Consider the following 56,347-nt stretch of genomic DNA (forward strand, 5'->3'; position numbering starts at 1 on the left):
AGCTCCGCCGCCCGCGCCGGAGCGCCCCGCCCCAGCAGCGCCACCTCGGTCAGCCCGGCCGCGCGGGCGTCCGCCACCAGCTCCTCGGCACGGTCCAAAGCGGCCCGCCCGGGCCCCGGCTGGCCGGGCCAGCACAGCGGCCGCCCCTCGACGGCCGCCGTCGCCGCCGACGGCCACAGCGCCGGATCCTCCGAGGCGAGCCGCACCGGCACCTGGTCGATCCACAGGCGCCCCAGCACCCGCTCGGCGGCCTCCCTGACCGGCCCCCGGGCGGTGATGGCCGTCTCCCCCGAGACGACGGCGGTGAAGCTCACGGCCGCGGACCCGCCCCCGCCACCGCCCGAACGGCCTCGATCAGCCGGCCCGCGCCCTCGACCGGGTTGCGCAGGTGCAGCCGCACCACCGGCAGCCGCCGCTGCCGCAGCGCCCGGACCTCGCCCAGCGCCCGCGCCAGCTGCAGCTTCGCCAGCCCGTACGGCCGTCCCGGCACCGGATGCGCCGCCAGCGCGTCGCCCGGCGCCGGATCGCCCGTGATCACCAGGAACGCGCCGTTGCCCGGCCCGTCCTTGTGGATCGGGCCGGTGGCGTGCGGGTACGCCGGGCCCGGCCCGTACACGACCGGCCGCCCCGCGGCGCGCGACAGCGACGGCGCCAGGTAGCGGCCCGAGAAGTCGCCCGACAGGTACGTCAGCACCGACAGGTAGCCGTCGGCGGGCACCGAGGCGATCAGCCCGCCCAGCACCGTCCCGAGGTCGGCGCCCGACGGCCACGCGAAGTCGGCGTGCACCTCGATGTCGTCCTCGACGTACACCGGCCGCCCGGTGGGCAGCGGCCCGCCGCCCGCCGAGCGCAGCAGCGTCGCCGCGTCGTCCTCCGCCTCCTGGACGGCCGGGCTGCCCGCCTCGAACGGGTTCACCCCGAGCAGCCAGCCTGCGACGGCCGTCGCGTACTCCCACAGCACGAACTGCGCGCCGAGCGGCGCCCACACCGAGGTGTCGGCCTCCTCCTGCGCCGCCGACCGCGGATTGATCGAGATCCCGTGCAGGTCGGGGAAGCCGCCCTTTCCGCCGGGCGGCTCCAGCGCGAGCACCCCGCGGCCCCGCTTGCCGGTGCCGACCGCGAGCAGCTGCGAGATCCAGGCGCTGAGCGCGCCGGACCCGCCGGGCTCGCGCAGCACCACCTTGTCGCGGGTGACGCCCGCCGGCCCCTGCTGGGCACAGCCGCCGAGGACGGCGCCGAGCAGCAGCCCCGGGTTGTCCTCGTCCTTGGCGAGCGACGGCACCAGCGACGCCGCCTCCTCCAGCAGCCGCTCCGCGTCGGCGCCTGCCAGCACCGCCGGGACCAGCCCGTACGCCGACAGCGCACCGAAATGCCCCGGCAGGTACGGGTCGGTGAGCCCGATCCGGTACCCGCACTGGCGGGCGAAGTCGTGCAGCGGGCTGCCATGGTCGGTGATCACCAGGAAGCGGCCCGCGATCTCGCGCTCCGACAGGCCCCGCTCGCGGAACGCGCCCGCGAAGATCCGCCGGTAGGCGTCGCCCTCCAGCGACACGCCCGCCTTGCTGGCCAGCACGACCAGCGTCCGGTCCAGCCGCTCGAGCGCGAACGCCAGCGCGGCGGTGTCGCTGCCGTCCAGCACCGTCAGCCCGCCGCCCGGGCCGGCCGGCGCGCCGCCGCCGCCGGCGAGGGCGGGCGCGTGCGCCTCGACGATCGCCTGGGCGGCGAGGCTCTCCGCGCCCACCCCGATCAGCACGATGTGGTCCAGGCCGGAGTAGCGCGCCTCGGCGACGAGCCCGTCCACCTGCTTCAGCAGCCCGCGCGAGGCGAACGGCAGGTCCAGCCAGCCGAGCCGGCTGTGGTCGACCGCGCGCCGCCCCCACAGCCGCGGGTCCTTCGCGGCCAGCGCGCCCGGGACGCCGCAGCCGACGAGGTAGTCCCTCGCCTGCAGCGCCGAGTCGAGCACGTCGCCGCGCGTCAGTACGTCGAATCCGGACACGCTTCCCTCCTGTGCCCCCTATCGTTTCAGGAGAGAAAGGGCATCCGCGACCATCTCCCTCGATCTTCTGCCTCCGGTTACCGAACCGGACGCGGAAGCTCAGGTGAGCGGCCCGGTCAGCCGAGCGCCTCGATCAGCTGGGCGACGCCCTCGGCGCGGTCCCGCAGGTGCAGCCGGAACGCCGGGCGGCCGAGCGAGCGCAGCACCCGCTGGTCCCCGAACGCCTGCGCCAGCTGCAGCTCGCCGAGCGTGAACGGCCGTCCGGGCACCGGGACGTCGGTGGTCACCGCGCCCGTGATCTGCAGGAACGTGCCGTTGCGCGGCCCGCCCTTGTGGTACTGGCCCGTCGCGTGCAGGTACCGCGGGCCCCAGCCGAACGTGACCGGCGCCGGATTGCGGCGCAGCCCGGCGCCGCGGGCCGCGAGCAGCGGCCGCAGCCCGGCCGCCGCCGCGTCCCCGGAGCGGTCCAGGTACGCCAGGACGGCGAGGTAGCCGCGGTCCGGGACGTCCTCCAGGAACGTCTCCAGCGCCTCCGTCAGCGTCTTCGCGCCGCGCAGCGCCTCCTCCGGCGCATGCACCTCCACCGCGTCCGACACCAGCGCGGGCGGGCGGCGAACCACCGTCGGGGCCGCGCCCTCCTCCGAGCGCAGCAGCGCCGCGGTGCTGTCCCGCGACTCGCCGGTGTCCGGTTCGGCGAACGGGTCGACGCCCATCACCCGCGCGGCCACCGCCACCGCGTACTCCCACAGCAGGAACTGCGCGCCGAGCGGGCCCGCCACGCTCACCCCCGCCTCGCGGCCCGGGCCGGGCTCGTCCGGGCGGCGGCCGAGGATCACCCGGCGCAGGTCGCCGGTCAGCTCGAACCCGGGGGACTCCACGCCCTCCACCACGACCGGCAGCAGCCCCCGGCCGTCCTTGCCGAGCGCCCCCGCCACCAGCTGCTCCGCCCAGCCCGCGAACCCGTGCAGGCCCGAGCCGTGGTCGGCGACCACGAGCTTGTCCCGACCGCCGAGCGCCGACGAGCCGAGCGCCGCGCCGAACGCCAGCGCCGGGTTGTCGTACGGCTGGCGCAGCACGCCCGCGAGCCGGTCCGCCTCGTCCAGCAGGGCCAACAGGTCCACGCCCGCGAGCGCGGCCGGAACCAGGGCGGTGACGCCGAGCGCGCCGAACCGGGCGTCGACGTCGGTCTCGGCCTCCACCACGTGGTGGCCGACCTCGCGGGCGGCGCGCTCCAGCTCCGACCCGGGCTCGGCCACCGCCACGAACCGGCGGGCCAGCTCGGCGCGGCTCAGCCCCGCCTCCGAGAACGCCCGGCCGAAGACGCGGCGCAGCGACCGCGTCCCGACGTCGTCGCCCGCGACCACCACCAGCGTCCTGCCGAGGTCGCCCGCGAGCACAGCCGACACCTCGTGCGGGTCGGTGGTGTCCAGCACGATCAGCTCGGCGCCCCGCCCGGTGCGGGCCGCGGTCCGGTGGATCGCCTCACTGGCGATCGCCGTACCGCCCGTCCCCGCCACCACGATCCGGTCCAGTCCCGCGTCGCGGAACTCCTCCGCCGGCCCGGCGAGCCGGGCCGGCAGGGACCGGGACGTCTCCGGCAGGCCGAGCCAGCCCAGCCGGCGGGCGGCCAGCGGGGCCGCGTCCGGACCCCACAGCTTGGCGTTGCGGGACGCCAGCGAGCTCGGCACGCCGTCGGAGGCGAGACGGTCCAGGACCGTCTCGCTCTCGTCGACGACGGCGCCGCGGATGGTGACCGAGATCCCCCCGGCGGTCACCACCGACGTCACGCGCTCTTGTCCTTCAGCTCGCCCTCGATGGAGCCGAGCAGCTCCTTCCAGGACGCCTCGAACTTCTCGACGCCCTCCTCCTCCAGGACCCGCACGACGTCGTCGTAGTCGACGCCCGCGTCCTTCAGCGCCGCCATGTGCGCCCGGGCGTCGTCATAGGCGCCCCGGACGGTGTCGCCGCGCACCTGCCCGTGGTCGGCCTCCGCCACCAGGGTCGCCTCCGGCATCGTGTTGACCGTGCCCGGGGCCACCAGCTCGTCCACGTACAGGGTGTCGACGAGGTTCGGGTCCTTCACGCCGGTCGAGGCCCACAGCGGACGCTGCGGGCGGGCGCCCGCGTCCTTCAGCGCCTTCCACCGGTCGGTGGCGAACTTCTCCTCGTACAGCGCGTACGCCAGCCGCGCGTTCGCCAGGCCCGCCTTGGACCGCAGGTTCTTCGCCCCGTCCGAGCCGATCTTGTCGAGCCGCTTGTCGATCTCGGTGTCGACCCGGCTGACGAAGAACGACGCCACCGAGGCGATCTTCGACAGGTCGTGGCCGTTCGCCCGGGCCTTCTCCAGGCCCGCGAAGAACGCGTCGATGACCTTGCCGTAGCGCTCCAGCGAGAAGATCAGCGTCACGTTCACGCTGATGCCCTCCGCCAGCGTCGCGGTGATCGCGGGCAGGCCCTCCTCGGTCGCCGGGATCTTGATGAACAGGTTCGGCCGGTCCACCATCCACCACAGCGCCTTGGCCTCGGCGACCGTCTTCTCGGTGTCCTTGGCCAACCGCGGGTCCACCTCGAGCGACACCCGGCCGTCCAGGCCGTCGGTCCGGTCGTAGACCGGGCGCAGCACGTCGCAGCCCCAGCGGATGTCATAGGTGGTGATCGCGCGGGACGCCTCCTCGACGTCCACGCCCCGCACCGCGAGGTCGCGCACCTGGTCGTCGTAGGCGCTGCCCTTGCTCAGCGCCTTGGCGAAGATCGTCGGGTTGGAGGTGACGCCGACGACGTGCTTGTCCTTGACCAGCTGCTCCAGGTTCCCGGTGCGCAGCCGCTCCCGGCTGATGTCGTCCAGCCAGATCGACACGCCCTCGTCCGAGAGCGCCTTCAGGATGTCACTCATCGCTTTCTCCTCGTCGTCGAGTTTCCGCGGGGGGGCGGCCGCGCCGGGCCCCCGGCCCGCCGGGGGCGGACGCCGGGGGCCCCGGCGGCCCTAGTTCCCGGTGGTGCTGCCGCGGCCGGCGTCCCTGACCCCGGCCTTGATCAGGCTCGCCTTCGCCGCCGCGACGACCCGCTCGGCGGTGATGCCGAACTGCTCGAACAGCGTCTTGTAGTCGGCGGACGCGCCGAAGTGCTCCAGCGACACCGACGCGCCGGCGTCGCCGACGTAGGTGCGCCAGCCGAGCGCCACGCCGGCCTCCACCGACACGCGCGCCCGCACCCCGGGCGGCAGGACCTGCTGCTTGTAGGCGTCGGGCTGCTCCTCGAACCACTCGACGCACGGCATCGACACCACGCGGGTCGGGGTGCCCTGGGACTGCAGCGTGTCGCGGGCCTCCAGCGCCAGCTGCACCTCGCTGCCCGTGGCGATCAGGATCACCTCGGGCTGCCCGCCCTCGGCGTCCGCCAGCACGTAGCCGCCCTTGGCGGCGCCCTCGGCGGACGCGATCTCGCCGTTGCGCTCCAGCGTCGGCAGCTTCTGCCGGGTCAGCGCGAGGCCCGCCGGGCGGTCGGTGTGCTCCAGGACCGTCCGCCACGCGACCGCGGTCTCGTTGGCGTCCGCCGGGCGGACGACGTCCAGCCCCGGGATCGCCCGCAGCGCCCACAGGTGCTCGACCGGCTGGTGCGTCGGGCCGTCCTCGCCGAGGCCGATGGAGTCGTGCGTCCACACGTAGGTGACCGGCAGCCTCATCAGCGCCGCGAGCCGGACCGCCGGCCGCATGTAGTCACTGAAGATCAGGAACGTGCCGGCGTAGGGCCGGGTGCCGCCGTGCAGCGCGATGCCGTTGCAGATCGCGCCCATCGCGTGCTCGCGGACGCCGAAGTGCAGCGTGCGGCCGTACCGGTCGCCCGGGAACTCCTTGGTCTGGAACTCCTCGGGGATGAAGGACGGCTCGCCCTTCATCGTGGTGTTGTTGCTCTCGGCGAGGTCGGCCGACCCGCCCCACAGCTCCGGCAGCACCGGCGCCAGCGCGGTCAGCACGTCGCCGGACGCGGCGCGCGTCGCGACCTCCTTGCCCGCCGGGAACTCCGGCAGCTTCTCCTCCCAGCCCGCGGGCAGGTGCCGGGCGCTGATCCGGTCGAACTCGGCGGCGCGCTCGGGGTTCGCCGACCGCCACGCCTGGAACGCCTTCTCCCACTCGGCGTGCAGCGCGCGGCCCCGGTCGCAGACCTCGCGGGCGTGCGCCAGCACGTCGTCCGGGACGATGAACGTCTCGGCCGGGTCCAGGCCGAGGATCCGCTTGGTCGCGGCGATCTCCTCGGCGCCCATCGCCGAGCCGTGGATCTTGCCGGTGTTCTTCTTGTTCGGCGCCGGCCAGCCGATGATCGTGCGCAGCGCGATGAACGACGGCCGGGCCGTCTCCGCCTTGGCCGCCTCGAACGCCGCCGCCAGCGCGGCCACGTTCTCCTCGTAGTCGCCGTTCACCGTCCAGTCGACGTGGTGGACGTCCCAGCCGTACGCCTCGTAGCGGGCCCGCACGTCCTCCGACAGCGCGATCGCGGTGTCGTCCTCGATCGAGATGTGGTTGTCGTCGTACAGCAGGATCAGGTTGCCCAGGCGCTGGTGGGCCGCCAGGGCGCTCGCCTCGTGGCTGATGCCCTCCTCGATGTCGCCGTCGGACGCGAACGCCCAGATGGTGTGGTCGAAGGGGGACTCGCCGGCCGGGGCGTCCGGGTCGAACAGGCCGCGCTCGCGGCGGGCCGCCATCGCCATCCCGACCGCGTTCGCGATGCCCTGCCCGAGAGGGCCCGTGGTGGTCTCGACGCCCGCGGTGTGCCCGTGCTCGGGGTGGCCGGGGGTGAGGCTGCCCCACTTGCGCAGCGACTTCAGGTCGGCCAGCGTCAGCGGGTAGCCCGAAAGGTAGAGCTGGATGTAAAGGGTCAGGCTGGAGTGCCCGCAGGACAGGACGAACCTGTCCCGGCCGGCCCAGTCCGGGTCCGTCGGGTCGTGCCGAAGGAACCGCTGGAACAGAAGGTAGGCGGCGGGCGCAAGGCTCATGGCCGTCCCGGGGTGGCCGGAGCCCGCCTCCTCGACCGCGTCCATGGCGAGGGCGCGGATGACGTCCACCGCCCGCTTGTCCAGGTCGGACCATTCAAACGTGCTGCTGTCCCTGCTCACGGAACGCCAGGCTCCTCTCGAACCGCTGTCGTACAGAGTTCATTAGCGATGTGCCGCCGCGCGGCATGACCGGCGCACGTGCCGCGGCCCCCTGTTGCCGCAACGTCCGGCGGCGCCGTCCGTCTTCCCTCGGGCCCCCTTGCGGCCACCGGATCCGTGGCCTCGCGAAGATCATGCCGCGCCCCCGGCGAGCCTATCGCGCGGGCGGGCCGCCGCAGGCGAGAGCGAGAACACGCCGAAACGGCGCCGCCGCCCGCACCAGGTCCGCGCCGCTTCCCTGCACCCTTGCCCGATCGGTTCGCGGGCTAACCCCCCGCACGGGTGATACCGAGGGGGGAACGGGTTTCCGCCCCGCCGCCCGGGGGACGGCCCGGAGAATGGGCTCCTCCGGCGGGGGACCGGCGCGTCCGGTGCCCCGGTGCACGCCCCCGGCAGGGGTCGGACTACAGTGATGGCGCGGCCGACGACGGCGGCCGAGACAGCAGGATCACCAAGCCGAAGTTGCACTCGACCGAGGCCGGCCCGGATCGCGGGGGCGCCGCCGAGGTGGTACGCGATTTCTTCATGCCTAGTTGGACGTGGACCCGATTGTGACGGTGCTCAGTAACAAGCGCGGGGTCGAGCTCGAGGAGCCGGGACCGCTCGACGGGCGTGCGCCGGGGGCGCCCGCCGCGCCGGAGCCGGTGGCCGAGACCGCCCGCCGGTCGATCGGCGCCAGCGTGCGCGCCTACGTGGCGCTCACCAAGCCGCGCGTGATCGAGCTGCTCTTGATCACCACGATCCCGGTGATGTTCCTCGCCCAGCGCGGCGTGCCGCCGCTGTCGACGGTGCTGCTGACCTTCTCCTTCGGGGCCATGTCGGCCGGCGCCGCGAACGCGATCAACTGCTACATCGACCGCGACATCGACGTCAAGATGCGCCGCACCCGGCGCCGCCCGCTGGCCCGCGCGCAGGTCACCCCGGCCCGCGCCCTGGTGTTCGGGATCACGCTCGCGCTGGTGTCCACGGCCGGGTTCTTCCTCACCGTCAACCCGCTGTCAGCCGCCGGGTCGCTGTTCGCGATCCTGTTCTACGTCTTCGTCTACTCGCTGCTGCTCAAGCGCCGGACGTCGCAGAACGTCGTGTGGGGCGGCATCGCCGGCTGCATGCCGGTGCTCATCGGCTGGACGGCGATCACGAACAGCCTGGCCTGGACGCCGTTCGTGCTGTTCGGCGTCGTGTTCCTGTGGACGCCGCCGCACACCTGGACGCTCGCCATGCGCTACCGCGAGGACTACGCGGTCGCCAAGGTGCCGATGCTGCCGGTCGTCGCGACCGAGCGCCGCGTCATCACCGAGAGCCTGGTCTACAGCTACGCCACCGTCGCGTGCTCGCTCGCGCTGTGGCCCGTGGCCGGGATGGGCCCGGTGTACGGGGCCGTCGCGGTGGTCCTCGGCCTGGTCTTCCTCGGCGAGGGGCACCGGCTGCTCAAGGCCGTCCGCGCCGGCGTGACCGGCGTCCACCTGCGGCCGATGCGGTTCTTCCACCTGTCGAACGTGTACCTGGCGCTGCTGTTCACCGCCGTCGCCGTCGACCCGCTGCTGCACTGAGCCCCGCGCGGCGGCCCGGCGGCGCGCCGGGCCCCCTCGGGGACCTGCGCCGACCCGTTACGCTCACGTCATGGCGCGTGTGGACCCCAAGGCCGTGCTCGAAGGCCGGATCCCCGGCCGGCCCCCGGTCGGCCTCATCGTCGGGCTGACCGTCTCGTCGCTGTGCGTGGTGCTCGCGCTCGCGGCCGACGTGCTGTCCGGCGGCGCCGGCTTCTGGGTCGGCGTCGTCCTGGCGATCCTGCCGATCCCGGCGCTGGTGGCGCTCGCCCTCACCCTGGACCGGCTGGAGCCCGAGCCGCCGCGCGCCCTCGTCTTCGCGTTCATGTGGGGCGCGGGCGTCGCCGTCCTCGGCGCGCTGGTGCTCAACACGCTCGGCCTGCTGTACGTCACCGTCCCGATCTTCGGCGAGACCAAGGGCCACTTCGTCAGCGCCACCTTCGGCGCGCCCGTCATCGAGGAGTCGCTGAAGGGCGCCGTGCTGTTCGGCATGCTGTGGTTCCGCCGCAACGAGATCGACGGCTTCGCCGACGGGATCATCTACGCCGCCATGGTCGGCCTCGGCTTCGCGATGATGGAGAACATCACCTACTACATGCGGGCGTTCGAGGACGGCGGCGCCCAGCAGCTGCAGACCGTGTTCATCCTGCGCGGCCTGATCGCGCCGCTCAGCCACCCGCTGTTCACCTCGATGACCGGCCTCGGCGTCGCCTACGCCGCCACCCACCGGCGCGGCCAGCTCGTCGCGCCCGTCCTCGGGCTGCTCGGCGCGATGCTCCTGCACGGCCTCTGGAACGGCGCCACCGCCTTCGGGCTCGGCGGCCTCGGCATCGTGTACCTCCTCGACTTCGGCGTCCTGGTCACGCTGATCGTCATCGTCTCCGTCGAACGGCGGCACACCGTCCGGCGCATCGAGGCGTACCTGCCGATGTACTCCGGCACCGGCCTCGTCACCCCGCAGGACGTGCGGATGCTGCGGTCCATCCCGTCGCGGCGGGCCGCGCGCCGCTGGGCCAGGTCCGTCGGCGGCCCGCCCGCCGCCCGCGCGATGGTCGACTACCAGCTCGCCGCCACCGAGCTCGCGCTGCTGCACAAGCGCGCCGACCGCGGCAACGCCGAGCCGCACTGGTTCACCGCCCGCCGCGACTCGCTGCTGGAGCTGATGTCGCTGGCCCGGCAGGCGTTCCTGCGCACCCCGCCGCGCCCCGGCGGGCCCGCGTCCGGAGCGCCGCCCTGGGCGCCGCAGGGGCCGTCCGGCTTCCTGCCGCCGCCCCCGCCCGGCCCGTACGCGCGGTAACCGGGGGGTGCGTCGGGGGCACGGGAGGGCGGCCATACGATTGACGCGTGGCTGAGCGAAAGTCGTCGACGAACCCGCTGATCCGTGCCTGGGACGCCGTGTGGCACCCCACCCCGGGGTCGGTGCGGCTGCTCGCGCTGCTCGGCGTCGTCGGCAACGTGGTGATCGTCGTCAGCGGCGGCCTCGTCCGGCTCACCGAGTCGGGGCTCGGCTGCCCCGAATGGCCGCGCTGCTCCGGCGACAGCCTCGTCCCCACCCACAACGCCGACCACCACGCGTTCAACATGGCGGTCGAGTTCGGCAACCGGCTGATCACCTTCGTGGTGCTGGCGATCGGCGTGCTGGTGTTCGTCGCCGCGCTGCGCCTCGTCCCGCGCCGCCGCGACCTGGTCTGGTGGTCGCTCGCCCAGCCGATGAGCGTCGTCGCGCAGGCCGTCATCGGCGGCATCGTCGTGCTCACCGACCTGAACCCGGCCGCGGTGTCGGCGCACTTCCTCGTCTCTCCCGCGCTCCTGGTGTTCTGCGTGGCGCTGTGGGTGCGCGCGGGCGAGGGCGACGCCCCCGCCCGGCCGCTCGCCGGCCCCTGGACGCGCCGGCTCGGCGGGCTGCTGCTGGTCGCCGCGGCGGCCGTGCTCGTCGCGGGCACCGTCGTCACGGGCACCGGGCCGCACGCCGGCGACGCCTCGTCGCGCCGCTACGGCTTCGACATCGAGGACGTGGCGCGCATCCACGGTGAGCTGGCCTGGGTCACCATCGCCTTCACGATCGCGGTCACCATCGCGCTGTACCGCACCGGCGGCCCCGCCGCGGCCAAGCGCCGCGCGCTGGAGCTGATCGCGCTGATCGTGGCGCAGGGCGCCGTCGGCTACGCGCAGTACTTCCTGGGCGTCCCGGCCGGGCTGGTGCTGCTGCACATGCTCGGCGCGGTGCTGATGTGGATCGCGGCGTTCCGGCTGTTCTTCGCGCTCCGCGACCGCGGCCCGATGCCGGACGCGCGGCCGCGCACGGTGGCCGCGCGTCCCGCCGCCGAGGCCGCTCAGCCCGCCTGAGCCCGCGCGCCGCTCATCGCCCGCCGCTCATCGCGCGCCGTCCTTGCGGAGGAAGGCGCGCAGGCGCTCCAGCGGCCAGGTGTTGATGACGTCGTCGGGCGTGAGCCAGCCCCGCTGCGCGGTGCCGACCCCGTAGCGGATGTTGCGGTGGTGCCCGAGCGAGTGCGCGTCGGTGTCGACGGAGAACCGCACCCCGAACCGCTTGGCGCGGCGGATCAGGTCGGCGGGCAGGTCGAGCCGGTCGGGGAACGAGTCGATCTCCATCGCCGTGCCGGTGCGGGCGGCGGCGCGGAACACCTCGTCCCAGTCGGCGTCCACCGGCGGGCGGCGGCCGATGCTCCGCGCCGTCGGGTGCCCGATCACGTGGACGTTCGGGTTCTCGCACGCGCGGACGAGCCGCCGCGTCATGGCCGCCTCGTCCTGCGTGAAGTGCGAGTGGACGGACGCCACGCACACGTCGAACCCCTCCAGGAAATCGGCGTCCCAGTCGACCTCGCCGTCGGGGTCGATGTTCAGCTCGGTGCCGTGCAGCAGGACCAGGCCGGGGTACTTCTTCTGCAGCTTCCGGACCTGCTCGCGCTGGGCGAGCATCTTCTCGTCCGTCATCCGCTGCATGAACAGGTTCGGCGCGTGGTCGGTGATCGCGTAGTACTCCAGGCCGCGGTCCGCGGCGGCGGCGACCATGTCCTCCAGGGAGGCGATGCCGTCGGTGAGGTCGGTGTGGCTGTGCAGGTCGCCGCGCAGGTCCTCGACGGTGACCAGGCGGGGCAGCTCGTCCTTGAGCGCCGCCTCGATCTCCCCGGTGTCCTCGCGCAGGGCCGGGTGGATCCACGGCAGGCCGAGCCGCTCGTAGACCTCCTCCTCGGTGCTGGACACGATCAGGTCGCCGGAGTCGGCGTCGAACAGCCCGTACTCCGACAGCTTCAGCCCCGCCTTCACCGCGATCTCGCGGGTGCGGATGTTGTGCGCCTGCGAGCCGGTGAAGTACTGCAGCGCCGCGCCCCACGACTCCGGCGGGACGACGCGCAGGTCGACCTGCAGCCCCCGGTCGGTGCGGATCGAGGTCTTCTTGTCGCCGCCGACGATCACCTCGGCGACGAGCGGGAGCGCGGCGAACGCCTCCATGATCGGGTGCGGGTCGGTGGACGCGGCGAGCACGTCGACGTCGCCGATCGTCTCGCGCATCCGGCGCAGCGACCCCGCGTGCATGCACCGCTCGACCTGCGGGAGCGCCGACAGCGCCGCGACGATCTCGTCGGCGACGCCCGCCGCCGCGTCGACCAGGACGCGCTCGCCGGAGCTGCGCATCAGCTCGATGCCGCGCAGGATGTTGTCCTCGGTCTTGGCGCCGAAGCCCTTCAGGCCGCGCAGCCGGCCCTCCTTGATCGCCTCGGCCAGCTCGTCCACCGACGAGATGCCGAGCTCCTCGTAGACGGCGAGTGCCTTCTTCGGGCCGAGCGTCGGGATCGCGGTGAGCGCGCGGACGCCCGCGGGGATCTGCGTGCGCAGCTCCTCGACCTGCCGGATCGTGCCGGTGGTGGTGTAGTCGAGGACCTTCTTGGCGATCGCCTCGCCGACCGTCGGGATCTTGCGGAGCCCGGCCAGGTCGAGCCCGGAGATGTCGTCGGGATGGCCCGCGATCGCGCGCGCGGCCTTCTCGTACGCCCGGATCTTGAAGGCGTCGCCGCCGGTGATGGAGAGGAGGTCGGCCAGTTCCTGGATGAGGGCTGCGGCCTCGTCGTTCGCGCGTGCCATACGGCCGAGTCTAGGAGCCGGGTACGACGTTCCCGGAGCCGGTGGGGTCACCGAGCGGAGTCGGCCCGGTGACCCTGCGTGGTCGGCGGCCGCCGGGGGCGGGTCAGCGCAGCGGCGCGACCGGGCCGTTCGGGTTGCGCATCCGGCCCTCCAGCACCTCGGCGGCGATCGCGGAGACCTGCTCCTCGGGCAGCTGCCGGTAGCCGTCCGCGGTGACGGCCGCGATCGTCGGGTAGATGCGCCGGGACAGGTCGGGCCCGCCGGTGGCCGTGTCGTCGTCTGCCGCGTCGTAGAGCGCCTGGACGCACACCGTCGCGGCGTCCTCGATCGACAGGTCGGGCCGGTACAGCTTCTTCAGCGCGCCCAGCGCGTAAGGGGAGCCGGAGCCGTCCGCGTGGTAGTCGCGGGCGAGCTGAGGGGCGCCGGTGATGTCGTAGGTGTAGATGCGGGCGTCGTCGCTGTCGGGGTCGTACCCGGCGAACAGCGGGACGACCGCGAGCCCCTGCATGGCCTGCGCGAGGTTGGCCTGGATGACGGCGCCGAGCCGGCGGGCCTTGCCCGGCAGCGACAGCGGGACCGTTTCCATCTTCTCGTAGTGCTCCAGCTCCACCTGGAACAGCCGGACCATCTCCAGCGCGAGCCCGACCGTCCCGGCGAACGCCACCGCGGAGTACTCGTCGGCGCGCTGGACCTTGTCCAGCTCCCGGTAGGCGATCCGGTTGCCCTGGGTGGCGCGGCGGTCCCCGGCCATCATGACCCCGCCCGGGATCGTCAGCGCCAGCACGGTGGTGCCGTGCGGCAGCTCCGGGACGGTCCCGGCGTCCGGCACCCGGTTGACGGGCAGCAGGTCGGGGGAGTGCAGGCGCAGGAAGTCGACGAACGACGCCGGTCCCGCCTCGAAGAACTCCGGCGGCAGTCCCTGGTCATCGGTCCGGCCGGTCACGGCGGCTCCTCTCTGCTGGGGTGGTGCTGCTCGGGTGCTCCTGCAGTGATCCTTCCACCGATCCTGCCATGCTCGCCCCACCCCATGCCCCGTCGCTGCGGCGCCGATGCGTCCGGACGGCCGCCGACCGCGAGGCGTTCGGGCCCCGTTCAGGCCTCGGGGGCCTCCGGCGGCTCCTTCTGGCTCCGGGTGGCGCCCGCACACGCGACGATGACGCAGCCGATCGCGACCCACTGCCGTCCGCTGAGGATCTCGCCGAGGACGACCACCCCGACCAGCGCGGCGACGGCGGGCTCTAGGCTCATCAGGATGCCGAACACGCGGGCGGGCACCCGCCGCAGCGCCTCCAGCTCCAGCGAGTAGGGGATCACCGACGACAGCAGCCCGACCCCGAGCCCGATCACCAGCAGGGCCGGGTCGAACACGGCGCCGCCGCCGGTCGCGAGCCCGCCCGGCAGCATGACGAGCGTGCCGATGATGCTGGCGAGGGCGAGGCCGGTGGTGCCGGGGATCCGCCGTCCGGTGGCGGCGGTCAGCAGGATGTAGCAGGCCCAGCCGACCGCGGCGACCAGCGCGAACACGATCCCGGCGAGGTTCACGTCGCCGCCGCCCCGGGCGAGCATGACCACGCCGGCGCCCGCCAGCGCGACCCACAGCAGGTCCCGGGGGCGCCGCGAGCCGACGATCGCGACCGACAGCGGCCCGAGGAACTCGATGGTCACCGCCACGCCGAGCGGGATCCGCGACAGCGCCTGGTAGAACGCGAAGTTCATCCCCGCGAGCGCGACCCCGTAGCCCGCGACGACGGCCAGGCTGCTCCAGGAGTGGTCGCGCAGGATCGTCCGCAGCCCCTTGCGGGCGAGGAAGCCCAGCACGAGCGCCGACGCCAGCAGCCGGATCGACACCACCGACGTCGGCGGCAGCCGCTCGAACAGGTGCTTGGCCAGGCCCGCGCCGACCTGCACGGACACGATGCCGAGCAGGATCATGGCGGGCGGCGGCACCGAGCCGAGCGACAGCGTGCGGGCGCGGCGGGCCGCCCGGCCCGCCGCTCCGTAGGACCCGGGGGCCTCAGCGAGCGCCAACGATCACTCCCAGCGGAAGAAGCGGGCGGCGAGGGCGAGGCCGGCGGCCGCCCACACCGCGAGGACCAGCAGCGGCTTGCCCGGGAACGCCGCGCCGTGCTGCAGCACCTGCCGCAGCCCGTCGGCGAGCGCCGAGATCGGCAGCAGCTCCAGCACGTCCCGGACGGCGCCGGGGAACTTGTCGAGGGGGAACACCACGCCGCCGACGGCGAGCAGCAGGATGTAGACGAGGTTCGCGGTGGCAAGGGTGGCCTCGGCGCGCAGCGTCCCGGCCATCAGCAGCCCGAACCCGCTGAACGCGGCCGTCCCGAGCAGCAGGAGGACGATCACCGAGACGGGGTCGCCGTGCGGGTGCCAGCCGAGCGCCAGCGCGACCGCGCACACCACGGCCGCCTGCAGGATCTCGACCGCGACCACCGACAGGGTCTTGGCGGCGATGAGGCCGCCGCGCGGCAGCGGCGTGGCGCCGAGCCGCTTGAGCACGCCGTAGCGGCGCTCGAACCCGGTGCCGATCGCCTGCCCGGTGAACGCGGTGGACATCACCGCGAGCGCGAGGATGCCGGGCGCGAGGAAGTCGACGCGGCGGCCGGATCCGAGGTCCAGCAGCGAGGTGGCGCCGAACAGCGTCAGCAGCACCACCGGGATGATCAGGGTGAGCAGCAGCTGCTCGCCGTTGCGCACCACGGCCCGGAACTCGTAGCCCGCCTGGGAGAGGATCATCCGCGGCAGCGGGACGGCGCCCGGCGCGGGCGACAGGTCCAGCGCGGGCCGCGCCGCCGCGGGCGTCGCCGCCGGTGTCGTGGTCATGAGCGCAGCTCCCGTCCGGTCAGTTCGAGGAAGACGTCCTCCAGCGTGCGGCGCTCGATCCGCAGGTCCTCGGTCATCACGCCGTGCGAGGCGCACCAGGCGGTGACGGTGGCGAGCAGCTCCGGGCTCACGTCGGCCTCGATCAGGTAGTGCCCGGCGGGCGACTCCTTGGCGGCGCTCCCGGCGGGCAGCGCCGACAGCAGCTCCTCCAGGCCGAGGCCGGGCCGGGCGCGGAAGCGCAGCTGCCGCTCGGCGCCGGTCAGCTCCTGCGGGCTGCCCTCGGCCACGACCTTGCCGTGGTCGACGATCACGACCTGGTCGGCGAGCCGCTCGGCCTCCTCCATGTTGTGCGTGGTGAGCACCACGGAGACGCCGGCCGCGCGCAGCTCCTCGATCAGCTCCCAGGTGGCGTGCCGCGCCTGCGGGTCGAGGCCGGTGGACGGCTCGTCGAGGAACACGAGCTCGGGCCGTCCGACCACGGCGACCGCCAGCGACAGCCGCTGCTGCTGCCCGCCCGACATCCGGCGGAACGGGGTGCGGGCGTGCTCGGTCAGGCCGAGCCGCGCCAGCAGCGCCGCCGGGTCGAGGGGCGTGGCGTGGAACGAGGCGACGAGCCGCAGGAACTCGGCGGCCTTCGTGGTGCCCGGCACCCCGCCCGACTGCGGCATCACCCCGACGCGGGGCTTGAGCGCCCGCGCATCGGCGACCGGGTCCAGGCCGAGGACCCGGACGGTGCCCGCGTCGGCGCGGCGGAACCCCTCGCAGATCTCGATCGTGGTGGTCTTGCCCGCGCCGTTCGGGCCGAGCAGCGCGGTGACGGCGCCCCGGGCGGCGCTGAACGACAGGCCGTCCACGGCCGTCGCCGTGCCATAGCGCTTGACGAGCCCGTCCAGCTCGACGGCGCCGTCTCCGGGGGTTGTCATGGCAATGAGTTTAGGTCCGCCGCCCGGGGGCTCCGCGCGGGGTGCCGCCGGTGCGCCGGGTGAAGGCCGGGTAAAGGGGCTGAGCAAGGCGCGGCGCAGCGTGCCGGGCCTGGTTTCGCCCGCCGGGGCCGGGGAAGCTCTCGGCCTGTCACCGGGGGCGGGCCGGTGGCCTGACGGCATGCCGAACGGGGAGACCGGGGACCGATGGCCTACAACCTGCGCGGACGCAGCCTCGTCCGCGAGCTGGACCTCGCCCCCAAGGAGTTCGCGTTCCTGATCGGCCTGGCCGCCGAGCTGAAGGCCGCCAAGTACAGCGGGACGGAGCGGCGCCGCCTGGAGGGCCGCAACATCGCGCTGATCTTCGAGAAGACCTCCACCCGGACGCGCTGCGCGTTCGAGGTCGCCGCGCACGACCAGGGCGCGCACACGACCTACCTGGACACGGCCGGCTCCCAGATCGGCCACAAGGAGTCGATGAAGGACACCGCCCGCGTGCTGGGGCGGATGTTCGACGGCATCGAGTACCGGGGCTCGCGCCAGCGGCACGTGGAGGAGCTGGCCGAGCACGCGGGCGTCCCGGTGTGGAACGGCCTGACCGACGAATGGCATCCGACGCAGATGCTCGCCGACATGCTCACCATGCGCGAGCACAGCGACAAGCCGCTGCACGACGTCACGTACGCCTACCTGGGTGACGCCCGCAACAACATGGGCCGTTCCTACGTGGCGGCGGGGGCGCTGCTCGGCATGGACGTCCGGATCGTCGCGCCGAGGGCGCTGTGGCCGGACGAGGAGACGGTCGTCAAGCCCGCCAACGCGGTCGCGGCCGGCACCGGCGCCGAGATCACCATCACCGAGGACGTGGCGCAGGGCGTGCGCGGCGCCGACTTCGTCCTCACCGACGTGTGGGTGTCGATGGGGGAGCCCGCGGACGTCTGGGACGAGCGCGTCGCGCTGCTCCAGCCGTACCAGGTGAACGCCGAGGTGATGCGCGCGACCGGCAACCCGGGCGCGAAGTTCATGCACTGCCTGCCCGCGTTCCACGACCGGGAGACCGCGGTCGGCGAGGAGGTCTACCGGCGGACGGGCCTGGACGCGCTGGAGGTCACCGGCGAGGTGTTCGAGTCGGACGCCTCGATCGTGTTCGACGAGGCCGAGAACCGGATGCACACGATCAAGGCCGTGCTGGTCGCGACGCTCGGCTGAGCGCGCGGGCCGGGCCGGGGCCGCGGGGGAGGGGGGACATGCGCGTCGTCGTCGCGCTCGGTGGGAACGCGCTGGTCAAGCGGGGGGAGACGCCGGATGCCGGGCTCCAGCGGGCCAACGTGGACCGGGCCGTCCGGGCGCTCGCGCCGCTCGCCGAGCAGCACGAGCTGATCGTCACGCACGGGAACGGCCCGCAGGTCGGGGTGCTGGCGCTGGAGAGCCAGAACGACGGCCGGCTGACCCGCCCGTACCCGCTGGACACGATCGGCGCCGAGACCCAGGGGATGATCGGGTACTGGCTGCTGCAGGCGCTGCAGAACGCGCTGCCGGGCCGCCAGGTGATGGCGATGGTCAACCAGACGCTGGTGTCCGCGGTGGACCCGGCGTTTCAGAACCCCACCAAGTTCGTCGGCCAGGTGTACGACCGCGAGGAGGCGGAGCGGCTGGCCGAGCGGTACGCCTGGACGGTCCGCCGGGACGGGGATCGCTGGCGCCGCGTGGTGCCGTCGCCGAAGCCGCAGCGGGTGATCGAGATCCGGCTGATCCGGGAGCTGGTGCGGGCCGGGACGGTCGTGGTGTGCGCGGGCGGCGGCGGGATCCCGGTGTTCCGCAACGACGTCGGCCGGCTGGAGGGCGTCGAGGCGGTGATCGACAAGGACCTCACCGCGTCGGTGCTGGCCGAGACGCTGGACGCGGACGCGCTGCTGATCCTCACCGACGTCCCGAACGTCATGCGCCACCACGGCACGGACCGGGAGGAGGCGATCGCCCACACCACCCCGTTCGAGCTGCGCGGCGAGAGGTTCCCGGACGGCTCGATGGGCCCGAAGGTCGCCGCGGTCACCGGGTTCGTGGAGCGCACCGGCGACATGGCCGCGATCGGGCTGCTGGACGACTGCGTCGACATCCTCGCGGGGAAGGCGGGCACGATCGTGACCCCGAACGCGACCTGGCCGCTGGAGAGCACCCTGTGACCGCGCCGTCCCGGCCGCCGGGCGGGCCCCGGAGCGTCGGGTGACCGCCGGGACGGGCCGGGAGTCGTTCGCGCGGTCGCTGGTGCGGACCAAGCCGGTCGACCGGATCGTCGCCGAGGGCGGGCACGGCGAGGGCGGCGAGCTGCGGCGCTCGATGAGCCTGCTGCAGCTGACCCTGTTCAGCGTGGGCGCGACCCTCGGCACGGGGATCTTCGTCGTGCTGGGGGAGGCGGTGCCGAAGGCGGGCCCGGCGGTGGTGCTGGCGTTCGTGCTCGCCGCGGTGACGGCGCTGTTCTCCGCGCTGTCCTACGCCGAGCTGGCCGGGACGATCCCGGTGTCCGGCTCGTCCTACTCCTACGCCTACGCGACGCTCGGCGAGCTGGTGGCGTGGGTGTGCGGGTGGTGCCTGCTGCTGGAGTACGCGGTCTCGGTGTCGGCCGTCGCCGTCGGCTGGGGCTCCTACCTCAACGAGTTCTTCGACAAGGCGGGCGCAGGCACGATGCCCGCCGCGATCAGCAACCCTCCGGGGGACGGCGGGCTCGTGAACCTCCCGGCCGTGGTCGTCGTGGTGATCGCTGCGCTGCTGCTGCTGCGCGGCACGTCCGAGAGCGCCCGCGCCAACACGGTCATGGTGTTCCTGAAGATCGCGGTGCTGCTGTTCTTCTGCGCGGTCGCCTTCACCGCGTTCCATTCCGGCAACCTGACCCCGTTCGCGCCGATGGGCTGGGCGGGCATCAGCGCCGCCGGCTCCAAGGTGTTCTTCTCCTACATCGGCTTCGACGCCGCGTCCACCGCCGGCGAGGAGGCCCGTAACCCGCGCCGGGACCTGCCGCTGGCGATCGTCCTGTCGCTGGCGATCGTGACGGCGGTGTACGTGCTGGTCGGGCTGGCCGCGGTCGGCGCCATGCACTGGACCCGGTTCTCGCTGAGCGGCTCGGAGGCGTCGCTGGCCCTGGTCCTGGACCGGGCGACCGGCCGGGCCTGGCCGTCGATGATCCTGTCGCTCGGCGCGGTGGTCGCCATCGCCAGCGTCGTCCTCACCGTCATGTACGGGCAGACCCGCATCCTGTTCGCGATGTCGCGGGACGGCCTTGTCCCGCACGTGTTCCAGCGGGTCAGCCCGGGCCGGGCGGTGCCGGTGGCCAACACCGTGATCGTCGCGGCGTTCATCGGGATCCTCGCGGCCGCGGTGCCGCTGGGCCGCCTGGTGGACGCCACCAGCATCGGCACCCTGTTCGCGTTCGCGCTGGTCAGCGTGGGAGTGATCGTGCTGCGCCGGACGCGGCCGGACCTGCCGCGCAGCTTCCGAACGCCGCTGTATCCGCTGACGCCGCTGATCGGCGTCGCGCTCTGCGTGTACCTGATGGTCGGCCTGGGCAGCGTGACCTGGATCGTGTTCGCGCTGTGGACGCTGGCCGGGCTCGTCGCCTACTTCCTGTACGGGCGCCGCCATTCGCGGCTGGCGGCCGAGACGTCCGGCGTTCCCGGGAAGGAGCCGCGATGAGCGGGGCGAACGGGCGCGACGCGCCGGCGCTGCGGATCCTCGCCGGCTACTCGCCGGACGAGCGGGGCGGCGACGCGCTGGCGCTCGCCGCGCTGGTCCTGCGCGGCGTGACGGCGCCGCGCGCGGTCGCGGACGTGCGGCTGACGGTGGCGAACGTGCATCCGCCGGCCTGGCCGGCGCGCGGGCCGGGCTCGGTCGACGCCGAATGGGTCGGCTACCTGAAGGACAGGGCGCACGACGCGCTGGAGCGGGCGGCCGGGCGGCTCGCGGAGCTGAACGTCCCGCGGTCGCGCACGGACCTGCGGGTGCACGCGCACCGGGGCAGCGGGCGCGGGCTGGCCGAGGTGGCCGCGGCGACGGGCGCGGACCTGATCGTGATCGGCTCGGCGCCGCGCGGCCGCCGCGGGCGCGTCGCCATCGGCAGCACCGCGGACCAGCTGCTGCACGGCTCGCCGGTGCCGGTGCTGCTGGCGCCGCGCGGCTACGCCGCCTGCGCCCCCGACCAGTTCGAGCGGCTCACGGTGGCGTACTGGCGGCGGCCGGACGCGGACGGCCCGGTGGAGGCGGCGGTGCGGACCGCCCGGACGCTGGCGCTGCCGATGCGGCTGGTGACCCTCGTGCTCAGGCCGCCGGGGGTGGCGGCCCGGTTCCGCAACGCCGACGACGTCATGGCGCGGCAGGTGGCCCAGGCCGAGCGAGACCTCGCCGACGCCGCCGCGCGGCTCGGTGACGCCGCGGGCGACGGGACGGTGGTCCGGACGGAGGCGGTCGCCGGGACGGGCATCGCCAAGGCGCTCGCCGCCGTCGATATGCTTCCGGGTGAGCTGCTGGCCTGCCCGTCCAGCCATGACGGGCCGCTGCGCAAGGTCTTCCTCGGCGAGGGCTCCGGCAAGATCGTCCGGGCCGCGCCGTGCCCGGTGCTCGTCCTCCCGCGCGGGGCCGCGGGCGCTTTCGCCTAGCGAGAAGGTCAAGGTTAGGTAAGGCTAACCTGCGTGAGCGAGGACATTCCCGTTCCGGTGTTTCGCGGGAAGCAATTACGGCACACTGATGTTGTGAAAAACGTGAGCGAGGATCAGGCGACCCCGGAGAGCGCACCCATGCGCCCTTCCGGCGTGCCGTCGGCCGCCTCCCACACCGAGCGCGACACCCGCGCCCGGGTGGCCCGGCTGATCCTCGAGCACGGCCCGGTCACGGCGTCCACGCTCGGCGAGCGGATGGGCCTCACGCCCGCCGCGATCCGGCGGCACCTGGACGCGCTGCTGGCCGAGGGCATGATCGAGATCCGCAAGGCGCGGACGCCGCAGACCCGCCGCGGCCGCGGCCGTCCCGCCAAGTGGTTCGCGATCACCGAGTCCGGGCGCAGCGCGTTCGTGCACGCCTACGACGACCTGGCGAGCAGCGCGCTGCGGTTCCTGGCCGAGACGGCCGGCGACCACGCGGTCGCCGAGTTCGCCCGCCGGCAGATCGCCGACCTCGAACGGCGCTACCGGCCCGTCGTGCAGGACGCGCCGCCGCAGCAGCGGGTCCGCACGCTCGCCGAGGCGCTCTCCGGCGACGGCTACGCCGCCGCCGCGGGCAAGGCGCCCCAGCCGGGCGGCGGCGAGCAGCTGTGCCAGCACCACTGCCCGGTCGCGCACGTCGCGGCCGAGTTCCCGCAGCTGTGCGAGGCCGAGACCGAGGCGTTCAGCCGCCTGCTGGGCACCCCCGTCCAGCGGCTGGCCACGATCGCCCACGGCGACGGGATCTGCACCACCCACGTCAGCTCCCGCTCCCTGTGCGGGACGGGGCAGGCGGAGGATCCCGGAGCGAGCGTCACCCCTGGCGGGGACGCGGGGGAGCGGTCCCCCGAAAGAACACACACCAGTGACGAGGAGTCCGGGAGGACGTCCCTATGACTACAGCCCACCCCGAGCTGGAGGGGCTCGACAGGTACAAGTTCGGCTGGGCCGACTCCGACGAGGCCGGCGCCTCCGCGCGGCGCGGCCTGAACGAGGACGTCGTCCGCGACATCTCGGCCAAGAAGGGCGAGCCGGACTGGATGCTCGACCTCCGCCTCAAGGGACTCCGGCTCTTCGACAAGAAGCCGATGCCCACCTGGGGCTCGGACCTGTCGGCGATCGACTTCGAGAACATCAAGTACTTCGTCCGCTCGACGGAGAAGCAGGCGGCGTCCTGGGAGGAGCTCCCCGAGGACATCAAGAACACCTACGACAAGCTCGGCATCCCCGAGGCGGAGAAGCAGCGCCTCATCGCCGGCGTCGCCGCCCAGTACGAGTCGGAGGTCGTCTACCACAAGATCCGCGAGGACCTTGAGGAGAAGGGCGTCATCTTCGTCGACACCGACACCGGCCTGCGCGAGCACCCGGAGATCTTCCAGGAGTACTTCGGCTCCGTGATCCCGGTCGGCGACAACAAGTTCGCCGCGCTCAACACCGCCGTGTGGTCGGGCGGCTCGTTCATCTACGTCCCGCCGGGCGTCCACGTCGAGATCCCGCTGCAGGCCTACTTCCGGATCAACACCGAGAACATGGGCCAGTTCGAGCGGACGCTGATCATCGCCGACGAGGGCTCCTACGTCCACTACGTCGAGGGCTGCACCGCGCCGATCTACAAGTCGGACTCGCTGCACTCCGCCGTCGTCGAGATCGTCGTGAAGAAGGACGCCCGCGTCCGCTACACGACCATCCAGAACTGGTCGAACAACGTCTACAACCTGGTGACCAAGCGCGCCGTCGCCTACGAGGGCGCCACCATGGAGTGGGTCGACGGCAACATCGGCTCCAAGGTCACCATGAAGTACCCGGCGATCTACCTGCTCGGCGAGCACGCCAAGGGCGAGACCCTGTCGATCGCGTTCGCCGGCGAGGACCAGCACCAGGACGCCGGCGCCAAGATGGTGCACGCCGCGCCGAACACCTCCAGCAGCATCGTCTCCAAGTCGGTGGCGCGCGGCGGCGGCCGCACCTCCTACCGGGGCCTGGTGCAGATCCAGGAGGGCGCCGAGCACAGCAAGTCCACCGTCAAGTGCGACGCGCTGCTGGTCGACCAGATCAGCCGGTCCGACACCTACCCGTACGTCGACGTCCGCGAGGACGACGTGGAGATGGGCCACGAGGCCACCGTCTCCAAGGTGTCGGAGGACCAGCTGTTCTACCTCATGAGCCGCGGCATGACCGAGGACGAGGCCATGGCGATGATCGTGCGCGGGTTCGTCGAGCCCATCGCGCGCGAGCTGCCCATGGAGTACGCGCTCGAGCTGAACCGGCTCATCGAGCTGCAGATGGAAGGGGCCGTCGGCTGATGGGGCTGGAGACCGGCAAGCCGCTCTCGACCCTGCACGAGAAGGCTTCGTACGAGGTGGGCGACTTCGACGTGCCCACCGGCCGCGAGGAGGAGTGGCGGTTCACCCCGCTGCGCCGCCTCCGCGGCCTGCACAACGGCACCGCCGAGCCGAACGGCAAGGTCATCGCCGAGGTCGAGGCGGCGCCCGAGGTGACCGTCGAGACCGTCGGCCGCGACGACGCCCGGCTCGGCAGGGCCTACGTGCCCGCCGACCGGGTCAGCGCGCAGGCGTGGGCGTCGTTCACGCACGCCACCGTCGTCACCGTGCCGAAGGAGGTCGTCGCCTCGGCGCCGACCGTGATCCGGCTGCGCGGCGAGGACGCCTCGGCCGCCGCCTACGGGCACACCACCGTGATCCTGGAGCCGTTCGCCGAGGCCACCGTGGTGCTCGCGCACCGCGGCTCGGCGACCTACGCCGACAACGTCGAGTTCGTCGTCGGCGACGGCGCCCGCCTCTCGGTGATCAGCCTGCAGGACTGGGCGGACGACAGCGTGCACGTCTCGCACCAGCACGCGCGCCTCGGCCGCGACGCCCGGTTCGTCTCGCACAACGTCTCGCTCGGCGGCGACCTCGTGCGGATCTCCCCGTCCGTCGCCTACGACGGGCCCGGCGGCGACGCCGAGCTGTACGGGGTGTACTTCGTCGACGGCGGCCAGCACCTGGAGCACCGCCTGCTGGTCGACCACGCCGTGCCGAACTGCCGCAGCCGCGTCGACTACCGCGGCGCGCTGCAGGACCAGGACGCGCACGCCGTCTGGATCGGCGACGTGATCATCCGCGCGGAGGCGGAGGGCACCGACACCTACGAGCTGAACCGCAACCTCGTCCTGACCGACGGGACGCGGGTCGACTCGGTGCCGAACCTGGAGATCCTCACCGGCGAGGTCGCCGGCGCCGGGCACGCCTCGGCGTCCGGCCGGCTCGACGACGAGCACCTGTTCTACCTGCAGGCGCGCGGCATCACCTTCGACGAGGCGCGCCGCATGGTGGTGCGCGGGTTCCTCGGCCAGCTGGTCGAGCGGATCGAGGTCGCCGAGGTGCGCGAGAAGGTCGCCGAGGCGATCGAGGCCGAACTGGACGTGCGCGCGGAGGGCCGATGACCTTCGTGAAGGTGTGCGCTCTGGAGGAGATCCCCGAGGACGGGGCCCTCGGCGTCGAGATCGGCGACACGCCGGTCGCGCTCGCCCGCACCGGCGGCGAGGTCTACGCCGTCAACGACATCTGCTCGCACGCCGAGGTGTCGCTGTCCGAGGGCGAGATCTACAACGGCACCATCGAGTGCTGGCTGCACGGGTCCTGCTTCGACCTGCGCACCGGCAAGCCCACCAACCCGCCGGCCACGCAGCCGGTCGCCACCTACAAGGTCAAGGTCGAGGACGGCGACGTCTACGTCTCGCTCGGCTCCGACGATTGAGGAACGACAACCACCATGGCCACGCTTGAGATCCGCGACCTCCACGTCTCCGTCGCCGACGGGTCCGACGGGACGAAGGAGATCCTGCGCGGGGTCGACCTGACCGTCAAGGCCGGCGAGACCCACGCGCTCATGGGGCCGAACGGCTCCGGCAAGTCCACCCTCGCCTACGCCGTCGCCGGCCACCCGAAGTACGAGGTGACCTCCGGCACGGTGACGCTGGACGGCGAGGACGTGCTCGCGATGTCGGTCGACGAGCGCGCCCGCGCCGGGCTGTTCCTGGCGATGCAGTACCCGGTCGAGGTCCCCGGGGTGTCGGTGTCGAACTTCCTGCGCTCGGCGGTCACCGCGGTGCGCGGCGAGGCGCCGAAGCTGCGCGAGTTCTCCAAGGAGATGAAGCAGGCGATGGACGAGCTGTCCATCGACCCGGCGTTCGCGCAGCGCAGCCTGAACGAGGGCTTCTCCGGCGGCGAGAAGAAGCGGCACGAGATCCTCCAGCTGGAGATGCTCAAGCCGAAGGTCGCCGTGCTGGACGAGACCGACTCCGGCCTGGACGTCGACGCGCTGAAGGTCGTGTCCGAGGGCGTCAACCGGTTCTCCGCGGGCGGCGAGACCGGCGTCCTGCTGATCACGCACTACACGCGCATCCTGCGGTACGTGAAGCCCGACTTCGTGCACGTGTTCGCCGCCGGCCGCGTCGTCGCCGAGGGCGGCCCGGAGCTGGCCGACCAGCTCGAGAACGAGGGCTACGAGAAGTACGTCAAGGCGGAGGCGACGGCATGACGCTTCTGTCCGAAGGGACGCTGCTCCCCGAGGAGCTCAAGAAGGACTTCCCGCTGCTGCAGCGCACCGTCCGCGGCGGGCGCCCGCTGGTGTACCTCGACTCGGGCGCGACGTCGCAGAAGCCCACGCGGGTGCTGGACGCCGAGCGCGTGTTCTACGAGCGGCACAACGCGGCGCCGCACCGCGGCGCGCACCTGCTCGCCGAGGAGGCGACCGAGGCGTACGAGAACGCCCGCGCGTCGATCGCCCGGTTCATCGGCGCGACGCCCGGCGAGATCGTGTTCACCAAGAACGCCACCGAGGGCATCAACCTCGTGGCGTACGCGATGAGCAACGCCGCCACCGCGGGCCCCGAGGCCGAGCGGTTCCGCGTCGGCCCCGGCGACGAGGTCGTCGTGTCGGAGATGGAGCACCACGCCAACCTGGTCCCGTGGCAGCAGCTCTGCCAGCGGACGGGCGCGACGCTGCGCTGGTTCGGCATCACCGACGACGGCCGCCTCGACCTAGACGACCTGGACGAGCTGGTCAACGAGCGCACCAAGATCGTCGCGCTGACGCACCAGTCGAACGTCCTCGGAACGGTCCCGCCGATCAGGCTGATCGCCGAGCGGGCGCACGCCGTCGGCGCGCTCGTCCTGCTGGACGGCGCGCAGTCGGTCCCGCACCAGCCGGTGGACGTCGCCGAGCTCGGCGCCGACTTCCTGGCGTTCTCCGGGCACAAGATGCTCGGCCCGACCGGCATCGGCGTGCTGTGGGGCCGCTCGGAGCTGCTGGAGGCGATGCCGCCGTTCATCACCGGCGGATCCATGATCGAGGTCGTGCACATGGAGGCGACCACGTTCATGCCGCCACCGCAGCGGTTCGAGGCCGGCGTCCCGATGACCGCGCAGGCGATCGGGCTCGGCGCGGCCTGCGACTACCTCGCCGAGATCGGCATGGACCGCGTCCACGCCCACGAGGAGGCCCTCGTCGCCTACTCGCTGGAGCGGCTCGGCGAGATCCCCGGCGTCCGGATCATCGGCCCGGGCACCACCGAGGCGCGCGGCGGCGCCGTGTCGTTCACCGTCGAGGACATCCACCCGCACGACGTCGGCCAGGTGCTGGACGACCTCGGCGTCGAGGTGCGCGTCGGGCACCACTGCGCGTGGCCGATCTGCCGCCGCTTCGGCATCCCGGCCACCACCCGCGCGACGTTCTACCTCTACAACACCCTGTCGGACATCGACGCGCTCGCCGACGGGGTGCGGCAGGCGCAGAGGTTCTTCGGCACCGTCTCCTGACGGCCGCAGGAACAGCCCGCGCCGGCGGCCGGTTGTAGCGAGAAAGGCTTGGAAAGGACGCCATGCAGCTGGAGGCGATGTACCAGGAGGTCATCCTGGACCACTACCGCAACCCCCTGCACAAGGGGCTGCGGGAGCCGTACGAGGGCGAGGCGCACCACGTCAACCCGACCTGCGGGGACGAGGTGACGCTCCGCGTCCATCTGGACGGCGACGGCCAGGACGCCACGGTGGCGGACGTCTCCTACGACGCCATGGGCTGCTCGATCAGCCAGGCCAGCGCGTCGGTGATGTCCGATCTGATCATCGGCAAGTCCGTGAAGGAGGCGATGGCGGTCGGCGAGGAGTTCCTGGCGCTGATGCAGTCGCGCGGCCAGGACGTCGAGCCGGACGAGGACGTCCTCGAGGACGCCGTCGCCTTCGCCGGGGTGTCGAAGTACCCCGCCAGGATCAAATGCGCCCTGCTCGCCTGGATGGCGTGGAAGGACGCGACCGCCCGCGCACTCGGAGAGGCATCATGAGCGACACCGCACCGGAGGAGACCCCCGCGACCGCCGCGGCCGGCACCGTCCCGGACGAGGAGATCCTCGAGGCGCTGAAGGACGTCGTCGACCCCGAGCTCGGCATCAACGTGGTCGACCTCGGCCTGGTGTACGGGATCGACCTGACCGACGAGGTCGCCACCCTGGACATGACGCTCACCAGCGCCGCCTGCCCGCTCACGGACGTGATCGAGGACCAGGCGCACAGCGCGCTGGAGGGCCTGGTCAAGGACGTCAAGATCAACTGGGTCTGGCTGCCGCCGTGGGGCCCGGACAAGATCACCGACGAGGGCCGCGACCAGCTCCGCGCCCTCGGCTTCAACGTCTGACGCACGCCGTACGCCCGACCGCACGCCGTACGAGGCCGCGTCCCGCACCGGGACGCGGCCTCGACGCGTGCCCGAAGAACAGGGTGCTCGGGGTCCAGCGGGGGAGTCGTCCACGTAGCCCCTGGGCTGACGCCTAAAAGACCAGGTCATAGCCGGTTTCTACAGTCGATCCCCGCAGCTCGGAGGCACCGCCGGGCCGGTCTTTGACCGGATCAGGTCACCCGCCGTCACGGAGGCCGTCCAGATGCCTACGCTGGCGCCGCACGCGCATTCGGGGGGCGAAGATGCTGCGTATCCATTTCACGCGCGACGACCTGCTGCACACCCTGACCGCGACCGGCGCGGACCTGCTGTCCGCCCCGCCTGCCACGGGAGGGTGACCATGGCGGGCGAGAACGACCCGGTGGTGTTCCGGCCGACCCTCGCGGGCCGCGCCGGTGCGGTCCTGTGCGCGCTGGTCGGGGCCGCGGCGACGGCCGGGAGCGTCGTCCTGCTGGCCCGGGACGGGTTCGACCGCGGCCTCGTCTCGACCCTGATCATCATGGCCGGGGTGACGGCCTTCGCGGGCGGTTCGGCGCGGAGCCGGATCACGATCGCGGACGGGTGCGTCGTCGTGCGCAACCCGCTGTGGACGCACCGGGTGCGGCTCGGCGAGATCGCGGCCGTCGAACCCGGGTACTCCGGGCTGCGGATCACCACGGCCGAGGGGCGGACGGTGACGGCCTGGGCCGTCCAGAAGTCCAACTGGTCCACCTGGCGGGGCAGGCGCACCCGTGCCGACGAGGTCGCCGCGGCGATCGTCCGCAGCGCCGTCCGCTGACCGCTCCCGCCGCCGCGGCGCCGGAGTGACCGATCTAGGGTGGGGCGATGTGAAGGACGCCTTTCCTGACAGTGATGCGGAACTGGTGGCGCGGCGCGCCTCGTCGTTCGGGGGCAGCGCCGCCGCGTACGCGCGGGAGCGGCCGGACTACCCGGTCGAGGCCGTCCGGTGGGCGCTGGAGCCCGTGGCCGGGCGGGCGCCGCTGCGGGTGCTCGATCTCGCGGCGGGCACCGGCAAGCTGACGCAGGTGCTGCTGCGCGGCGGCGTCGCCGCCGCGGATCTGGTCGCCGTGGAGCCCGATGCGGCGATGCTGGACGAGCTGCGCCGTGCCGTGCCGGGCGTGCGGGCGCTGGAGGGCAGCGCGGAGGCGATCCCGCTGCCGGCCGGCTCGGTCGACGCGGTGCTGGTGGGGCAGGCGATGCACTGGTTCGACCTCGACCGGGCGCTGCCGGAGATCCACCGCGTGCTGGCGGACGGCGGCGTGCTCGCCGGGCTGTGGAACACCGACGACGACCGGGTGCCGTGGGTCGCGGAGATGAAGCGGATCTCCCGCAGCAGCGTGTCGTTCCGGAACTGGCGGCCGAAGGGCCTGCCCGAGAGCGCCTGGTTCCCGGTGTTCGAGCGGGCGGAGTTCCCGCACGCGCAGCGCCGGACGGCCGAGTCGATGGCCGCGACGATCGGGACGCACTCGCACATGCTCGTCCTCGACGAGGCCGAGCGGGCGGCGGTGACCGAGCGGATCGTCGGGTTCCTGCGGGCGACGCCGGAGACCGCGCAAGGCGAGTTCGACCTGCCGATCGTCACCTTGGCCGCGCGCGCTCTGCGGGCCGGCGGCTAGCCTCGCCGTCCTTCGGCCTGGACGGCCAGAGCGTGTGGGTGATCGGCCACAGCGACCAGACGGCGAGCACGAGGCCGAGACGGGCCGTCCAGCCCGTGAGGGCCGCGGTGCGGTCGGCGTCGCCGACCAGCGCGATCATCACCAGGAGCAGCGCGCAGCCGATCGCGGTCGCGACGGCGGCCTTGCCGAACTCCACCCACTCGTAGCGGGCGCGGGCCCGGCCGTACCGCGGCTTGCGGCGCGGCGGCGGTCCCCCGGCGAAGCGGTGCGCGAACCGCTCGTCCGCCCAGCGGACCATGCTGTGCCCGAACGCGACCGAGTAGCCGAGGTAGGCCGCCGCGAGGCCGTGGGCGAACCCGGCGGTCGCGCCCCCGCGCAGGTCGGCGACCGTGGCGACGAGCAGCACCAGGTCGACCAGCGGGACGCCCAGCAGCAGCGCCGCGCCGGTCCTGCGCATCCGCAGCGGGTAGCGGGCGGCCAGGCCCGCGGCGAGGACGACCCAGAAGCCGATCTCGCACGCCGCGATGACACCGACGAGCATGGCGTCACCGGTCCCGGGAGAGGGCCGCGCCCGCGGCGGCGGCGAGCAGGCCGGCGACGCCGACCCCGAGACCGGTGAGCGGCCGGCCGCCCTCCGACCACTCCATCAGCTCGATGTTCTCCCCGCCCGTGTAGTGGTACGCGGCCGAGATGAAGCCGACCGCGGCGACGATGACCCCCATGGTCCGCATGACTCGGTTCTCCCTCGCTTGCCTACCTCTCGATGGTCCGGGACGCGGGAGCGGCGGCGCGTCGTCGCCGATGAGGTTCTCGGGGTCCTCCGAAGGATGTACGCGCCGCCCTCAGCGAGGTGGACGCGGCGGTCGCGGCGGGATGTTGAGATGGATCCGTGCTCTCCAGGCTCCGCCGGCTCACCACGCCCCAGGACGCGCTCATCGCCGCCGGGGCGATGGCGGCCGGGCTCGTGCTGCTGGCCGCGCACGGATACAGCACCTGGACCGACCACTGGCCGCCGGCCGGGCTCCGGCTGCTGCCGCTCGCCGGGCTGTGCGGGGCGATGCTGCTGCGGCGGACCGCGCCGCTCACCGCGCTGGCGATCTCCACCCCGTTCAACTTCCTCGACGTGGCGTTCGGACCGTCCATCGCCACCGCAATGATCTACGGGGACGCGCTGTACGCGGCGAGCCTGTACGGGCGGCCGCGGCGGACGGCGGAATGGCTGCTCGGCGCGACCCTCACCGGGACCGTCGCGGTCCTCGCGGTCGCCGGCGCGCTGGCCCGCGACCTCGCGCTCGGCGTGGTGGCGGGCGCGCTCGCGGCGGCGGTGTGGGTGACGCCGGTGCTGACCGCGATGCTCGTCCGGGAGCACCGGTCGCGGGCCGAGGCCGAGCGGCAGCGCGCCCGGCAGGTCGCGCGGCTCGCCGAGATGGACCGGCGCGCCGCCGTCGGCGCGGAGCGGGCCCGGATGGCCCGCGAGCTGCACGACGTGATCGCCAACCATCTGAGCGCCGTCGCGCTGCACTCCTCGGCCGTGCTGAAGGTCCGCGACCTGGACCGGGAGGGCCTGGACCGGGCGATGACGGTGATCCGGGAGAACAGCGTGCAGGGGCTGGCGGAGATGCGGCGGATGATCGGGCTGCTGCGCGAGGGCGGCGCCGGCGGCGCCGACCCGGCGGAGGCGCCGCGGCTGGCCGGCCTCGGCCGGCTCGTCGACCGCACGGCCCGCCCGGACCTGTCGGCGCGGCTGCGGACCGACGGCGAGCTGCCCGAGCTGCCCGCGCCGGTCGAGCTGGCCGCCTACCGGATCGTCCAGGAGTCCCTGACCAACGCGCTCAAGCACGCTGGGCCGGGCCGCGCCGAGGTGTCGGTGCGATACGCGCGAGGGCGGGTGGTGATCGACGTGTACAGCCCCCTCGGGGACGGCGCGGGGCTGCCGGGGTCGGGCAGCGGGCTGATCGGGATGCGGGAGCGGGCGGCGATCCTCGGCGGGGAGTTCTCCGCCGGGCCGGACGGCGGGCGCTGGCTGGTACACGCCGAGCTGCCGGTGGACGGGGAGCCCGCGCGCGAGGAGGGAGCGCTGTGATCGACGTGCTGGTGGCCGACGACCAGGCGGCCGTGCGCGCCGGGCTGGTGCTGATCCTCGGTGCGGCGCCGGACGTGCGGGTGGTCGGCGAGGCCGCCGACGGGGAGCGGGCCGTCGAGCTGGCCCGCGAGCTGCGCCCGGACGTCGTGCTGATGGACGTGCGGATGCCGCGCCTGGACGGGATCAGCGCGACACGGCAGATCGCCGGATTCGCCGACGTCCTGGTGCTGACCACGTTCGACCTGGACGAGTACGTGTTCGGGGCGCTGCGGGCGGGCGCCGCCGGGTTCCTGCTGAAGGACGTGGACGCCGACCGGCTCGTGGAGGCCGTGCGGACGGTGGCGGCGGGGGACGGGATCATCGCGCCGCAGGTGACGCGCCGGCTGATCGGCGCGTTCGCGGCCCGGCCCGAGCCGCCGGACCCGGGCCCGGCGGCGGTGGCGGAGCTGACGCCCCGGGAGCGGGAGGTGCTGGCCCGCCTCGGCGAGGGGCTGTCGAACGGGGAGATCGCGGAACGCCTGTCGATGGCGGAGACGACCACGAAGACGCACGTCAGCCGCATCCTCGCGAAGCTCGGGCTGCGCAGCCGGGTGCAGGCCGCCATCCTCGCGCAGGAGCTGGCCGCCTCCGGCCTCCCGGCCGCGTCCGGGGACGCCGCGGCGCCGGACGCGCCCGGATCCGGCAGCGGCGATCTCAGCGCGGGCTGAGCGCCGGGCCGGACCCCTGGATCAGGGCGACAGGCCGCGGATCAGGTCGGCGACCCGGACGATCCCCAGGCAGCGGCCCAGCTCGTCGACCACGACCAGGTCGTCGTAGACGCGGTCGTCCTCCTGGCCCGCCGCGCGCAGCGCCGCCACCGCCGGCACCGTGCGCGGGACCGGGCGGGGCGCGTCCGCCAGCCGGACGGCGGGCCGGTGGGCGTGCAGCGCGTGCCCGTAGGCGCCCGATAGGCGCAGCAGGAAGCGCGTCCGGTCGACGGTGGCGCGCGGCCGCTGCCGCTCGTCGACGAGGACGATGCTGGTGATGCCCGTCTCGGCGTTCAGCGCGTCCAGCACCTCGCCCGCGGTCGCGGTGTGCGGCATCGTGACGCCGGGGAGCGTGAACTCCGACACGCGCGGGCCGAGGTCGAGCCGTTCGCGGGGGTCCGGGGCGCCGCGCGCCGCGACGGGGACGGTGATAGGCATCCCGGGCCGCCACTCCGGCGGCGCCAGCGCGGGCCCCTGGACGAGCCGCACCCCGAGCTGGCGCAGGTGCAGCACCTGGTCGCCGGTCTCCAGGCCGGGCGCCAGCACGTGCGTCTCCAGCCGGTGCGCCAGCTCGACGAGGCTCGCCACCAGCGCGGAGCGGCGCGGCTCCGCGGGCGCCCGGCGGGCCAGCCCGGGGTCGAGCTTGAGCAGGTAGGACGCGCCGTCGGCGAGCAGGTCGAGCGGGGCGTGCGCGGCGCCGACGCCGCCGAGCCCGACCAGGTACCCGGCCCGGCGCAGCCCGGACAGCGCGGCGGTGACGGGGGCGCGCTGCGCCGGCGGGAAGCCCCCGGTGACGCAGATGATGATCTCCTGCGGGCGGCGCCCGGCGCCGGCGAACCCCTGGTGCAGCTCCGCGAGCACCGGGTCGCCGAACGCGAGGGTCTCGGCGCGCAGGCCGATCTGCAGCGGCAGCGGCGTGCGCAGGTCCGCCGCCGCGCGGGCCGCCTCGGCGGCGCGGCGCAGGTCCTCGGAGACGGGGTCGACGCGCGGCGGCGGCCCGGCCGGGGCGGGCGGCCCGGCGTGCGCCTCCACGGCGACGACGGTCCCGGTGCCGAGATCGACGACCGGATGGAACACCGCCCTCGCCGGGACCAGGACATCTACGGCTGACACAGCGGCATCATGGCGCCCCGAAGCGCCCGGAACCACCCTTGTCAGGAGAAGTTAACGCACAATTCGCGCAGGTCGCGCTGTGGATCTTGACCTCGGCCGGGCCGTCACAGCCCGCGGCCGCCGACCATCGCCGACAGCGCGTAGGTGACCCCGGCGACGGCCGCCAGCCAGACGTAGGCGGTGATGTCGCCGCCGCGCAGCGCCTGCACGACGAGCCCGCCGATCACGGCCACCGTCACCACGTCGCCGGTCATCGCGGCGGCGCGCAGGTGGGTGCGGGCGCGGTGGCCGGAGCCGAAGCCCTCGCTGAGCGGCAGCGCGGGCTCGTTGCGGCGGTAGGCCAGGTACCCGGCGTACCCGGCGAGGGCGGCGAGCGCGATGAGGGCGGTGCCGTCGCGTCCGTCGGCGGCGAGCACGGCACCGACCACCACCCCGGCGCCGAGGACGAGCCCGGGTACGGCCCACCGGCTGAGGCTGCGGCGTTCGGGAGCGATCCACATGAGCGACATCCTCTCCGATCGGCGGGCGCACGGGACCGGCAACGCGCCGGTCCCGCCGCGATGAGGCCGCGACGAGGCCGCGACGAAGGCCGGCGCGGGCGTCCGCGGCCGGCCGTGCGGGACCGCGCCGATGCCCGGACCGCGCGGGGTTCCGGCCGGTATCTTTTCGCATCGTGGCGCAATTTCGACTGAACGGCTCGAAGATGCTGGCCGTCGATCTCGCCGGGGAGACGATCAGGGCGCTGAACGGCGCCATGGTCGCCTACGAGGGGCGGATGGCGTTCAAACGGGAGGGGATGACCGGGGGAGAGGGCCTGCGCGGCGCGCTCAAGCGCAAGATCGCCGGTGAGGGCATGACGCTGATGGAGGTCACCGGCGAGGGCACCGTGTACCTGGCGAGCGAGGCGGCGGAGGTGACGCTCGTCCAGCTGACCGGCGACACCCTGTTCGTGGAGTCGGAGAGCCTCCTCGCGCTGGAGGGCGGGCTGCGCACCGGCGTGCAGTTCGTCGGCCTGCGCGGCATGGGCACGGGCCAGGGCCTCGCCACCACCAAGGTGGAAGGGCACGGCACGGTCGCGATCGTGTCCGACGGCCCGGCGATCGCGCTGGAGGTGACGCCCGAGACGCCGCTGTCGGTCGATCCGCACGCCTACGTCGGGCACCACGGGCAGCTGCGCCAGGACGTCGTCACCGACGTGAACTGGCGGACCGTGATCGGCCAGGGCTCGGGGGAGAGCGTCCAGTTCCGGTACCAGGGGCACGGCCTGGTCTACGTCCAGCCGGCCGAGCGCGGCGGAATCCTGGAGATCTGATGCCCGGCTACCAGAAGATCACCTCCAAGATGCTCCAGGTGCCCGTCGGGCCGGGGCGGGAGGTCTACAGCAAGCGCGGCGCGATGCTCGCCTACACCGGGTCGGTGTCGTTCGCGCCGTCCACGACGGCGGGGCAGAGCATCGGCGGCGCCATCGGACGCGCCGTCGCGGGCGAGCGCAGCGCGATGATGCACGTCACCGGGCAGGGCGACGTCATGTTCGGGCACGCCGGGCTGCACGTGTCCATCGTGGACCTGAGCGGCGGCGACACCCTGTTCGTGGAGGCCGACCGGCTCCTCGTCCACGATGCGTCCCTGCAGGTCGGGACCATGTTCATGGGCGAGCAGGGCGGCGTGCGCGGCATCGTGCGCGGCGCCGTCACCGGGCAGGGCCTGTTCACCACCACGCTCACCGGGCAGGGCTCGTGCGCGCTGCTGTCGCACGGCGGCGTCATGGAGCTGCCGATCGGGCCGCAGCGCCCCGTCCACGTCGACCCGCAGGCGTACGTGGCCCACCGCGGCCAGGTGCAGAACAAGCTCACCACGGCGGTGGGCCTGCGCGACCTGATCGGTCGCGGCTCCGGCGAGGGCTTCCAGCTCGAGCTGAGCGGCTCCGGCGTCGTCTACGTCCAGGCCAGCGAGAGGAAGATCTGACCGTGAGCAGCTTCGGCACGCGGACCTGGAACGCGGCCACCCTCCCGGTGAACGACAACGTCAACCCGTACGCCTTCAGCGTCGACCTCGACGGCGAGTGGTTCGCGCAGAAGGGCAAGATGATCGCCTACTACGGGCAGATCAGGTTCGAGGCGCTGTCGTCGGGGCCGCTGGACGCCCTCGTCGCGCACACCTTCAACTCGCCGCTGTACGCGCACGACTGGATCGTCGCGCAGGGGCGGGGCAAGCTCGTCCTCGCCGACCGCGGGTTCGACGTGAACTCCTTCGACCTCGACGACGGCAACCTCACCGTCCGGGCCGGGAACCTGCTGGCGTTCGAGCCCGGCCTGGAGCTCAAGCAGTCGATCATCCCCGGGTTCCTGACGCTGATCGGGACGGGCCGGTTCGTGGCCGCCTCCAACGGCCCGGTGCACTTCGTCGAGCCGCCGATCCGGGTCGACCCGCAGGCGCTGCTCGGCTGGGCGGACTGCCCGTCCCCCTGCCACCACTACGACCACTCCTACATGCGCGGCGCGTTCGGCGCCGCGCGGATGGTGTTCGGGATCGGCGGGTCGTCGGGGGAGGAGCACCAGTTCGACTTCACCGGCCAGGGCACCGTGCTGATGCAGTCGTCGGAGGTCGTGATGAACGAGGACGTCCTGCTGCGCGACCTCGAAGGCCAGATCGGCATGGTCGGCACGTCGGGGCTGCAGCGGCTCCAGCAGACGATCAGCCGGCGGCTGTCCGCGGAGCGGCAGGGCTGACGCGGGGGCCCGGGCGAACCCGGGCCCCCGCGGCCTCACCGCCCACGGGAGGCCGCCCGCGGAACGGCTCGCGACCCGCGGGTCATCCCTGCTCGGGCGCGGGCTTCATCACGTGGAAGGGGACCCCGAACGGGTCCCGTACGGCCGCGGACCGGCCGTACGGGCTGTCGGCGGGCCCCGAGTCGACCGTGCCGCCGCCCGCCGTGACCTTCCGGACCGCCTCGTCGGCGTCCTCGACCGCGAAGTAGGTCGTCCACGTCGGGACGGCGGTCCGCCCGTTGCCGAGCACCATGTCGGCCCCGCCGAGGATGCCGCCGATGTAGCGGCCGTCCGCGGCGCGCTTCAGCACGGTGTAGTCCATGTCGCCCGGCATCGGCTCGAGTTCGTAGCCGAACACCGCCTGGTAGAAGTCGCCCGCGGCCTTGGAGTCGGGCGTGACGAGCTCGTTCCAGACGAACGACCCCGGCTCGTTCACGATCCCCGATCCGTGGTGGTCCCGCCCCTGCCACAGGCCGAACTGCCCGCCCTGCGGGTCTCGGACGATCGCCATCCGGCCGATGGTCATCACGTCCATCGGCGGCATGACGATCTCGCCGCCCGCGTCGGCGGCGCGCTTGGCGATCCCGTCGCAGTCGTCGGCGGCGATGTAGACGGTCCACCAGTACTCGTCGGGCGCCTCCTCCGGGTTCTGCATCATCCCGGCCACGGGCACCCCGCGCAGCTTGCACTGGTTGTAGTGGCCCGCCTCCGGCCCGGCGTCCTCGAACTGCCAGCCGAAGAGGGTCCCGTAGAACGTCTTGGCCCGGTCTAGGTCCGGGAGGCCGATGTCGAGCCAGTTCGGGGTGCCCTCCGGCACGTTGCTCGTGACCTGGGTCATCCGACTCACACTCCTTTGTGCAGGGGCCTCGCGGCCCCGGCGTCCTGCGCCGCCCGCCGTACTCCCATCCTGGCCCGCGGCGCGGCGTTCACACATCGGCGGGGACGGGATCGGCATGGCCGGGAGCGGCCCCCGTTTCACGTACACTGGGCTGATGGTTTCGCTCCCGAGCTGACAGGCCGCCCAGCGCGCCCCGGTCGGATGGACCGCGCGGCGCGCTGTTTCGTGCGCCTGTCCATCGAGCCGTCCGTCAGGGGAGCCCTGTCACTGTGATCATCGCGAAAGACATCGAGCTGCGCGCCGGGTCCCGGCTGCTGATCGAGTCCGCCTCGTTCCGGGTCAACCCCGGCGACCGGGTGGGCCTCGTCGGCCGCAACGGCGCCGGCAAGACCACCCTCACGAAGGTGCTGGCCGGGGAGTCGATCCCCGCGCAGGGCGGCGTCACGTCGTCGGGCACCATCGGCTACCTCCCGCAGGACCCGCGCGGCGTCGACCTCGACGAGCTGGCCCGCGACCGCATCCTGTCGGCGCGCGGGCTGGACGAGGTCGTCCGCAAGCTGCGCGCCGCCGAGGAGGCGATGGCCACCGCGACCGGCGAGGAGCGCGACAAGGCCGTCCGCCGGTACGGGCGCCTCGAGGAGCGGCTGCACGTGCTCGGCGGCTACTCCGCCGAGGCCGAGGCCGCCTCGATCGCCTCCAGCCTCGGGCTGCCCGACCGGGTGCTGGGGCAGCCGCTCGGCACCCTGTCGGGCGGGCAGCGGCGCCGCGTCGAGCTGGCCCGGATCCTGTTCTCCGGCGCCGACACGCTGCTGCTGGACGAGCCGACCAACCACCTGGACGCCGACTCGATCGTGTGGCTGCGCGACTTCCTGAAGTCGCACCAGGGCGGCCTGGTCGTGATCAGCCACGACGTCGACCTGCTCGGCGTCGTGGTGAACCGGGTCTTCCACCTGGACGCGAACCGCAGCGTGATCGACATCTACAACGTCGGCTGGAAGAAGTACCTCGACCAGCGGGAGACCGACGAGCGGCGGCGCAAGCGCGAGACGGCCAACGCGCAGCGGCAGGCGTCGGCGCTGCTGTCGCAGGCCGACAAGATGCGCGCGAAGGCGACCAAGGCCAAGGCGGCGCAGCAGATGGACCGGCGGGCCCGGCAGCTGCTCGCCGGCGTCGAGGGGGAGCGGCAGGCCGACAAGGTGGCCAAAATTCGCTTCCCGGACCCGGCACCTTGTGGCAAAACCCCCCTTACCGCCGAAGGTTTGTCGAAATCGTACGGATCTTTGGAGATTTTCACCGACGTGGACCTGGCCATCGACCGGGGCAGCCGGGTCGTCGTGCTGGGCCTGAACGGAGCGGGCAAGACCACCCTCCTGCGCATGCTGGCCGGGGTCGACAAGCCCGACACCGGCACCGTCGTGGCCGGTCACGGCCTGCGGATCGGCTACTACGCCCAGGAGCACGAGACGCTCGACGTGGACCGCTCGGTGCTGGAGAACATGCAGTCGGCCGCGCCCGGTCTCGCGCCCGTCGAGGTCCGCAAGATCCTGGGCTCGTTCCTGTTCTCCGGCGACGACGTCGACAAGCCCGCGGGCGTGCTGTCCGGCGGCGAGAAGACCCGGCTGGCGCTGGCGATGCTGGTGGTGTCCAGCGCCAACGTCCTGCTGCTCGACGAGCCCACCAACAACCTCGATCCGGCCAGCCGCGAGGAGATCCTCGGGGCCCTGCGCACCTTCGCCGGGGCCATCGTCCTGGTGACCCACGATGAGGGTGCGGTGGACGCGCTGCGGCCGGAAAGAGTGATTTTGCTGCCCGATGGTGTCGAAGACATCTGGAGTGACGAGTTTGCCGATCTGGTGGCACTTGCGTGACCTGCAGGGTGCCTTCCGCAGATCTTTTCTGGCCGAGTGGGTAGCCGAACGCGCGGGAATGACTGATCATGGCGGGGGATAACGCAGCGGTCACCACATCACTACGGGAGGTACTCGTGGCCGAGACCCTCAAGAAGGGCACCCGCGTGACCGGTGCCGAGCGCGACAAGCTGGCGGCGGACCTCAAGAAGAGGTACGACTCCGGCGAGAGCATCCGCGCCCTGGCAGCCGCCACCGGCCGCTCGTACGGCTTCATCCACCGGATCCTCACCGAGTCCGGAGTCAACCTGCGCGGTCGCGGCGGCGCGACCCGGGGCAAGAAGTCCTGACCGGACGAACGTCCCGAACGGACGCGGGTCCACAACGGCCCCCGGTCCCGGACGGGCGGCTTCCCCCGGACGAGCGCACCGCCTGATCCGTCGCCGCGGCCCACCGAGTAGGGTTCGGTCGCGGCGGCGGGCAGGTCGGGTCCCGCCCCGTGGACGGCGGGGCGGGCCCGCCGCGCTCGTTGGAGGGGGAAGGTTCGATGGCGGACGCGAACGCCGGGACGGAGACGGCCACCGCGGCCGGGCCGGCCGAGGAGGAGCTGGCCGGGGCCGGGCTGCGGCTGGAGGTCGACGGGGCGGTCGCGACCGTCACGCTGAACCGGCCGGAGCGGCGCAACGCCATGACGTTCGCCACCTGGCGCGGTCTGGCGGCGATCGGACGGTCGCTGCCGGAGGGCGTGCGGGTGGTCGTGCTGCGCGGCGCCGGTCCCTCGTTCTCGGCGGGCATCGACCTGTCGATGTTCTCCGGCGGCGGGGAGGGGTTCGCCGACGGCTCCGACGCCGCGGCGACGGACCGCTTCATCGCCGAGCTGCAGGAGGGGTACACCTGGCTGCGGCGCCCCGACATCGTCACCGTCGCGGCGGTGCACGGGCACGTCATCGGCGGCGGGTTCCAGCTCGCGCTGGCCTGCGACATCCGGGTCGCGGCCGACGACGTCAAGTTCTGCATGAAGGAGCCCGCGCTCGGGCTCGTCCCCGACCTCACCGGCACCAAGCCGCTGGTGGAGATCGTCGGCATCGGGCGCGCCCTGGAGCTGTGCCTCACGGCCCGGACCGTGCAGGCCGAGGAGGCGGCGCGGCTCGGCCTCGCCGAGATCGTCGTGCCGCGCGACGGCCTGGACGCCGCGGTCGGCGGCCTGGTGGAGTCCCTGCTCGCGGTGAACCCCGGCGCCGCCGTGGCCACCAAGCGGCTGCTGTGGGAGGCCGCGGAGAACACCCTCGAGCAGCAGTGCGCCGCCGAGCGCCGCGAGCAGATCGGCCGCCTCCGCGAGCTGTTCGGCAAGTGACCCTCGCACCCTCCCCGCACGCCTGATCGTCGACGTGCGGCGAGCCGCCGTCATGGCCGAGCGCATGACGACGGCTCGCCGCGGGTCGGCGCGTGCCGGTCAGCCGAGGGCCTCGCGGCCGCCGCGGGCGAGCGGGAGGTCGACGCGGCTGACGCCCGTCCGCACCGTGACGCCGGTGCCGGCCGGGTAGCGCAGCGTGTAGTCGTGGTCGGTGGACAGCAGGATCACGCCGAGCCGGTGGCCGGCCTTGACGGTGTAGTCGGTCGGCTGGAGGTCCCAGCGGAACGTGTAGGTGCGGCCCGCCGTGATCGGGTCGGTGCGGCTGAAGCTCTTCCGGTTCCGTGCGTCCAGCCAGCCCCGTGTGATGATCTTGTACGGGGCGGTCTGCATGGCGAGGGCCTGCCGGGTGGTGCAGCCCTCGTCGCCCGGGACGCTCTGCCCATAGCAGACCTTCTGCCCGGTGTCGACGCGGGCGCCCGTCGGCCGGCTGTCGGTGCCGTAGTCGACCAGCAGCGCCGTCAGGTACGGCGACCGGCCGTCCAGCGAGGCGCGCAGCGACACCGACGGCGTGCCGTCGATCCGGACCGGCCGGTCCAGCGTCCCGGTGAGGTAGGCGAGCCGGTTCGGGTCCGCCTGATCCTGGTTCGCGAGCAGGTCCTCGGCGGTGCGGGTCTTCCCCTCGTCGGTGAAGCCCTGCGTCGCGCCGGCCCCGGCCCGCAGGCCGAGCGTGCCGGGCTGGCCGGACGGCCCCGCGTTCAGCCGGACCGGAACCGTGCGGGTGCCGGGGATCGGCCAGTCCGTCGCCGTCTCCCACGTCCCGTCCGCATGCTCGATGTCGACGCGCGGCTCCTTGTCGATGTCGTTGCGGATGCCGTACAGGTAGCGGTCGAACCAGTGCAGCGTCTGCCGCAGCCACTCCTCCACGCGCCAGCGGAACGGCGTGGAGTGGTTGCCCTGGTGCAGCCACAGCTTGCGCGGCACGCCCGCCTTCTTCAGCGCGTTCCACCACTGGACGGAGTTCTTGAGCTTGACGTTCCAGTCGTTGAGCCCGTGCACCACCATGACGGCGGCGTGCACGTTCCGCGCCTGGCCGACGTAGTCCCGCTCGGCCCAGACCTTGCCGTAGTCGCCGGTCTCGCGGTCCTGGGTGGCCTCGATGTCGTCGATGACCTTCTTGCAGACCTCGGGGTTCTGGCGGGTCAGCACGGCCTTCGCCAGGACGTCCAGGTCCTCGCCCTGGTAGCCGCCGGGCGCGACGACGCCGCCGCCCGCGCGGTAGTAGTCGTACCAGCTGCTGATCCCGGCGATCGGGACGATGGCCTTCAGGCCCTCGACGCCCGACGCGGCGGCCATGTTCGGCAGCGTCCCGTCGTAGGACTGGCCGATCATGCCGACGTTCCCGGTCGACCAGGTGGCCTTGACCGGCGTGCCGTCGGGCGCCCAGCCGCGGGCGCGGCCGTTCAGCCAGTCGACCGCGGCCTTGGCGCCGGCCTGCTCGCTGCGGTCCCCGGACGTCGGGCAGCCGGTGGAGCCGCCCGTCCCGATGCTGTCGAGGTCGGCGACGGCGTACCCGCGCGGCAGGAAGTAGTTGTCGTAGTAGCCGGGGAACATCTCGGCGAGGTTCCGCTGCGTGGTGGTCAGCGCGCGGGCCCGCGCGTCGCCGATGTCCACCGGGTGGTTCGGGACGTCGTTGATGCCGGCCCAGTACGGGCTCGGCTCCATGATCGTCGGGACCTTGAGGCCGGCGGTGTCGGTCTCCTTCGGCCGCATGATCCGCAGTTGCACGCGGTCGCGCACGCCGTCGTGGTCGCTGTCGGCCGTGGTCTCGATGTTCACGGTCTGCGTGACGGCGTCGGCGCGGGAGAACACCGGCTGGGTCTCGCCGCCGGAGACGGTAAGGCGGTGCGGCGCGGCGGGCGTGGATCTCGCGGACGCGGACGCGGCGGGCAGGGCGGTGGCGAGCAGCGCGGCGGCGGTGGCCAGTGCGACGGCACCGGTGGTCAGGGTGACGGCACCGGCGCCCGCTCGTGGCGGGCGCATGCGCGGGCGCTGTGGTGAGCGCTGGGGCACGGGGGCTCCTGGGGGGTGAGAGCCTGATGTTGTTGATCACATTAACCACCGGTTCGGGCGGGAAGTCCAGAGCCGTTACGCCGTGAGCGGAGCCGGGAAGCGCGGCGGCCGGGCGCGCGTTGTCCCGGCCGGATACTGAGATGCTTACTTGATTACGTTTCACGCGCGCCCATCCCGCGCCGGGCGCGCGGCGACCCCTCGGAGGTACTGGTGGGCATGCCGGGAATGCCGGGCAACGGCTGGCAGGTGATGGCCTCGTTCCGCCGCGACGAGTCCGTCACCCAGCAGCGGCTCAAGCCCGGCACCATCAAGCGGATCGCGGGCTACGCCCGCCCCTACACCCGTGACCTGGTCCTGTTCCTCGGCCTGAACGCGCTCGCCGCGCTCGTCGTCGTCGCCAACCCGCTGCTGCTGAAGTCGATCATCGACCGCGGCATCCTGCACCACCGCCAGGACCTCGTGATCTGGCTCGCCGTCGCGGTGGCCGGGCTCGCCCTGCTGGACGCGGCGCTCGGGCTCGCGCAGCGCTGGTACTCCGCCCGCATCGGCGAGGGCCTGATCTACGACCTGCGCAGCGAGGTGTTCGGGCACGTCCAGCGCCAGCCCGTCGCGTTCTTCATGCGGGCGCAGACCGGCTCCCTGGTCAGCCGGCTCAACAACGACGTGATCGGGGCGCAGCGGGCCCTCACCACCACCCTGTCGTCGGTGGTCTCCAACGTGATCAGCCTGGTCCTGGTGCTGATCACGATGATGATCCTGTCCTGGCAGGTGACGGTGATCGCGCTGCTGCTGCTCCCGGTGTTCATCCTGCCGGCCAAGTGGGTCGGCAAGCGGCTGTCGCGGATCAGCCGCGAGCAGATGGTGCTGGACGCCGAGATGAGCTCGCTGATGACCGAGCGGTTCAACGTCGCGGGCGCCATGCTGGCCAAGCTCTACGGACGCCCCGCCGAGGAGGAGGAGAACTTCTCCGGGCGCGCCGCGCGGGTCCGCGACATCGGGGTCGTCTCCGCCATGTACGGGCGCGTGTTCTTCACCGGCCTCACGCTCGTCGCCGCGCTCGCCACCGCGATGGTCTACGGCGTCGGCGGCTACCTGGTCGTGGACGGCAACTTCCAGCTCGGCACGCTCGTCGCCCTCGCCACCCTGCTCACCCGCATGTACGGGCCGCTCACCGCGCTGTCCAACGTCCATGTGGACGTCATGACGGCGCTCGTCAGCTTCGACCGGGTCTTCGAGGTCCTCGACCTCAAGCCGCTGATCCGCGACCGCGAGGGCGCCCGGACGCTGCCCGAGGCCCGCGAGGCCGGGACGGCCGCCCTGGCCAAGGCCAACGGGAACGGAGCCGCCCGGCAGGGCGCCCCGGCGATCCGGTTCGAGCACGTCCGGTTCGCCTACCCGTCGGCCGACGAGGTGTCGCTGGCGTCGCTGGAGTCGATCGCCCGCACCGACCACGCCCCCGGCAAGGAGGTGCTGCACGACGTCGACTTCACCGCCGCGCCGGGGCAGCTCGTCGCGCTGGTCGGGCCGTCCGGCGCCGGGAAGTCGACGATCACGCACCTGGTGTCGCGGCTCTACGACGTGTCGGACGGCGCGGTGAAGATCGGCGGCGTGGACGTCCGCGACGTCACCCTCGACTCGCTGCGCGCCGAGGTCGGCGTGGTCAGCCAGGACGCGCACCTGTTCCACGACACGATCCGCGAGAACATGCGCTACGCCCGCCCGGACGCCACCGACGAGGAGATCCTCGCCGCGCTGGACGCCGCGCAGATCGGCGGGCTGGTCGCCGGGATGCCGGAGGGCCTGGACACCGTCGTCGGCGACCGCGGCTACCGGCTGTCGGGCGGTGAGAAGCAGCGCCTGGCGATCGCGCGGCTGCTGCTGAAGGCGCCGTCGGTGGTGGTGCTGGACGAGGCGACCGCGCACCTGGACTCCGAGTCCGAGGCCGCCGTCCAGGAGGCGCTGCGGACGGCGCTGGCCGGCCGGACGTCGCTGGTGATCGCGCACCGGCTGTCCACGATCCGGGAGGCCGACCAGATCCTGGTGATCGAGGAGGGCCGCGTCGCCGAGCGCGGGCGGCACGAGGAGCTGCTGCTGGAAGGCGGGCTGTACGCCGAGCTGTACCGCACGCAGTTCTCCCACCAGAAGGACGAGGAGCGCGCCACCGAGCCCCTCGGTGCCGAGTAGCGGACCGCCGGGCTCAGTGCTTCTGTGGGGAGCGGCCCCCACGCCCCCGGCAAGGGCACCTGAACGGCGCCTTCCACTCCGCTGGCGCTCCGCTCCAGGCGCCGTGCTCAGTGCTTTCTGTGGGGGGCGACCCCCACGCCCCCCGGCAAGGGCACCTGAACGGCGCCTTCCACTCCGCTGGCGCTCCGCTCCAGGCGCCGTGCTCAGTGCTTCTGTGGGGGGCGACCCCCATGCCCCCGGCAAGGGCACCTGAACGGCGCCTTCCACTCCGCTGGCGCTCCGCTCCAGGCGCCGTTCAGGTGTCGGTGCTGAGGCGGTAGCCGAGGCGCTGCAGCTCCGTCCCGGCGACCTTCTCGACCTGCGCGAGCTGGCGGGGCGTCAGGCGGTCCCGCCAGGCGCCGACGGCGTGCTCGGCGCCGCCCGCGTCCGGCCCGCCGTGCGCCCCGGCCCGGACGAGCCCGGACAGCGTCGTCTTCGACAGGTCCGCGTCCAGGTACCGCGACATGTCCCCGGCGACCCGGCGGGGCCGGGCGACCAGATCCTCGTAGCGGACGGTGAACAGCTGCTCCTCCGGCACCTGCTGCCGCAGCCGGGCGCTGAGGCGCACCGAGCCGCGCCAGCGCAGCGCGCACTTCACGGCCGCCGCCGCCTGCGGCCAGCGGTTGCGCTCGGTGTGGTCCTCGACCCCGAAGAACGGGTTCGGGAACACCGTGTCGAGGTTGGCGAGGCCCGGCTTGAACCACGCCAGGCACCGGTCGTCGGCGAGCATGTCGGCGACGGCGTCCCGGCCGTCCCGGATCACCTGGACGAGCTGGGCGTCGGGGAAGGCGTCCAGCAGCACGTCCGCGCTGTAGATCAGGTCGGGGGAGGCGTCGGCGTAGCGGGTGATGCCGCGCGGCTGCACGCACGGCCCCTCGACGTCGCCGTCGTGTACCGGGCGGTCGCGCAGCACCGCCGGGCGCGGCGGCAGCCCGGCCAGCTCCCGGCACTCCTCCGGGCACTCCGCGCAGGCCCGCGCGGAGATCTGCCAGGCCTCGGCGTAGGCGTCCCGGATCACCCGCGCGGCCCCCGCGCCGCGCTCGGTGGCGATGGCGGGGCGGCGGGCGAAGGCGTAGACGACGCGCAGGACGCCCGGCCGCCCGGTGGTGAGATGGAACCCGGCGGACCGCTTGACCGCGCGCGCGAGGAGACCGGCACCCGAGTGCGGCGCGCCCAGGATGAAGACCGGGCGGTGGACCTTGGTGCCGTTGATCACCAGGATGTGCGGCGTCGACCTCATACCCGGCCAAGTTTGTCACCTTTTGGCAGCCGGTCGGGCCGTGACGCACCGTAGCGGCCGCCCGAAACCGGGACGCGCCCGGATCGTTCGGCCCCTAACCTTGAGGAATGGACGCACCCCCCACGCTCGCCGGGCTGCTGCCCCAGGCGGCGTCGATCACCGTCCTCACCGGCGCCGGGATCTCCACCGACAGCGGCATCCCCGACTTCCGCGGCCCGCAGGGCGTCTGGACCAAGGACCCGTCCGCCGAGGCCATGTCCACGATCGGCGCCTACATCGCCGACCCCGAGGTGCGGCGCCGCTCCTGGCGGGCCCGCCGCGACCACCCGGCCTGGCACGCCGAGCCGAACGCCGCGCACGCCGCCCTCGTCGAACTGGAGCGGGCCGGCCGGCTCCGCGCGCTGATCACCCAGAACATCGACGGGCTGCACCAGCGGGCCGGGTCCGGCCCGGACACGGTGATCGAGATCCACGGCACCATGCGCGACGCGGTCTGCCTGTCCTGCGGCCTGCGCACCCCCATGCCGGACGTCCTCGCGCGGGTCGACGCGGGCGAGGACGACCCGCTCTGCACCGCCTGCGGCGGCATCCAGAAGTCCGCGACGATCTCGTTCGGGCAGGCGCTGGAGCAGGACGTCCTCGACGCGGCGATCACCGCGGCGCGCTCCTGCGACCTGTTCCTCGCCGTCGGGACCTCGCTGACCGTCCAGCCGGCCGCCGGGCTGTGTCCGGAGGCCGTCGACCACGGCGCCCGGCTGGTGATCATGAACGCGGAGCCGACCCCCTACGATGGGCTGGCGGACGCGGTGCTGCGCGAGCCGATCGGGGAGGCGCTGCCGCGGCTGGCCCGCATCGCCCTCGGTACCGGGCGGTGATCCGTTGGCGGGTCGTGACCGGGCGCCCCTTCCGCTGGCGGCCGGATCCTGACAAGCTCTATCCGTTGCGGTGCGAGGAGGGATCGGGTTGATGAGCGGGGGCGCCCGCGCGGAGGGGGTCGAGGGGCCGTCCGACGCGCCCGCCGCAGGCCTGCCCGGCGAACGGCCGGCACGGGGGAGGACCCGCAGGTACCGGCGTCTGCGCCCGGGGGACCGGGTCGCGGTCGTCGCGCCCAGCGGCCCCGCCGAGCCGGCGCGGCTCGAGGCGGGCTGCGCCGCGCTGCGCGACCTCGGCCTTGACGTCGTGGTCGGCAAGCACGCCCTCGACCGTGTCAACCTCGGCGCCCCGGGGCCCGTCCGCGACGACTGGCACCGGCTCGCCGGCGCCGACGCCGACCGCGCCGCCGACCTCCAGACCGCCTGGTGCGACCCGCGCGTCCGCGCCGTGATCTGCGCCCGCGGCGGCTACGGCGCCACCCGCGTCCTCGACCACCTCGACTGGGACGCGCTCGCCGCCGCGGCGGAGGCGCCCGGAGGCCCGAAGATCCTGCACGGCTCCAGCGACGTCACCGCTCTGCACGCGGCGTTCGGCGCGCGCCTCGGCGTCACCACGTCGTTCGGCCCGATGCCCGCCGGCCTGATCGCCGACATCGGCGCCCCCGACCCCGGCGGCGACCTCGCCGCCACCCTCGACGGCCTGCGCGCCGCGCTGTTCGGCGGCCCCGTCACCCTCCCCGGCACGCACGCGCTGCGCCCGGGACGCGCCGAGGGCCCGCTCACCGGCGGCACCCTCACCTTGATCACCACACTGCTCGGCACCCCGTACGCCCCGCCGCCCGCGAAGGGCGGCATCGTTTTCCTGGAGGACGTCACGGAGGCGCCGTACCGGATCGACCGGATGCTCGTCCAGCTGCTCCAGGCCGGCTGGCTCGACGGCGCGGCGGGCGTCGCGCTCGGCTCGTGGGAACGCTCCGGCGACCCCGCCGAGCTGGACGCCGTGTTCGCCGCGCGGCTCGGGCCGCTCGGCGTCCCCGTCCTCGCCGGGCTGCCCGCCGGGCACGGCGCCCGGCAGGCCACGCTCGAGCTCGGCGCGCCCGCCGTGCTCGACGCGTCCGGTGATCTGAACCCCGGGCCGGACGGCGGCGTACTGACCCTGGAAGCGCCGGGAGGTGTGCGATGAGCGGCCGGCACGCCCGTCCCGACCCGTGGGACGACGGAACACTCGACTCGCTGCTGGTACTGGTGGCCGAGAGCCTCGGCTACGCCTGCCATCGGGCGCCGGGGGAGGTGATGCTGCTGGAGGGCGCCAACCGGCTGCACGTCAGCATGCGCGACCTGCGGCAGCTCGCCCGGATGGTGCCGCGCGACGACTGGCCGGCGCTGGTGTCCGACCACGTCACCACGATCGTCACCGCGATCGAGGAGCCTCTCGACCTCAGCGACTTCGACCTCGCGCAGCACCTGCTGCGCACCCGGATCTACCCGGCGGAGGCCGACAACGGCGTGCTCGCGGCCCGGCCGTTCGCGCCCGGGCTGATCGAGGCCGTCGTGGTCGACACCCCCACCACCGTCCGGACGGTCACCACCGACGAGATGAACGGCTGGCCGGTGTCCGGCGACGCGCTGTTCATGCTGGGCCGCGCCAACGTCCGAGCGGACGGACCGCTCCAGCTCGACGAGCAGGACCTCGGCGGCGTCCGGGTGTCGGTGCTGCACGGCTGGACGTTCTACGCCGTCACGCACCTGGCGTGGCTGGAGGAGTACCTGCCGATCGGCCCGCACGGCGCGCTGGTCATCGCCCCGAACCGGAGCCTGATCGTCGCGCACGCGCTGAGCATGTCGGAGGTCCACCCGCGGGCCCGCTACCGCGCCGCCGTGGCCGCCGCGAACGAGCTGCAGGCGCAGGCGCACCGCGCCTACGAGGAGGGGCCGGGCTCGCTCAGCCCGCACCTGTACTGGTGGCGCGCCGGTGAGCTGACCTACCTGGAGACGCGCTACGAGGGCGACTCGCTCGTCCTGCCGCGCGAGCTCACCTCCGTGCTGGCCACCTCTACCGCGGAGTACTGAGGGTGAAGATCGTCATCGCGCCCGACTCGTTCAAGGGCAGCCTGTCGGCGGCGGAGGTCTGCGCGGCGGTGGAGGCCGGGGCGCGGCGCGCCGTGCCGGACGCCGAGGTGGTCCGGGCCCCGATGGCCGACGGCGGCGAGGGCACCCTCGACTGCTTCGTCGCCGCGCGCGGCGGCGACCTGGTCGAGGTCGCCGCGACCGACCCGGTGGGCCGTCCGGTGAAGGCCGCCTACGCGCTGTCGGGCGACGGCCGGTCCGCGGTCGTGGAGCTGGCCGCCGCGTCCGGGCTCCCGCTGGTCGAGCAGGCGCCCGATCCGCTGCGCGCCGACACCGCGGGCACCGGCGAGCTGATCGCCGACGCGGTCCGGCGCGGCGCCCGCGACGTACTGGTCTGCATCGGCGGCAGCGCCAGCACCGACGGCGGCACCGGACTGCTGCGCGCCCTCGGCGTCCGCTTCCTGGACGCGGCCGCCGCCGACCTGCCGCCCGGCGGCGCCGCGCTGGCGCGCCTCGAGACGATCGACGACTCGGGCGTCCCGGACGCGGTGCGCGCCGCCCGGTTCCGGGTCGCGTGCGACGTCACCAACCCCCTCGTCGGGCCGGAGGGCGCGGCCGCGGTGTTCGGGCCGCAGAAGGGCGCCGACCCCGCGCAGGTCCGCGAGCTGGACGCGGCGCTCACCCGGTTCGCCGACGTGGTCGCCGCCCGGTTCGGCGTCCGCGTCCACGACCTGCCGGGCGCGGGCGCGGCCGGCGGCACCTGCGGCGGCCTCGTCGGCGTGCTCGGCGCCGAGCCGTCCCCCGGCGCGCGTCTCGTCGCCGAAGCCGTCGGCCTGGACGAGGCGCTGGACGGCGCCGACCTCGTGATCACGGGCGAGGGCCGGGTGGACGGCCAGAGCGCCGGCGGGAAGGTCGTCTCCGCCGTCGCCGCCCTGGCCAAGGACCGCGCCATCCCCGCCGTCGCGCTCGCCGGCGGCGTCACCGGCCCGCTGGACGAGCTCCACGGCCTCGGCCTCACCGCCGCGTTCAGCATCGCCGACGGGCCCCGCACCCTGGACGCCCTCAAAGCCGACGCCGCGCCCCTGCTGAGGGCGCTGGCCGAACAAGTAGCGCGTGTCTATGTGGGGGGACGTGTCTATGTGGGGGGACGACCCCCCACACCCCCCGGTGCGGGGTGAGCGGCGCCTTTCGCTCCGCTGGCGCTCCGCTACAGTTGCCGCTCACCCCGGTGGGGGGCCTGCCCCCCACGCCCCCCGGCGGGGGCTTCGCCCCCACACCCCCGCCGCGCCTGGTCAGGCGGCGATCGGTTGCGGGGCCTCGGTGGGTTCCGGGGTCTTGATCTGCAAGGCCGGTAGGAAGACATGTGCTAGGGGGCCGATGGCCACGGCGTACAGGACGGTCCCTATGCCGACGGTGCCGCCTAGCAGCCAGCCGACGGCTAGGACGCTCAGCTCGATCCCGGTGCGCACGACCCGGATCGAGTGGCCCCGCCCGGCCAGGCCGGTCATCAAGCCGTCGCGCGGGCCGGGGCCGAGGCCCGCGCCGATGTAGCAGCCGGTGGCGAAGCCGCCGGCCAGCACGCCGAGGAGCAGGAACGTCCAGCGGGCCGCGAGCGCGTCCGGGCTCGGCAGCAGCCAGAGGAACAGGTCCGCGAACGCGCCGACGAGCACGACGTTGCTGATGGTGCCGAGGCCGGGACGCTGCCGCAGCGGGATCCAGGCGAGCATCACCACCGCGCCGGCGATGATGATCCAGGTGCCGATGGACAGCCCGAACCGGCGGGACAGGCCCTGGTGGAAGACGTCCCACGGGTCGTTCCCGAGCCGGGAGGACACCTGCAGCGCGATGCCCAGGCCGTACAAGGCCAATCCCGCATAGAGCTGCACGAGGCGCCGCGCCATCAAGGCCATTTCTTGCTCCAGGGTGAAGTCATGTCCGCTTGCTCCGCTATTCTGCAGAGAAGTGGCCTGGCAACGACAGGGCCAATATGTGAAAGTGGTCTGTGTGAGCATGCGATACGTCAGCGGCGTCCAACTGGCCCGGCTGCTCGGCGACGTGCCGCGCGAGCGTCCCGTCTACGCCGCGCTGGCCCACGCCGTCCGGACCCTCGTCCTCGACGGCCGGCTCGCGCTGCGGACCCGGCTGCCCGCCGAGCGGGACCTGGCCGCCGCGCTCGGCGTCAGCCGCACCACGGTGACCGCCGCCTACGACCGGCTGCGCGAGGAGGGCTACATCGAGAGCCGGCAGGGCGCGGGGAGCTGGACGGCGCTGCCGCCGGTCCGCATGTCGTCCGCCGAGCCGGCACCCGGCGCGCGCTTCGGGAAGGCGCACCCGGTGCCCGACGACCCGGCGTTCATCGACCTCGGCTGCGCCACGCCCGGCGCGCCGCAGGTCTTCAACGAGGCGGTCGCCGCGGCGGTGGAGGAACTGCCCCGCTACAGCGGCGGCCCCGGCTACGAGCCCGCCGGGCTGGCCGGGCTGCGCGAGGTGATCGCCGCGGGGTACGAGGCGCGCGGCGTGCCGACCCGCCCCGACCAGATCGTCGTCACGACCGGCGCGCAGCACGCGTTCACGCTGCTGACGCAGACGCTCGTGGAACCCGGCGACCCGGTGATGGTGGAGCGCCCGACGTACCCGCACGCGCTCGGCGCGCTGCGGCGGCGCGGCGCCCGGCTCGTCCCCGTCGGGGTGAACGAGGGCTGGGACATGGAGCTCGTCGCGGGCAGCATGCGGCAGGCCGCCGTCCGGATGGCCTACACGATCGCCGACTTCCACAACCCGACCGGCCTGCTGATGGCCGCCGACGACCGGGCCGCGCTGGTGGACGCGGCGCGCCGCGCGGACGCGTTCGTCGTCGCCGACGAGACCTTCGCCGACCTCGCCCACGACCCGGACGCGCCGCGCCTGCCGCCGGTCGCCGCCTACGACACCGGCGGCCGCGTCGCCACCATCGGGTCGGCGTCCAAGCTCATGTGGGGCGGGCTGAGGATCGGCTGGATCCGCACCACCGGGCCGCTCGCCCGCCGGCTGGTGCTGGCGCGCGAGCCGTTCGACATGGCCAGCCCGGTGCTCGACCAGCTGATCGTCCGGGAGCTGCTGCTGCGGATCGACGACGTGCGGGCCGAGCGCGCCGCGACCCTGCTGCGCAACCGGGACGCGCTCGCCGCGGCGCTGCGGGAGCTGCTGCCCGGCTGGGAGTTCCGCCTGCCCGACGGCGGCATGTCGCTGTGGGCGCGGCTCGGCGCGCCCGTCGCCACCATGCTCGCCGAGACCGCCGAGCGGTTCGGCGTGCGGGTCGTCGCGGGCCCGGTGTTCGGCGTGGACGGCGTCCTGGAGGACTACGTCCGCCTGCCCTACGTCCTGCCGCCTAGCACCCTCAGGGACGCGGTGGAGCGGCTGGCGCTCGCCTACCGCGAGGTGCAGGCGGCCCCGGCGCCGAGGCCGCTGCCCGCCTACGTGTGACCGGCGGCCGTCACGGCGCCCGCTGGATGTAGTCGACGAGGTGCTCGCGCTCGCTCTCCAGCTCGTCGATGGCGCTCTTCACCACGTCGCCGATGCTGACGATGCCGGCGAGGCGCCCGCCGTCGACGACGGGGACGTGCCGGAACCGGTTCTCGGTCATGGTGCGCCGCAGGTCCTCCAGGTCCTCGCCGGGCCCGCAGGTGTGCACGTCGGCCGTCATGATCTCTGAGACGGGGCGGTCGAGCAGCCCCGCGCCGCGGTCGTGCATCCGCCGCACGACGTCGCGCTCGGTGACGATGCCGGCGATCGAGGTGCCGTCGGGCGACACGACCGCCGCCCCGATGTTGTGCTCGGCCAGGACGGCCAGCAGTTGCCGCACGGTGGCGTCGGGCGTCACCGTCGCCACCGTGTCTCCCTTCCTGCGCAGGATCTCGCGAATCCGCATGGTTCACGCTCCGGTGCCGGTCTCGGACCCGTGGCGGGCGTCCGCCGGGGGGCTTGTTCCTGACAAGGTCGCATGGTTCGGCGTCCGGGAAAACCCCGGCACGGTACATCATTTCCGGACCGGCGCCGGTCCGGTGACGCGCCGGGGGATGCCCGGGGCGTCCTGACAGGTCGTGTTCACCCGACCCCGGTCCGTGGAAGTGGATCACCGGTCACGTAATGTGGTTTCTTGATCACTCAGTGAAGGTCCGACCGAGGTGACCAGGGAGCCCGCCGTGCCCGTACCGCGAATCGTGATCATGGGCGCCGGCTTCGCCGGCTACAACACCGCCCGCACGCTGGAGCGCCTGCTCCGGCCCGCCAAGGCCGAGATCGTGATGGTCGCGCCGTTCGGCTACACGCTCTACCAGCCGCTGCTGCCGCAGGTGGCGGGCGGCGTGCTGGACCCGCGCGCCATCGCGGGGCCGCTGCACCGGCTGCTGAGCCGCACCCAGCTGCTGCCGGGCAAGGTGCGCGGCGCGGACCTGCACGAGCGGACGATCGACGTCGAGAAGATCGACGGGACGAAGGTGTCGCTGCACTACGACCGGCTCGTCCTCGCCGCGGGCAGCGTCACCCGCACCTTCGACATCCCGGGGCTGAAGGAGCACGCGCACGGCCTGAAGAACCTCGCCGAGGCGGTCTACCTGCGCGACCACGTGATCGCGCAGCTGGAGCTGGCGAACGTCAGCATGGACCCGGCGGAGCGGGCCGCGCGGCTCGGGTTCCTGGTCGTCGGCGGCGGCTACTCGGGCGTGGAGACCTGCGCGAATTTGCAGCTGCTCACCACCAAGGCGCTGCGCCGGTTCCCGCGCCTGGATCCGGCGCTGCTGACCTGGACGCTCATCGACATCGCGCCGAAGCTGCTGCCGGAGCTCGGCGAGCGGCTCGGCCGGGAGGCGATGCGGCTGCTCAGCCGCCGCGGCGTCGACATCCGGCTCGGCACCACCCTCGAACGGCTGGAACCGCACTGCGCGCACCTCACCGACGGGACGACGCTGCCGTGCCGCACCGCGATCTGGACGGCCGGCGTCACGCCCAGCCCGGTGATCTCCACCCTGAACCTGCCCGCCGACCGCGGCCGGGTCCGGGTCGGCGCCGACCTGCGGCTCGCCGACTTCCCCGACGTGTACGCGGTCGGCGACGCGGCCGCCGTCCCCGACCTCGCGCGCGGCGGCGGCGACGCGATGTGCCCGCCGACCGCGCAGCACGCCACGCGGCAGGCCCGCGTCGCCGCGCACAACGTCGCCGCGTCGCTGCTCGGCCACGAGCCCCGCCAGTACCGGCACAAGGACCTCGGCCTGGTCGTCGACCTCGGCGGCGTCCAGGCGGTCGCGCGGCCCCTCGGCGTGGAGCTGACCGGGATCGTCGCGCAGGCCGTCACCCGCGGCTACCACCTCGCGACGGTGCCGTCGGTGTCGGCGCGGGCGCGGGTGCTCGGCCAGTGGCTGATCCACGCGGCGGCCGGCGACGACCTGATCCGGCTCGGGCTGCTCGACCCGCGCACCAGCAGCCTCGTCGACGTCGAACACAGCTTGTGACGAGGGCGCTGCCGATGGGGCGGGGACCGTCCCCGGCGGGCACCGTCCCCGCCGGGCGCCGCGCGGTGGCGGCGCTGACGGCCGTACTGACCGCGGGGCTGGCGGCCGGCTGCGCGTCGGGCGCGTCGGGGACCCGCGTCGTGAACCTGTACAACGCGCCGCAGGAGAGCATCGGCGCGATCGCCGCGCGCTGCAACCGGGAGGCGCACGGCCGGTTCCGGATCGTCGTGAACACCCTGCCGCGCGGCGCCGACGACCAGCGCGAGCAGCTGGTGCGGCGGCTGGCCGCCCGCGACTCGGGCCTGGACGTCCTCGGGCTCGACGTGACCTGGACCGCGGAGCTCGCGGAGGCAGGCTGGATCCGCGAATGGACGGGCCCGTACGCCGCGGAGGCCCGCAAGGGCACCCTGCCCGGGCCGCTGTCCACCGCGACCTGGGAGGGCCGCCTGTACGCGGCGCCCTACAACACCAACGTCCAGCTGCTGTGGTACCGCTCGGACCTGATGCCCCACCCGCCGTCCACCTGGGCGGGGCTGATCAAGGAGTCGGAGCGGCTCGCGGCCGCGGGCAAGCCGCACTACGGGGAGGTCACCGGCGCGCAGTTCGAGGGGCTCGTCGTCTGGTTCAACAGCCTCGTCGCGTCCGCCGGCGGCCGGATCCTCAGCCCCGACGGGCAGCGGGTCGAGCTCGGCCCGACCGCGCTGACGGCGCTGCGGACGATGCGGGCGTTCGCCCGGTCCAAGGCCGCCGACCCGTCGATCTCCAACACCAAGGAGGACGACGCCCGGCTGGCCGTGGAGTCCGGACGCGGCGCCTACGAGATCAACTGGCCGTTCGTGTACGCGTCGATGGCGACCCTGAAGCCCAAGCTGCTGAAGAAGTTCAAGTGGGCGCCCTATCCCGGCATCACCGGGCCAGGGCGCGCGCCGCTCGGCGGCGCGAACTTCGCCGTCAGCCGCTACTCCGCGAAACCGGACGCCGCGTTCCAGGCCGCGCTGTGCCTGCGCGACCCGGAGAGCCAGCGCACCGCCGCGATCCGCGACGGGCTCCCGCCGGCCGTCGAGTCGGTGTACTGGGCGGCCGGCATGGCGAAGGCGTACCCGATGCGGCAGGCGATCCTCGACTCCCTCAAGACCGCCGCCGCCCGCCCGCAGACGCCCACGTACCAGAACGTGTCGACGGTGACGGCGGTGCGGCTCTCGCCGCCGTCGGCCATCGACCCGCCCCGCACGCTGCGCTCGCTGCGGGGGCTGATCGGGGACGCGTTGCAGAGCAAGGGGGTGCTTCCATGAACGAGGAAGTGAGCAGCACGGAGGTCGTCCCGGTCCCGGGCCGGGCGGTCGCCGTGCCGAGCGCGAACCGGAGATCGGAGCGGCGGCTCGGCTGGATGCTGTGCGCGCCCGCCGCCGTGGTGATGCTCGCCGTCACCGGCTGGCCCATCGTCTACTCGGTGCTGCTGTCGCTGCAGCGCTTCGACCTGCGCTTCCCCGCCCGCAAGGCGTGGATCGGGGTGGACAACTACGCGACGGTGCTCGGCAGCTCGTTCTGGTGGAACGCGTTCGCCGTCACGGTGCTCGTCACCGTCGTCAGCGTCGCGGTGGAGCTGGTCCTCGGCATGGTGATCGCGCTGGTGATGTACCGGACGATCGTGGGCCGCGGGCTGGTGCGGGCCGTCGTGCTGATCCCGTACGGGATCGTCACCGTCGCCGCAGCCTACGGCTGGAAGTACGCGTGGACGCCCGGCACCGGGTTCCTGACGCGGCTGCTGCCGGCCGGGTCGGCGCCGCTCACCGACCACTTCCCGGCCATCGGGATCATCATCCTCGCGGAGATCTGGAAGACGACCCCGTTCATGGCGCTGCTGCTGATGGCGGGGCTGGCGCTCGTCCCCGAGGACACGCTGAAGGCCGCGTCGACCGACGGCGCGACCGCCTGGCAGCGGTTCACCCAGATCACGCTGCCGCTGATGAAGCCGGCGATCCTGGCCGCGCTGCTGTTCCGCACGCTGGACGCCTTCCGGATCTTCGACGACATCTTCGTGCTCACCAACGGCGCG

52 protein-coding genes and 1 pseudogene (1 of these 53 cut by a window edge) are annotated in these 56,347 nt (G+C 73.7%); 34 read left to right on the plus strand and 19 right to left on the minus strand.

What is annotated here, in order from left to right; all coding sequences use genetic code 11:
* From F9B16_RS10180 to tkt, 5 genes and pseudogenes are all read right to left on the minus strand, one after another.
* Positions 1-314: pseudogene (locus F9B16_RS10180) on the minus strand (glucose-6-phosphate isomerase); the annotation flags it as partial.
* Positions 311-1,996, minus strand: a complete 1,686-nt coding sequence (locus F9B16_RS10185) for a phosphoheptose isomerase (protein WP_151539761.1) — start codon at positions 1,994-1,996, stop codon at positions 311-313. The pseudogene F9B16_RS10180 and the gene F9B16_RS10185, both read right to left, overlap by 4 nt.
* 116 nt (positions 1,997-2,112) lie before the next feature.
* Positions 2,113-3,783, minus strand: coding sequence for a glucose-6-phosphate isomerase (locus tag F9B16_RS10190; RefSeq protein WP_151539762.1), 1,671 nt, complete (start codon positions 3,781-3,783; stop codon positions 2,113-2,115).
* Entirely contained in the window at positions 3,780-4,889 is a 1,110-nt protein-coding gene (tal, locus tag F9B16_RS10195) for a transaldolase (RefSeq protein ID WP_151539763.1), read from the minus strand. The genes F9B16_RS10190 and tal overlap by 4 nt, the downstream gene beginning before the upstream one ends.
* 90 nt (positions 4,890-4,979) lie before the next feature.
* Complete coding sequence (tkt, locus tag F9B16_RS10200; RefSeq protein WP_151539764.1) at positions 4,980-7,106, minus strand: transketolase; 2,127 nt, start codon at positions 7,104-7,106, stop codon at positions 4,980-4,982.
* 590 nt (positions 7,107-7,696) lie between these two features.
* On the opposite strand from tkt, the gene F9B16_RS10205 reads away from it, so the two are divergent.
* The 3 genes from F9B16_RS10205 (at position 7,697) to F9B16_RS10215 (ending at position 11,038) form a co-directional block, all read left to right on the plus strand.
* Positions 7,697-8,695 (plus strand): heme o synthase, encoded by a 999-nt coding sequence (locus F9B16_RS10205; RefSeq protein WP_151539765.1) that lies wholly within the window; start codon positions 7,697-7,699, stop codon positions 8,693-8,695.
* A 70-nt stretch (positions 8,696-8,765) separates the two neighbouring features.
* The gene (locus tag F9B16_RS10210; RefSeq protein WP_151539766.1) at positions 8,766-9,989 is read left to right on the plus strand and encodes a PrsW family intramembrane metalloprotease; all 1,224 of its coding nucleotides are present in this window, start codon (positions 8,766-8,768) and stop codon (positions 9,987-9,989) included.
* Positions 9,990-10,036: 47 nt separating this feature from the next.
* Entirely contained in the window at positions 10,037-11,038 is a 1,002-nt protein-coding gene (locus F9B16_RS10215; protein WP_151539767.1) for a COX15/CtaA family protein, read from the plus strand.
* 27 nt (positions 11,039-11,065) lie between these two features.
* On the opposite strand, the gene polX is transcribed toward F9B16_RS10215, so the two are convergent.
* From polX to F9B16_RS10240, 5 genes are all read right to left on the minus strand, one after another.
* Positions 11,066-12,793, minus strand: coding sequence for a DNA polymerase/3'-5' exonuclease PolX (gene polX / locus F9B16_RS10220; RefSeq protein ID WP_151539768.1), 1,728 nt, complete (start codon positions 12,791-12,793; stop codon positions 11,066-11,068).
* A gap of 103 nt (positions 12,794-12,896) precedes the next feature.
* Positions 12,897-13,736 carry a proteasome subunit beta gene (gene prcB, locus F9B16_RS10225; RefSeq protein WP_151539769.1) on the minus strand — a complete coding sequence of 280 codons (840 nt, stop codon included), beginning with the start codon at positions 13,734-13,736 and terminating at the stop codon, positions 12,897-12,899.
* A 149-nt stretch (positions 13,737-13,885) separates the two neighbouring features.
* Entirely contained in the window at positions 13,886-14,821 is a 936-nt protein-coding gene (locus tag F9B16_RS10230) for an EamA family transporter (protein ID WP_225991520.1), read from the minus strand.
* 3 nt (positions 14,822-14,824) lie between these two features.
* Positions 14,825-15,628 carry an ABC transporter permease gene (locus tag F9B16_RS10235; protein ID WP_151539770.1) on the minus strand — a complete coding sequence of 268 codons (804 nt, stop codon included), beginning with the start codon at positions 15,626-15,628 and terminating at the stop codon, positions 14,825-14,827.
* A complete protein-coding gene (locus tag F9B16_RS10240; protein WP_151539771.1) occupies positions 15,625-16,551 on the minus strand; it encodes an ABC transporter ATP-binding protein in 927 nt (308 codons plus the stop codon). Before F9B16_RS10240 ends, F9B16_RS10235 begins: the two co-directional genes overlap by 4 nt.
* A 204-nt stretch (positions 16,552-16,755) precedes the next feature.
* On the opposite strand from F9B16_RS10240, the gene argF reads away from it, so the two are divergent.
* From argF to F9B16_RS10310, 14 genes are all read left to right on the plus strand, one after another.
* On the plus strand, positions 16,756-17,757 hold the full coding sequence (argF, locus tag F9B16_RS10245) for an ornithine carbamoyltransferase (RefSeq protein ID WP_151539772.1): 1,002 nt from the start codon (positions 16,756-16,758) through the stop codon (positions 17,755-17,757).
* A gap of 38 nt (positions 17,758-17,795) precedes the next feature.
* The gene (gene arcC, locus F9B16_RS10250; RefSeq protein WP_151539773.1) at positions 17,796-18,731 is read left to right on the plus strand and encodes a carbamate kinase; all 936 of its coding nucleotides are present in this window, start codon (positions 17,796-17,798) and stop codon (positions 18,729-18,731) included.
* A 40-nt stretch (positions 18,732-18,771) separates the two neighbouring features.
* Complete coding sequence (locus F9B16_RS10255) at positions 18,772-20,235, plus strand: amino acid permease (RefSeq protein ID WP_225991521.1); 1,464 nt, start codon at positions 18,772-18,774, stop codon at positions 20,233-20,235.
* Positions 20,232-21,194, plus strand: coding sequence for a universal stress protein (locus F9B16_RS10260; RefSeq protein ID WP_151539774.1), 963 nt, complete (start codon positions 20,232-20,234; stop codon positions 21,192-21,194). The genes F9B16_RS10255 and F9B16_RS10260 overlap by 4 nt, the downstream gene beginning before the upstream one ends.
* A gap of 138 nt (positions 21,195-21,332) precedes the next feature.
* On the plus strand, positions 21,333-22,130 hold the full coding sequence (locus F9B16_RS10265) for a helix-turn-helix transcriptional regulator (RefSeq protein ID WP_151539822.1): 798 nt from the start codon (positions 21,333-21,335) through the stop codon (positions 22,128-22,130).
* Entirely contained in the window at positions 22,127-23,536 is a 1,410-nt protein-coding gene (sufB, locus tag F9B16_RS10270) for a Fe-S cluster assembly protein SufB (protein WP_151539775.1), read from the plus strand. The genes F9B16_RS10265 and sufB overlap by 4 nt, the downstream gene beginning before the upstream one ends.
* Positions 23,536-24,678 carry a Fe-S cluster assembly protein SufD gene (gene sufD / locus F9B16_RS10275; RefSeq protein WP_151539776.1) on the plus strand — a complete coding sequence of 381 codons (1,143 nt, stop codon included), beginning with the start codon at positions 23,536-23,538 and terminating at the stop codon, positions 24,676-24,678. The genes sufB and sufD overlap by 1 nt, the downstream gene beginning before the upstream one ends.
* Positions 24,675-24,992 carry a bifunctional 3-phenylpropionate/cinnamic acid dioxygenase ferredoxin subunit gene (locus tag F9B16_RS10280; RefSeq protein ID WP_151539777.1) on the plus strand — a complete coding sequence of 106 codons (318 nt, stop codon included), beginning with the start codon at positions 24,675-24,677 and terminating at the stop codon, positions 24,990-24,992. The genes sufD and F9B16_RS10280 overlap by 4 nt, the downstream gene beginning before the upstream one ends.
* 15 nt (positions 24,993-25,007) lie before the next feature.
* Complete coding sequence (sufC, locus tag F9B16_RS10285; RefSeq protein WP_151539778.1) at positions 25,008-25,775, plus strand: Fe-S cluster assembly ATPase SufC; 768 nt, start codon at positions 25,008-25,010, stop codon at positions 25,773-25,775.
* Positions 25,772-27,055, plus strand: a complete 1,284-nt coding sequence (locus tag F9B16_RS10290) for a cysteine desulfurase (RefSeq protein WP_151539779.1) — start codon at positions 25,772-25,774, stop codon at positions 27,053-27,055. Before sufC ends, F9B16_RS10290 begins: the two co-directional genes overlap by 4 nt.
* A gap of 62 nt (positions 27,056-27,117) precedes the next feature.
* A complete protein-coding gene (sufU, locus tag F9B16_RS10295; RefSeq protein ID WP_151539780.1) occupies positions 27,118-27,576 on the plus strand; it encodes a Fe-S cluster assembly sulfur transfer protein SufU in 459 nt (152 codons plus the stop codon).
* Positions 27,573-27,926 carry a metal-sulfur cluster assembly factor gene (locus tag F9B16_RS10300; RefSeq protein ID WP_151539781.1) on the plus strand — a complete coding sequence of 118 codons (354 nt, stop codon included), beginning with the start codon at positions 27,573-27,575 and terminating at the stop codon, positions 27,924-27,926. Before sufU ends, F9B16_RS10300 begins: the two co-directional genes overlap by 4 nt.
* 382 nt (positions 27,927-28,308) lie before the next feature.
* Positions 28,309-28,746: a PH domain-containing protein gene (locus F9B16_RS10305; protein ID WP_151539782.1), complete on the plus strand. Its 438-nt coding sequence runs from the start codon at positions 28,309-28,311 to the stop codon at positions 28,744-28,746.
* A 49-nt stretch (positions 28,747-28,795) separates the two neighbouring features.
* Positions 28,796-29,584 carry a class I SAM-dependent methyltransferase gene (locus F9B16_RS10310; RefSeq protein ID WP_192808705.1) on the plus strand — a complete coding sequence of 263 codons (789 nt, stop codon included), beginning with the start codon at positions 28,796-28,798 and terminating at the stop codon, positions 29,582-29,584.
* On the opposite strand, the gene F9B16_RS10315 is transcribed toward F9B16_RS10310, so the two are convergent.
* The gene (locus tag F9B16_RS10315) at positions 29,547-30,125 is read right to left on the minus strand and encodes a hypothetical protein (RefSeq protein WP_151539783.1); all 579 of its coding nucleotides are present in this window, start codon (positions 30,123-30,125) and stop codon (positions 29,547-29,549) included. The two genes, F9B16_RS10310 and F9B16_RS10315, sit on opposite strands and share 38 nt — an antisense overlap.
* A gap of 4 nt (positions 30,126-30,129) precedes the next feature.
* Positions 30,130-30,315, minus strand: a complete 186-nt coding sequence (locus F9B16_RS10320; protein WP_151539784.1) for a hypothetical protein — start codon at positions 30,313-30,315, stop codon at positions 30,130-30,132.
* 158 nt (positions 30,316-30,473) lie between these two features.
* Between F9B16_RS10320 and F9B16_RS10325 the strand changes: the two genes are divergently transcribed.
* Positions 30,474-31,667 (plus strand): sensor histidine kinase, encoded by a 1,194-nt coding sequence (locus F9B16_RS10325; protein WP_225991522.1) that lies wholly within the window; start codon positions 30,474-30,476, stop codon positions 31,665-31,667.
* On the plus strand, positions 31,664-32,374 hold the full coding sequence (locus tag F9B16_RS10330; RefSeq protein WP_151539785.1) for a response regulator: 711 nt from the start codon (positions 31,664-31,666) through the stop codon (positions 32,372-32,374). The genes F9B16_RS10325 and F9B16_RS10330 overlap by 4 nt, the downstream gene beginning before the upstream one ends.
* 21 nt (positions 32,375-32,395) lie before the next feature.
* Here the strand turns inward: F9B16_RS10330 and F9B16_RS10335 are convergent, their stop codons facing one another.
* Positions 32,396-33,526 (minus strand): EAL domain-containing protein, encoded by a 1,131-nt coding sequence (locus F9B16_RS10335; RefSeq protein ID WP_192808706.1) that lies wholly within the window; start codon positions 33,524-33,526, stop codon positions 32,396-32,398.
* 104 nt (positions 33,527-33,630) lie between these two features.
* Positions 33,631-34,026 (minus strand): ABC transporter permease, encoded by a 396-nt coding sequence (locus F9B16_RS10340; protein ID WP_151539787.1) that lies wholly within the window; start codon positions 34,024-34,026, stop codon positions 33,631-33,633.
* Between the two features lie 173 nt (positions 34,027-34,199).
* Here F9B16_RS10340 and F9B16_RS10345 point away from each other — a divergent pair, with 173 nt between their 5' ends.
* From F9B16_RS10345 to F9B16_RS10355, 3 genes are read left to right on the plus strand one after another with little or no spacing between them, the layout of a single operon-like run.
* Complete coding sequence (locus F9B16_RS10345) at positions 34,200-34,838, plus strand: AIM24 family protein (RefSeq protein WP_225991523.1); 639 nt, start codon at positions 34,200-34,202, stop codon at positions 34,836-34,838.
* Positions 34,838-35,491 carry an AIM24 family protein gene (locus F9B16_RS10350; RefSeq protein WP_151539788.1) on the plus strand — a complete coding sequence of 218 codons (654 nt, stop codon included), beginning with the start codon at positions 34,838-34,840 and terminating at the stop codon, positions 35,489-35,491. Before F9B16_RS10345 ends, F9B16_RS10350 begins: the two co-directional genes overlap by 1 nt.
* A gap of 2 nt (positions 35,492-35,493) precedes the next feature.
* The gene (locus F9B16_RS10355) at positions 35,494-36,255 is read left to right on the plus strand and encodes an AIM24 family protein (RefSeq protein ID WP_151539789.1); all 762 of its coding nucleotides are present in this window, start codon (positions 35,494-35,496) and stop codon (positions 36,253-36,255) included.
* An 82-nt stretch (positions 36,256-36,337) separates the two neighbouring features.
* On the opposite strand, the gene F9B16_RS10360 is transcribed toward F9B16_RS10355, so the two are convergent.
* The gene (locus tag F9B16_RS10360; RefSeq protein WP_151539790.1) at positions 36,338-37,132 is read right to left on the minus strand and encodes a VOC family protein; all 795 of its coding nucleotides are present in this window, start codon (positions 37,130-37,132) and stop codon (positions 36,338-36,340) included.
* 269 nt (positions 37,133-37,401) lie between these two features.
* On the opposite strand from F9B16_RS10360, the gene F9B16_RS10365 reads away from it, so the two are divergent.
* The 3 genes from F9B16_RS10365 (at position 37,402) to F9B16_RS10375 (ending at position 40,333) form a co-directional block, all read left to right on the plus strand.
* The gene (locus F9B16_RS10365) at positions 37,402-39,000 is read left to right on the plus strand and encodes an ABC-F family ATP-binding cassette domain-containing protein (RefSeq protein WP_151539791.1); all 1,599 of its coding nucleotides are present in this window, start codon (positions 37,402-37,404) and stop codon (positions 38,998-39,000) included.
* Between the two features lie 116 nt (positions 39,001-39,116).
* Positions 39,117-39,329 carry a helix-turn-helix domain-containing protein gene (locus F9B16_RS10370; protein WP_021596738.1) on the plus strand — a complete coding sequence of 71 codons (213 nt, stop codon included), beginning with the start codon at positions 39,117-39,119 and terminating at the stop codon, positions 39,327-39,329.
* A gap of 197 nt (positions 39,330-39,526) precedes the next feature.
* On the plus strand, positions 39,527-40,333 hold the full coding sequence (locus F9B16_RS10375) for an enoyl-CoA hydratase/isomerase family protein (RefSeq protein ID WP_151539792.1): 807 nt from the start codon (positions 39,527-39,529) through the stop codon (positions 40,331-40,333).
* A gap of 99 nt (positions 40,334-40,432) precedes the next feature.
* On the opposite strand, the gene F9B16_RS10380 is transcribed toward F9B16_RS10375, so the two are convergent.
* Complete coding sequence (locus F9B16_RS10380) at positions 40,433-42,373, minus strand: Xaa-Pro dipeptidyl-peptidase (RefSeq protein ID WP_151539793.1); 1,941 nt, start codon at positions 42,371-42,373, stop codon at positions 40,433-40,435.
* A gap of 246 nt (positions 42,374-42,619) precedes the next feature.
* On the opposite strand from F9B16_RS10380, the gene F9B16_RS10385 reads away from it, so the two are divergent.
* Positions 42,620-44,587 (plus strand): ABC transporter ATP-binding protein, encoded by a 1,968-nt coding sequence (locus F9B16_RS10385; protein ID WP_225991529.1) that lies wholly within the window; start codon positions 42,620-42,622, stop codon positions 44,585-44,587.
* Between the two features lie 295 nt (positions 44,588-44,882).
* On the opposite strand, the gene F9B16_RS10390 is transcribed toward F9B16_RS10385, so the two are convergent.
* Complete coding sequence (locus F9B16_RS10390) at positions 44,883-45,866, minus strand: sulfotransferase family protein (RefSeq protein WP_151539794.1); 984 nt, start codon at positions 45,864-45,866, stop codon at positions 44,883-44,885.
* Positions 45,867-45,973: 107 nt separating this feature from the next.
* On the opposite strand from F9B16_RS10390, the gene F9B16_RS10395 reads away from it, so the two are divergent.
* The 4 genes from F9B16_RS10395 (at position 45,974) to F9B16_RS10410 (ending at position 49,983) form a co-directional block, all read left to right on the plus strand.
* Positions 45,974-46,741: an SIR2 family NAD-dependent protein deacylase gene (locus tag F9B16_RS10395; protein ID WP_151539795.1), complete on the plus strand. Its 768-nt coding sequence runs from the start codon at positions 45,974-45,976 to the stop codon at positions 46,739-46,741.
* Positions 46,742-46,832: 91 nt separating this feature from the next.
* Positions 46,833-47,921, plus strand: coding sequence for a S66 peptidase family protein (locus F9B16_RS10400; RefSeq protein ID WP_151539796.1), 1,089 nt, complete (start codon positions 46,833-46,835; stop codon positions 47,919-47,921).
* The gene (locus tag F9B16_RS10405) at positions 47,918-48,808 is read left to right on the plus strand and encodes a hypothetical protein (RefSeq protein ID WP_151539797.1); all 891 of its coding nucleotides are present in this window, start codon (positions 47,918-47,920) and stop codon (positions 48,806-48,808) included. Before F9B16_RS10400 ends, F9B16_RS10405 begins: the two co-directional genes overlap by 4 nt.
* Positions 48,809-48,810: 2 nt before the next feature.
* A complete protein-coding gene (locus F9B16_RS10410; RefSeq protein WP_151539798.1) occupies positions 48,811-49,983 on the plus strand; it encodes a glycerate kinase in 1,173 nt (390 codons plus the stop codon).
* 114 nt (positions 49,984-50,097) lie between these two features.
* Here the strand turns inward: F9B16_RS10410 and yczE are convergent, their stop codons facing one another.
* Positions 50,098-50,715: a membrane protein YczE gene (gene yczE / locus F9B16_RS10415; RefSeq protein ID WP_151539799.1), complete on the minus strand. Its 618-nt coding sequence runs from the start codon at positions 50,713-50,715 to the stop codon at positions 50,098-50,100.
* Positions 50,716-50,815: 100 nt separating this feature from the next.
* Here yczE and yczR point away from each other — a divergent pair, with 100 nt between their 5' ends.
* Positions 50,816-52,267: a MocR-like transcription factor YczR gene (gene yczR / locus F9B16_RS10420; RefSeq protein ID WP_151539827.1), complete on the plus strand. Its 1,452-nt coding sequence runs from the start codon at positions 50,816-50,818 to the stop codon at positions 52,265-52,267.
* Between the two features lie 10 nt (positions 52,268-52,277).
* On the opposite strand, the gene F9B16_RS10425 is transcribed toward yczR, so the two are convergent.
* The gene (locus F9B16_RS10425) at positions 52,278-52,712 is read right to left on the minus strand and encodes a CBS domain-containing protein (RefSeq protein ID WP_151539800.1); all 435 of its coding nucleotides are present in this window, start codon (positions 52,710-52,712) and stop codon (positions 52,278-52,280) included.
* A 274-nt stretch (positions 52,713-52,986) separates the two neighbouring features.
* Between F9B16_RS10425 and F9B16_RS10430 the strand changes: the two genes are divergently transcribed.
* The 3 genes in view from F9B16_RS10430 to F9B16_RS10440 are tightly spaced (at most 14 nt apart) and all read left to right on the plus strand, a layout consistent with a single transcriptional unit that may run on beyond the window.
* Entirely contained in the window at positions 52,987-54,291 is a 1,305-nt protein-coding gene (locus tag F9B16_RS10430) for an NAD(P)/FAD-dependent oxidoreductase (RefSeq protein WP_151539801.1), read from the plus strand.
* A gap of 14 nt (positions 54,292-54,305) precedes the next feature.
* Positions 54,306-55,583, plus strand: a complete 1,278-nt coding sequence (locus F9B16_RS10435) for an ABC transporter substrate-binding protein (RefSeq protein ID WP_151539802.1) — start codon at positions 54,306-54,308, stop codon at positions 55,581-55,583.
* Positions 55,580-56,347: the 5' portion of a carbohydrate ABC transporter permease gene (locus F9B16_RS10440; protein WP_151539803.1), read on the plus strand. 168 nt of this gene lie beyond the right edge of the window; the window shows 768 of its 936 coding nt (coding positions 1-768); it begins with the start codon at positions 55,580-55,582; its stop codon lies beyond the right edge, outside the window. Before F9B16_RS10435 ends, F9B16_RS10440 begins: the two co-directional genes overlap by 4 nt.

This window comes from Actinomadura montaniterrae, from assembly GCF_008923365.1.
Lineage (GTDB): Bacteria > Actinomycetota > Actinomycetes > Streptosporangiales > Streptosporangiaceae > Spirillospora > Spirillospora montaniterrae.

What these genes read in the sequence shown, in the direction of transcription:
- tal (WP_151539763.1), bottom strand. Translation starts at nt 4,889, where the DNA reads ATGAGTGACATCCTGAAGGCGCTCTCGGACGAGGGCGTGTCGATCTGG.
- F9B16_RS10210 (WP_151539766.1), top strand. Translation starts at nt 8,766, where the DNA reads ATGGCGCGTGTGGACCCCAAGGCCGTGCTCGAAGGCCGGATCCCCGGC.
- polX (WP_151539768.1), bottom strand. Translation starts at nt 12,793, where the DNA reads ATGGCACGCGCGAACGACGAGGCCGCAGCCCTCATCCAGGAACTGGCC.
- F9B16_RS10235 (WP_151539770.1), bottom strand. Translation starts at nt 15,628, where the DNA reads ATGACCACGACACCGGCGGCGACGCCCGCGGCGGCGCGGCCCGCGCTG.
- F9B16_RS10240 (WP_151539771.1), bottom strand. Translation starts at nt 16,551, where the DNA reads ATGACAACCCCCGGAGACGGCGCCGTCGAGCTGGACGGGCTCGTCAAG.
- argF (WP_151539772.1), top strand. Translation starts at nt 16,756, where the DNA reads ATGGCCTACAACCTGCGCGGACGCAGCCTCGTCCGCGAGCTGGACCTC.
- arcC (WP_151539773.1), top strand. Translation starts at nt 17,796, where the DNA reads ATGCGCGTCGTCGTCGCGCTCGGTGGGAACGCGCTGGTCAAGCGGGGG.
- F9B16_RS10260 (WP_151539774.1), top strand. Translation starts at nt 20,232, where the DNA reads ATGAGCGGGGCGAACGGGCGCGACGCGCCGGCGCTGCGGATCCTCGCC.
- F9B16_RS10265 (WP_151539822.1), top strand. Translation starts at nt 21,333, where the DNA reads ATGCGCCCTTCCGGCGTGCCGTCGGCCGCCTCCCACACCGAGCGCGAC.
- sufB (WP_151539775.1), top strand. Translation starts at nt 22,127, where the DNA reads ATGACTACAGCCCACCCCGAGCTGGAGGGGCTCGACAGGTACAAGTTC.
- sufD (WP_151539776.1), top strand. Translation starts at nt 23,536, where the DNA reads ATGGGGCTGGAGACCGGCAAGCCGCTCTCGACCCTGCACGAGAAGGCT.
- F9B16_RS10280 (WP_151539777.1), top strand. Translation starts at nt 24,675, where the DNA reads ATGACCTTCGTGAAGGTGTGCGCTCTGGAGGAGATCCCCGAGGACGGG.
- sufC (WP_151539778.1), top strand. Translation starts at nt 25,008, where the DNA reads ATGGCCACGCTTGAGATCCGCGACCTCCACGTCTCCGTCGCCGACGGG.
- F9B16_RS10290 (WP_151539779.1), top strand. Translation starts at nt 25,772, where the DNA reads ATGACGCTTCTGTCCGAAGGGACGCTGCTCCCCGAGGAGCTCAAGAAG.
- sufU (WP_151539780.1), top strand. Translation starts at nt 27,118, where the DNA reads ATGCAGCTGGAGGCGATGTACCAGGAGGTCATCCTGGACCACTACCGC.
- F9B16_RS10300 (WP_151539781.1), top strand. Translation starts at nt 27,573, where the DNA reads ATGAGCGACACCGCACCGGAGGAGACCCCCGCGACCGCCGCGGCCGGC.
- F9B16_RS10305 (WP_151539782.1), top strand. Translation starts at nt 28,309, where the DNA reads ATGGCGGGCGAGAACGACCCGGTGGTGTTCCGGCCGACCCTCGCGGGC.
- F9B16_RS10315 (WP_151539783.1), bottom strand. Translation starts at nt 30,125, where the DNA reads ATGCTCGTCGGTGTCATCGCGGCGTGCGAGATCGGCTTCTGGGTCGTC.
- F9B16_RS10320 (WP_151539784.1), bottom strand. Translation starts at nt 30,315, where the DNA reads ATGCGGACCATGGGGGTCATCGTCGCCGCGGTCGGCTTCATCTCGGCC.
- F9B16_RS10340 (WP_151539787.1), bottom strand. Translation starts at nt 34,026, where the DNA reads ATGTGGATCGCTCCCGAACGCCGCAGCCTCAGCCGGTGGGCCGTACCC.
- F9B16_RS10350 (WP_151539788.1), top strand. Translation starts at nt 34,838, where the DNA reads ATGCCCGGCTACCAGAAGATCACCTCCAAGATGCTCCAGGTGCCCGTC.
- F9B16_RS10360 (WP_151539790.1), bottom strand. Translation starts at nt 37,132, where the DNA reads ATGACCCAGGTCACGAGCAACGTGCCGGAGGGCACCCCGAACTGGCTC.
- F9B16_RS10375 (WP_151539792.1), top strand. Translation starts at nt 39,527, where the DNA reads ATGGCGGACGCGAACGCCGGGACGGAGACGGCCACCGCGGCCGGGCCG.
- F9B16_RS10380 (WP_151539793.1), bottom strand. Translation starts at nt 42,373, where the DNA reads ATGCGCCCGCCACGAGCGGGCGCCGGTGCCGTCACCCTGACCACCGGT.
- F9B16_RS10385 (WP_225991529.1), top strand. Translation starts at nt 42,620, where the DNA reads ATGCCGGGAATGCCGGGCAACGGCTGGCAGGTGATGGCCTCGTTCCGC.
- F9B16_RS10390 (WP_151539794.1), bottom strand. Translation starts at nt 45,866, where the DNA reads ATGAGGTCGACGCCGCACATCCTGGTGATCAACGGCACCAAGGTCCAC.
- F9B16_RS10395 (WP_151539795.1), top strand. Translation starts at nt 45,974, where the DNA reads ATGGACGCACCCCCCACGCTCGCCGGGCTGCTGCCCCAGGCGGCGTCG.
- F9B16_RS10400 (WP_151539796.1), top strand. Translation starts at nt 46,833, where the DNA reads ATGAGCGGGGGCGCCCGCGCGGAGGGGGTCGAGGGGCCGTCCGACGCG.
- F9B16_RS10405 (WP_151539797.1), top strand. Translation starts at nt 47,918, where the DNA reads ATGAGCGGCCGGCACGCCCGTCCCGACCCGTGGGACGACGGAACACTC.
- yczE (WP_151539799.1), bottom strand. Translation starts at nt 50,715, where the DNA reads ATGGCCTTGATGGCGCGGCGCCTCGTGCAGCTCTATGCGGGATTGGCC.
- yczR (WP_151539827.1), top strand. Translation starts at nt 50,816, where the DNA reads ATGCGATACGTCAGCGGCGTCCAACTGGCCCGGCTGCTCGGCGACGTG.
- F9B16_RS10425 (WP_151539800.1), bottom strand. Translation starts at nt 52,712, where the DNA reads ATGCGGATTCGCGAGATCCTGCGCAGGAAGGGAGACACGGTGGCGACG.
- F9B16_RS10435 (WP_151539802.1), top strand. Translation starts at nt 54,306, where the DNA reads ATGGGGCGGGGACCGTCCCCGGCGGGCACCGTCCCCGCCGGGCGCCGC.